Source organism: Kitasatospora sp. NPDC004289, assembly GCF_053602875.1.
In genome coordinates, this window is the sequence record NZ_JBSGEL010000019.1 from 55,858 (window position 1) to 110,813 (window position 54,956).

58 protein-coding genes and 2 pseudogenes (1 of these 60 running past the window's edge) are annotated in these 54,956 nt (G+C 73.7%); 38 read left to right on the top strand and 22 right to left on the bottom strand.

Annotated features, from left to right (window positions below; genetic code table 11):
* Positions 1–299: 299 nt before the first annotated feature.
* The 4 genes and pseudogenes from ACWEPF_RS15215 to ACWEPF_RS15230 form a co-directional block, all read right to left on the bottom strand.
* A complete protein-coding gene (locus ACWEPF_RS15215; RefSeq protein ID WP_452172875.1) occupies positions 300–1,382 on the bottom strand; it encodes an RICIN domain-containing protein in 1,083 nt (360 codons plus the stop codon).
* 216 nt (positions 1,383–1,598) lie between these two features.
* Positions 1,599–1,976 (bottom strand): annotated as a pseudogene (locus tag ACWEPF_RS15220) (helix-turn-helix domain-containing protein); the annotation flags it as partial.
* Positions 1,977–2,198: 222 nt separating this feature from the next.
* Positions 2,199–2,414, bottom strand: coding sequence for a DUF397 domain-containing protein (locus ACWEPF_RS15225; protein ID WP_452172876.1), 216 nt, complete (start codon positions 2,412–2,414; stop codon positions 2,199–2,201).
* On the bottom strand, positions 2,398–3,243 hold the full coding sequence (locus tag ACWEPF_RS15230; protein ID WP_452172877.1) for a helix-turn-helix domain-containing protein: 846 nt from the start codon (positions 3,241–3,243) through the stop codon (positions 2,398–2,400). The genes ACWEPF_RS15225 and ACWEPF_RS15230 overlap by 17 nt, the downstream gene beginning before the upstream one ends.
* Positions 3,244–3,682: 439 nt before the next feature.
* Between ACWEPF_RS15230 and ACWEPF_RS15235 the strand changes: the two genes are divergently transcribed.
* The 3 genes from ACWEPF_RS15235 to ACWEPF_RS15245 all read left to right on the top strand — a co-directional run bounded on the left by ACWEPF_RS15235 (position 3,683) and on the right by ACWEPF_RS15245 (position 6,337).
* Positions 3,683–4,822 carry a methyltransferase domain-containing protein gene (locus ACWEPF_RS15235; RefSeq protein WP_452172878.1) on the top strand — a complete coding sequence of 380 codons (1,140 nt, stop codon included), beginning with the start codon at positions 3,683–3,685 and terminating at the stop codon, positions 4,820–4,822.
* A gap of 459 nt (positions 4,823–5,281) precedes the next feature.
* The gene (locus ACWEPF_RS15240; protein ID WP_452172879.1) at positions 5,282–5,938 is read left to right on the top strand and encodes a hypothetical protein; all 657 of its coding nucleotides are present in this window, start codon (positions 5,282–5,284) and stop codon (positions 5,936–5,938) included.
* 180 nt (positions 5,939–6,118) lie between these two features.
* Complete coding sequence (locus ACWEPF_RS15245; RefSeq protein ID WP_452172880.1) at positions 6,119–6,337, top strand: hypothetical protein; 219 nt, start codon at positions 6,119–6,121, stop codon at positions 6,335–6,337.
* 74 nt (positions 6,338–6,411) lie between these two features.
* Here the strand turns inward: ACWEPF_RS15245 and ACWEPF_RS15250 are convergent, their stop codons facing one another.
* Positions 6,412–7,152 carry a VOC family protein gene (locus tag ACWEPF_RS15250; RefSeq protein WP_452172881.1) on the bottom strand — a complete coding sequence of 247 codons (741 nt, stop codon included), beginning with the start codon at positions 7,150–7,152 and terminating at the stop codon, positions 6,412–6,414.
* A 113-nt stretch (positions 7,153–7,265) separates the two neighbouring features.
* On the opposite strand from ACWEPF_RS15250, the gene ACWEPF_RS15255 reads away from it, so the two are divergent.
* The 4 genes from ACWEPF_RS15255 to ACWEPF_RS15270 are packed head-to-tail and all read left to right on the top strand — an operon-like array spanning position 7,266 to position 13,723.
* Positions 7,266–8,939 (top strand): acyclic terpene utilization AtuA family protein, encoded by a 1,674-nt coding sequence (locus ACWEPF_RS15255; protein WP_452172882.1) that lies wholly within the window; start codon positions 7,266–7,268, stop codon positions 8,937–8,939.
* Positions 8,936–10,534 (top strand): acyl-CoA carboxylase subunit beta, encoded by a 1,599-nt coding sequence (locus ACWEPF_RS15260; protein ID WP_452172883.1) that lies wholly within the window; start codon positions 8,936–8,938, stop codon positions 10,532–10,534. The genes ACWEPF_RS15255 and ACWEPF_RS15260 overlap by 4 nt, the downstream gene beginning before the upstream one ends.
* Positions 10,535–10,569: 35 nt before the next feature.
* Positions 10,570–12,504, top strand: a complete 1,935-nt coding sequence (locus ACWEPF_RS15265) for an acetyl/propionyl/methylcrotonyl-CoA carboxylase subunit alpha (protein ID WP_452172884.1) — start codon at positions 10,570–10,572, stop codon at positions 12,502–12,504.
* A 40-nt stretch (positions 12,505–12,544) separates the two neighbouring features.
* Positions 12,545–13,723 (top strand): acyl-CoA dehydrogenase family protein, encoded by a 1,179-nt coding sequence (locus ACWEPF_RS15270; RefSeq protein WP_452172885.1) that lies wholly within the window; start codon positions 12,545–12,547, stop codon positions 13,721–13,723.
* A 132-nt stretch (positions 13,724–13,855) separates the two neighbouring features.
* Here the strand turns inward: ACWEPF_RS15270 and ACWEPF_RS15275 are convergent, their stop codons facing one another.
* Positions 13,856–14,371: a GNAT family N-acetyltransferase gene (locus ACWEPF_RS15275; protein ID WP_452172886.1), complete on the bottom strand. Its 516-nt coding sequence runs from the start codon at positions 14,369–14,371 to the stop codon at positions 13,856–13,858.
* A 78-nt stretch (positions 14,372–14,449) separates the two neighbouring features.
* Between ACWEPF_RS15275 and ACWEPF_RS15280 the strand changes: the two genes are divergently transcribed.
* A complete protein-coding gene (locus ACWEPF_RS15280; RefSeq protein ID WP_345290828.1) occupies positions 14,450–14,656 on the top strand; it encodes a hypothetical protein in 207 nt (68 codons plus the stop codon).
* 9 nt (positions 14,657–14,665) lie between these two features.
* On the opposite strand, the gene ACWEPF_RS15285 is transcribed toward ACWEPF_RS15280, so the two are convergent.
* Positions 14,666–15,574: a LysR family transcriptional regulator gene (locus tag ACWEPF_RS15285; protein WP_452172887.1), complete on the bottom strand. Its 909-nt coding sequence runs from the start codon at positions 15,572–15,574 to the stop codon at positions 14,666–14,668.
* Between the two features lie 197 nt (positions 15,575–15,771).
* On the opposite strand from ACWEPF_RS15285, the gene ACWEPF_RS15290 reads away from it, so the two are divergent.
* Positions 15,772–16,422: a dihydrofolate reductase family protein gene (locus ACWEPF_RS15290; RefSeq protein WP_449797471.1), complete on the top strand. Its 651-nt coding sequence runs from the start codon at positions 15,772–15,774 to the stop codon at positions 16,420–16,422.
* Between the two features lie 16 nt (positions 16,423–16,438).
* Positions 16,439–16,984 (top strand): dihydrofolate reductase family protein, encoded by a 546-nt coding sequence (locus tag ACWEPF_RS15295; RefSeq protein WP_452172888.1) that lies wholly within the window; start codon positions 16,439–16,441, stop codon positions 16,982–16,984.
* Between the two features lie 8 nt (positions 16,985–16,992).
* On the opposite strand, the gene ACWEPF_RS15300 is transcribed toward ACWEPF_RS15295, so the two are convergent.
* Complete coding sequence (locus tag ACWEPF_RS15300) at positions 16,993–17,541, bottom strand: NIPSNAP family protein (RefSeq protein WP_452172889.1); 549 nt, start codon at positions 17,539–17,541, stop codon at positions 16,993–16,995.
* Complete coding sequence (locus ACWEPF_RS15305; protein WP_452172890.1) at positions 17,538–18,005, bottom strand: hypothetical protein; 468 nt, start codon at positions 18,003–18,005, stop codon at positions 17,538–17,540. Before ACWEPF_RS15305 ends, ACWEPF_RS15300 begins: the two co-directional genes overlap by 4 nt.
* Positions 18,006–18,069: 64 nt before the next feature.
* Between ACWEPF_RS15305 and ACWEPF_RS15310 the strand changes: the two genes are divergently transcribed.
* The 4 genes from ACWEPF_RS15310 (at position 18,070) to ACWEPF_RS15325 (ending at position 21,902) form a co-directional block, all read left to right on the top strand.
* Positions 18,070–18,996, top strand: a complete 927-nt coding sequence (locus ACWEPF_RS15310) for a helix-turn-helix transcriptional regulator (protein WP_452172891.1) — start codon at positions 18,070–18,072, stop codon at positions 18,994–18,996.
* 75 nt (positions 18,997–19,071) lie between these two features.
* On the top strand, positions 19,072–19,737 hold the full coding sequence (locus ACWEPF_RS15315) for a GNAT family N-acetyltransferase (protein ID WP_452172892.1): 666 nt from the start codon (positions 19,072–19,074) through the stop codon (positions 19,735–19,737).
* A gap of 89 nt (positions 19,738–19,826) precedes the next feature.
* On the top strand, positions 19,827–20,507 hold the full coding sequence (locus ACWEPF_RS15320; protein ID WP_452172893.1) for a hypothetical protein: 681 nt from the start codon (positions 19,827–19,829) through the stop codon (positions 20,505–20,507).
* Between the two features lie 63 nt (positions 20,508–20,570).
* Complete coding sequence (locus ACWEPF_RS15325) at positions 20,571–21,902, top strand: serine hydrolase domain-containing protein (RefSeq protein WP_452172894.1); 1,332 nt, start codon at positions 20,571–20,573, stop codon at positions 21,900–21,902.
* On the opposite strand, the gene ACWEPF_RS15330 is transcribed toward ACWEPF_RS15325, so the two are convergent.
* The 4 genes from ACWEPF_RS15330 to ACWEPF_RS15345 form a co-directional block, all read right to left on the bottom strand.
* Positions 21,889–22,524, bottom strand: a complete 636-nt coding sequence (locus tag ACWEPF_RS15330) for a DUF6629 family protein (protein WP_452172895.1) — start codon at positions 22,522–22,524, stop codon at positions 21,889–21,891. The genes ACWEPF_RS15325 and ACWEPF_RS15330 overlap by 14 nt on opposite strands.
* Positions 22,525–22,708: 184 nt before the next feature.
* Entirely contained in the window at positions 22,709–23,005 is a 297-nt protein-coding gene (locus ACWEPF_RS15335) for a hypothetical protein (protein ID WP_452172896.1), read from the bottom strand.
* A complete protein-coding gene (locus ACWEPF_RS15340; RefSeq protein ID WP_452172897.1) occupies positions 23,002–23,505 on the bottom strand; it encodes an SRPBCC family protein in 504 nt (167 codons plus the stop codon). Before ACWEPF_RS15340 ends, ACWEPF_RS15335 begins: the two co-directional genes overlap by 4 nt.
* A complete protein-coding gene (locus tag ACWEPF_RS15345; protein ID WP_452172898.1) occupies positions 23,493–24,014 on the bottom strand; it encodes an RNA polymerase sigma factor in 522 nt (173 codons plus the stop codon). The genes ACWEPF_RS15340 and ACWEPF_RS15345 overlap by 13 nt, the downstream gene beginning before the upstream one ends.
* A gap of 132 nt (positions 24,015–24,146) precedes the next feature.
* Here ACWEPF_RS15345 and ACWEPF_RS15350 point away from each other — a divergent pair, with 132 nt between their 5' ends.
* The 8 genes from ACWEPF_RS15350 to ACWEPF_RS15385 all read left to right on the top strand — a co-directional run bounded on the left by ACWEPF_RS15350 (position 24,147) and on the right by ACWEPF_RS15385 (position 33,432).
* The gene (locus ACWEPF_RS15350) at positions 24,147–24,608 is read left to right on the top strand and encodes a DUF3995 domain-containing protein (protein ID WP_452172899.1); all 462 of its coding nucleotides are present in this window, start codon (positions 24,147–24,149) and stop codon (positions 24,606–24,608) included.
* Between the two features lie 56 nt (positions 24,609–24,664).
* Positions 24,665–25,456 carry a DUF429 domain-containing protein gene (locus tag ACWEPF_RS15355; RefSeq protein WP_452172900.1) on the top strand — a complete coding sequence of 264 codons (792 nt, stop codon included), beginning with the start codon at positions 24,665–24,667 and terminating at the stop codon, positions 25,454–25,456.
* 41 nt (positions 25,457–25,497) lie between these two features.
* Positions 25,498–26,502 (top strand): aldo/keto reductase, encoded by a 1,005-nt coding sequence (locus tag ACWEPF_RS15360; RefSeq protein WP_452172901.1) that lies wholly within the window; start codon positions 25,498–25,500, stop codon positions 26,500–26,502.
* Positions 26,503–26,654: 152 nt separating this feature from the next.
* Positions 26,655–28,100 carry a hypothetical protein gene (locus tag ACWEPF_RS15365; protein ID WP_452172902.1) on the top strand — a complete coding sequence of 482 codons (1,446 nt, stop codon included), beginning with the start codon at positions 26,655–26,657 and terminating at the stop codon, positions 28,098–28,100.
* On the top strand, positions 28,097–29,272 hold the full coding sequence (locus ACWEPF_RS15370; RefSeq protein WP_452172903.1) for an ARPP-2 domain-containing protein: 1,176 nt from the start codon (positions 28,097–28,099) through the stop codon (positions 29,270–29,272). The genes ACWEPF_RS15365 and ACWEPF_RS15370 overlap by 4 nt, the downstream gene beginning before the upstream one ends.
* A 100-nt stretch (positions 29,273–29,372) precedes the next feature.
* A complete protein-coding gene (locus ACWEPF_RS15375; protein WP_452172904.1) occupies positions 29,373–30,776 on the top strand; it encodes a hypothetical protein in 1,404 nt (467 codons plus the stop codon).
* A 98-nt stretch (positions 30,777–30,874) separates the two neighbouring features.
* The gene (locus ACWEPF_RS15380) at positions 30,875–32,095 is read left to right on the top strand and encodes an AAA family ATPase (RefSeq protein ID WP_452172905.1); all 1,221 of its coding nucleotides are present in this window, start codon (positions 30,875–30,877) and stop codon (positions 32,093–32,095) included.
* Positions 32,096–32,220: 125 nt separating this feature from the next.
* Complete coding sequence (locus ACWEPF_RS15385) at positions 32,221–33,432, top strand: vWA domain-containing protein (RefSeq protein WP_452172937.1); 1,212 nt, start codon at positions 32,221–32,223, stop codon at positions 33,430–33,432.
* Between the two features lie 16 nt (positions 33,433–33,448).
* On the opposite strand, the gene ACWEPF_RS15390 is transcribed toward ACWEPF_RS15385, so the two are convergent.
* Both ACWEPF_RS15390 and ACWEPF_RS15395 read right to left on the bottom strand, forming a co-directional pair.
* Positions 33,449–34,339, bottom strand: a complete 891-nt coding sequence (locus tag ACWEPF_RS15390) for a Gfo/Idh/MocA family protein (RefSeq protein ID WP_380149277.1) — start codon at positions 34,337–34,339, stop codon at positions 33,449–33,451.
* A gap of 243 nt (positions 34,340–34,582) precedes the next feature.
* Positions 34,583–35,500, bottom strand: coding sequence for a LysR family transcriptional regulator (locus ACWEPF_RS15395; protein ID WP_380149189.1), 918 nt, complete (start codon positions 35,498–35,500; stop codon positions 34,583–34,585).
* 343 nt (positions 35,501–35,843) lie between these two features.
* Here ACWEPF_RS15395 and ACWEPF_RS15400 point away from each other — a divergent pair.
* Positions 35,844–36,200 (top strand): annotated as a pseudogene (locus ACWEPF_RS15400) (WXG100-like domain-containing protein); the annotation flags it as partial.
* A 615-nt stretch (positions 36,201–36,815) separates the two neighbouring features.
* Here the strand turns inward: ACWEPF_RS15400 and ACWEPF_RS15405 are convergent.
* Together ACWEPF_RS15405 and tdh are read right to left on the bottom strand one after the other, a co-directional pair.
* Entirely contained in the window at positions 36,816–38,024 is a 1,209-nt protein-coding gene (locus ACWEPF_RS15405; protein WP_380149185.1) for a glycine C-acetyltransferase, read from the bottom strand.
* A 26-nt stretch (positions 38,025–38,050) separates the two neighbouring features.
* A complete protein-coding gene (gene tdh / locus ACWEPF_RS15410) occupies positions 38,051–39,079 on the bottom strand; it encodes an L-threonine 3-dehydrogenase (protein WP_449797455.1) in 1,029 nt (342 codons plus the stop codon).
* A 318-nt stretch (positions 39,080–39,397) separates the two neighbouring features.
* Here tdh and ACWEPF_RS15415 point away from each other — a divergent pair, with 318 nt between their 5' ends.
* The 5 genes from ACWEPF_RS15415 (at position 39,398) to ACWEPF_RS15435 (ending at position 42,368) form a co-directional block, all read left to right on the top strand.
* Entirely contained in the window at positions 39,398–40,249 is an 852-nt protein-coding gene (locus ACWEPF_RS15415) for a carbon-nitrogen hydrolase family protein (protein WP_452172906.1), read from the top strand.
* Between the two features lie 73 nt (positions 40,250–40,322).
* On the top strand, positions 40,323–40,511 hold the full coding sequence (locus tag ACWEPF_RS15420) for a hypothetical protein (RefSeq protein ID WP_452172907.1): 189 nt from the start codon (positions 40,323–40,325) through the stop codon (positions 40,509–40,511).
* Between the two features lie 10 nt (positions 40,512–40,521).
* The gene (locus ACWEPF_RS15425) at positions 40,522–41,232 is read left to right on the top strand and encodes a hypothetical protein (protein ID WP_452172908.1); all 711 of its coding nucleotides are present in this window, start codon (positions 40,522–40,524) and stop codon (positions 41,230–41,232) included.
* Between the two features lie 13 nt (positions 41,233–41,245).
* Entirely contained in the window at positions 41,246–41,827 is a 582-nt protein-coding gene (locus ACWEPF_RS15430) for a GNAT family N-acetyltransferase (protein ID WP_452172909.1), read from the top strand.
* A gap of 25 nt (positions 41,828–41,852) precedes the next feature.
* Positions 41,853–42,368, top strand: coding sequence for an Imm21 family immunity protein (locus tag ACWEPF_RS15435; RefSeq protein ID WP_452172910.1), 516 nt, complete (start codon positions 41,853–41,855; stop codon positions 42,366–42,368).
* Here ACWEPF_RS15435 and ACWEPF_RS15440 read toward each other — a convergent pair.
* Positions 42,317–43,399 carry an ATP-dependent DNA ligase gene (locus ACWEPF_RS15440; RefSeq protein ID WP_452172911.1) on the bottom strand — a complete coding sequence of 361 codons (1,083 nt, stop codon included), beginning with the start codon at positions 43,397–43,399 and terminating at the stop codon, positions 42,317–42,319. The genes ACWEPF_RS15435 and ACWEPF_RS15440 overlap by 52 nt on opposite strands.
* Before the next feature lie 110 nt (positions 43,400–43,509).
* Between ACWEPF_RS15440 and ACWEPF_RS15445 the strand changes: the two genes are divergently transcribed.
* From ACWEPF_RS15445 to ligD, 6 genes are all read left to right on the top strand, one after another.
* On the top strand, positions 43,510–43,944 hold the full coding sequence (locus ACWEPF_RS15445; RefSeq protein WP_452172912.1) for an arsenate reductase/protein-tyrosine-phosphatase family protein: 435 nt from the start codon (positions 43,510–43,512) through the stop codon (positions 43,942–43,944).
* Between the two features lie 196 nt (positions 43,945–44,140).
* A complete protein-coding gene (locus tag ACWEPF_RS15450; RefSeq protein WP_345289635.1) occupies positions 44,141–44,524 on the top strand; it encodes a hypothetical protein in 384 nt (127 codons plus the stop codon).
* A complete protein-coding gene (locus ACWEPF_RS15455) occupies positions 44,524–45,636 on the top strand; it encodes a transcriptional regulator (protein ID WP_452172913.1) in 1,113 nt (370 codons plus the stop codon). Before ACWEPF_RS15450 ends, ACWEPF_RS15455 begins: the two co-directional genes overlap by 1 nt.
* Before the next feature lie 94 nt (positions 45,637–45,730).
* Positions 45,731–46,138, top strand: coding sequence for a roadblock/LC7 domain-containing protein (locus ACWEPF_RS15460; RefSeq protein ID WP_345289748.1), 408 nt, complete (start codon positions 45,731–45,733; stop codon positions 46,136–46,138).
* 34 nt (positions 46,139–46,172) lie between these two features.
* Positions 46,173–46,547: a hypothetical protein gene (locus ACWEPF_RS15465; RefSeq protein ID WP_452172914.1), complete on the top strand. Its 375-nt coding sequence runs from the start codon at positions 46,173–46,175 to the stop codon at positions 46,545–46,547.
* Between the two features lie 96 nt (positions 46,548–46,643).
* On the top strand, positions 46,644–47,639 hold the full coding sequence (gene ligD, locus ACWEPF_RS15470) for a non-homologous end-joining DNA ligase (protein WP_452172938.1): 996 nt from the start codon (positions 46,644–46,646) through the stop codon (positions 47,637–47,639).
* Positions 47,640–47,652: 13 nt separating this feature from the next.
* Here the strand turns inward: ligD and ACWEPF_RS15475 are convergent, their stop codons facing one another.
* The 3 genes from ACWEPF_RS15475 to ACWEPF_RS15485 form a co-directional block, all read right to left on the bottom strand.
* A complete protein-coding gene (locus tag ACWEPF_RS15475) occupies positions 47,653–48,828 on the bottom strand; it encodes an alanine--tRNA ligase-related protein (protein WP_452172915.1) in 1,176 nt (391 codons plus the stop codon).
* Between the two features lie 294 nt (positions 48,829–49,122).
* Complete coding sequence (locus ACWEPF_RS15480; protein ID WP_452172916.1) at positions 49,123–49,719, bottom strand: GNAT family N-acetyltransferase; 597 nt, start codon at positions 49,717–49,719, stop codon at positions 49,123–49,125.
* 20 nt (positions 49,720–49,739) lie between these two features.
* Complete coding sequence (locus ACWEPF_RS15485; protein ID WP_452172917.1) at positions 49,740–51,089, bottom strand: hypothetical protein; 1,350 nt, start codon at positions 51,087–51,089, stop codon at positions 49,740–49,742.
* A 241-nt stretch (positions 51,090–51,330) separates the two neighbouring features.
* Between ACWEPF_RS15485 and ACWEPF_RS15490 the strand changes: the two genes are divergently transcribed.
* From ACWEPF_RS15490 to ACWEPF_RS15505, 4 genes are all read left to right on the top strand, one after another.
* Positions 51,331–51,774 (top strand): ATP-binding protein, encoded by a 444-nt coding sequence (locus ACWEPF_RS15490; RefSeq protein WP_345289642.1) that lies wholly within the window; start codon positions 51,331–51,333, stop codon positions 51,772–51,774.
* 20 nt (positions 51,775–51,794) lie between these two features.
* On the top strand, positions 51,795–52,433 hold the full coding sequence (locus tag ACWEPF_RS15495) for a GNAT family N-acetyltransferase (RefSeq protein WP_452172918.1): 639 nt from the start codon (positions 51,795–51,797) through the stop codon (positions 52,431–52,433).
* Positions 52,434–52,486: 53 nt separating this feature from the next.
* Positions 52,487–53,107 carry a hypothetical protein gene (locus tag ACWEPF_RS15500; RefSeq protein ID WP_452172919.1) on the top strand — a complete coding sequence of 207 codons (621 nt, stop codon included), beginning with the start codon at positions 52,487–52,489 and terminating at the stop codon, positions 53,105–53,107.
* 177 nt (positions 53,108–53,284) lie between these two features.
* Positions 53,285–54,226, top strand: coding sequence for a hypothetical protein (locus tag ACWEPF_RS15505; RefSeq protein ID WP_449797442.1), 942 nt, complete (start codon positions 53,285–53,287; stop codon positions 54,224–54,226).
* Between the two features lies 1 nt (position 54,227).
* Here ACWEPF_RS15505 and ACWEPF_RS15510 read toward each other — a convergent pair whose 3' ends face one another.
* Positions 54,228–54,956, bottom strand: partial view of an aminotransferase class IV gene (locus ACWEPF_RS15510; protein ID WP_452172920.1) — the 3' portion only. The gene runs 60 nt beyond the window's last position; only the last 729 of its 789 coding nucleotides appear in the window; the start codon falls outside the window, past its right edge — the gene reads right to left on this strand; its stop codon occupies positions 54,228–54,230.

Genomic DNA, 54,956 nt, shown 5'->3' on the forward strand with positions numbered 1-54,956 from the left:
CGCCGCGGAGCGACCGTCCTGTTTCGACCGACCTGTGCACCCTACGGTGCGTCAGGGAAGCGGTGGCCGGGGGCCCGCGAGCAGCCGGGTGCCCTCGGCGAGGGTCTTGCCACTGACGGGCTCCTCCGCAACTCCCTTACCTCGTAACCCGGCCGAGCCCGGTCCCAGGCGATGGCCTCGGACCGGGCTCGGGCACTGCTACTGATGAGGGTGGCTGGCCAGCGAAACTCGACAGGGCCCCTCCTATGGAGTCTTCTGCACTCCGCAGAGGACTCCATAGGAGGGGCCAACCGATCCCGCTACGCGCACTTGCGGATGGTCACCCGGCCGCCGTTCTTGGTCATCTCACTGGAGTGCGGCGCGAGACAGAGCCCCGTCCACTGGTTGGTGAAGGTGTAGGTACCGCTGATCTTGGTCGGGTTGACCGACCAGAGCTGGTTGCCCGAGTCCCAGCGGGTCTCGCAGCCCCACCACATGAGCTGGGTGTTCTGGCCGGGCGGGGTGCCGTTGTTGTAGGGGACTGTGAGGCAGTAGCCGTTGTTGTTGCGGATGGTGAAGTAGCCGTTGCTCGCCTTGACGGCGTTCCACTTCTGCGCGGCCCCGCCGTCGCAGGTACGCTGCACCACGAGCCCGCCGTTGGGGATGGTGGGGCCGATGGCCAGGCACTTGCCGCTCAGCAGGTTCTTGTACGGACCCTTGCCGCCGGCCGACCACATGTCGTAGGTCTTGGTGGTCGGCGGGTCCTGCCCGCAGATGTCCCTCAGCTCCGCGTCGGTCATCTTGCGGCTCTGGTACAACCAGGCGAAGGACCGGCTGGTGTCCGGCACCCGGACGACCGCGTTCTTGACGAGCTCGTTCTTGTTGCCGTCGTAGCGGGCATCGATGTCGACGACCGCCTCGATCAGCGGCTCCCTGACCTCGATCCAGCCGACGCTGCCCAGGGGGACCGCGGCGGTGTGCGTGTGGGTGTCGCTGGTGCTCCAGGTCCAGCTCCAACCGAGCTTGGGCCCGACGGAGGCCTCCCAGTCACCGAACTTCTTCTTCCCGCCGATGTCGAGGCCGAAGGAGAAGCTGGTGGAGGAGCTCTTGGTTCCGGCGACGCTCACGCTGCCGCTACTGGTGCAGCCGTAGGCGATGGGGCTCTTCCCACTGCCGAGCTTGTCGGGCATGGTGGCCTCGCCCCATACCTGCTTGCTGCTTTTGAAGGTGAGGTAGCACTCGGGGTCCCAGTAGATGATGTCCCCGGCCTGCGTGGGCCTCGGGTCGGCGCAATCCTCGACTACCTGCGCGGGCGACTTGGCCGCCGCGAACGCCGTCGAGGTCAGCGGGAAGTAGCTCATTATCAAGGCGAGCACCACGATCGCCTTCTTCACGTTCTTCACGAGGCGTGAGCTTAGGGATCATGAATGGCCGCTGAGAAAACGCCGTATGTACCTTAGGGCTGTCCCGTAACTACGGCATGGTCGTCACGCCTCGGACATGGATGACTCGGTCGGGTTCACCCAGGCTGAGGCGGTTGATCCGACCACGTCCGCGGTCGACGCCCTCGGCCGCGAATCGCTTCCGCAGTTCAGGAGGGGCGAGCGGCGCCTCGAGCTGTACTTCTTGGACGGCTCGGCGAGGGTGTGGTCGCGTGTGGGGACCGGGGTGCCTTCGACGATCAGCACAGTATCCTCGCGGAAGCGTCGGCGGGGCTTGAGCGCGAGCTGGGGGCCGATGCGGTCGATGATCCGGTCGCCATCCGACTTCGATACCCCTAACAGCGGGGCGATCTGGCGCAGCGTCAGGTTCGTTCGCCAGTAGGTCGCGACCAGCAGCACCCGGTCCTCCAACGGAAGACTCCACCGCCGGCCCGGTCGCACCATTTCGACTCCCTCACACCGCAGTGCCGTCATCAGCTTGCGGAAGTCGCGGGCACTCAGCCCGGTGAACGGGGCTGTCCAGGACGGCTCCGACGCCGTGACCACACCAGCCACGGCGAGATCGTCTCACCCGTGGCCAGCGGCTACGGGACAGCCCATAGACGGACCTCGGCCCTCGTCGCCTGCGGATTCCGACGGCTCGGACCCGTCGACGCGATCACGCCGACGGGAATCCTCATCGCGGCCGGGCCGACCGATCCACGACGTCGCGCGAACCGCGTCACCGTGGCCGGTCGGCGCGGATCTCCTGCGCGAGCTCGCCCACCTGGCGGGACGTCAGACCGTGCCGAACTCCCCTGCCGCGACAGCCGCGGCGAACGCCGCCCACGCACCGGCGGGAAACACCAACGCGGGACCGCTCGGGTCCTTGCTGTCACGCACGGGAACGATGTTGCCGGCAGCCGCCAGGTTCAACGCGGGCTCGATGCACTGACCACCGTCCTGGTTGCTGTACGAGGACTTCTGCCACCGGGCGTCATTCAGGTCGATCATGTCGTTCGTGCTCCTCTGCAATCCGATCGATCAGGGCGAGCGACGCCTCGGAGCCTAGCGCCCGTGCCCGCGCCTGATCGTAGGCCGTCTGGTGCTTCCTGACGATCTCCGGACCCTCGTGCATCACGCCTGCGCTCGGCCCTTCCATGTAGACCACATCCGGGGACCCATCACGGAAGGAGAGTATGGTCGTGACGCCCCCGAGCAACGCGTGTGATCCCTCTCTGGTCTCAATGACCTGCACAATGGCCGTCCTTGACCGGATCAGGGACGCGAGATGTCGAAGTTGCTCAGCCATGACGCCGTGTCCGCCCACGGGCCTGCGGAGCGCCACCTCGTCAAGCAGCCACCAGAGCTGGGGTCGGTCCGGTCCTCGCAGCAGCGACTGTCGGCTCATCCGACCGGACACGAGGTCCTCGATCTCCTCGTCCGTGTCCAGTTGGTGCCCCGACAGGGTCAAGTGCCGCGCATACCGCTCCGTCTGCCCGAGGCCGGGAATGAACGGCCCACCGTAGTCCTGGATCCGACTGGCCATCGGTTCCAACTCCGCATAACTCTTGAAGTATTCGGGGTAGGGAGTCCGACCCAGGTACGGCCAGAGGCGGAGCAACAATCCCCCAGCCTCCAGGACCTCATCCGCCTTCTGCACGAAATCCGACTGCGGCTTTCGGCGACCGTTCTCCACCTGCCCGACCAGTGAACCCGTGTAGCCGAGCAAGTCGCCGAGCCGCTCCTGCGACATCTTCGCCCTGGTCCGCAACTCCCGTACCTCGTTGCCGAACAGGATGGCGAACGACTCGTTCGGGTCGAGCTCATTCGGACTCGGCACACTTCCCCCTCTGTTCAACGCTGTTTGACTCTGTTGCGTCGGCATCCCTGGTGATCGCGGCATCCGGCGCAGATCCTGATGACAGAGCGAAGCGGCTCGATGACCCAGCGGCAGATTGGCGGCGCCCTCACCGTGCCCGATCAAGGCACCACGGGTCAAGCAACGTCAACCTTCCACCCAGGCAAGGAGTTTCCACCATGACGATGCCACCCCCACCTCCGGAACGCCCACCGGGCCCGATGCCACCGGGCCGTCCCAGCACGCCCGGGCGTCCCACCAGGTAGTTCACCACCAGAGAGGAGACCCACGCATGAGCGGCAAGCACGGAGACGGCAAGGGCGGCGTAAGCGGTGACAAGCAGCAGTCTCCCAGGGAGTCCGACGGCCAGTGGACCAAGCCCGTCCCACCCGCACCGAGCAAGTAGGCGGATCACCAACCCATGGACAAGTACGCACAGTTGCTCGCCGAGATGACCGCGGCGGGCACTCTGGGCACGGAGTGGCGAGGTGCCTTCGAGCGCGCCCCGCGCTCTGCCTTCCTTCCGAATGCGGTCTGGGCTCCGGATCCCGACGGACCGACCGGCTACCGCCGTACGACCCTTGCCGCCGATCCGAAGGGCTGGTGGGCCCTGGCCAACGCCGACGACGTCGTGGTCACCCAGGTGGACGACGGGTCCGCCATCGGGCCGGGCGTCGCCACGTCCTCGGCCTCCGTGCCCACCCTCGTCGCCGTGATGCTCCGTCACTTGGACGTGGCCGACGGACACACCGTGCTCGACGTCGGCACTGGCACCGGCTGGACGAGTGCCCTGCTCTGCGCCCGGCTCGGCGATCACAACGTCACCACCATCGAGGTGGATCCGAACCTGGCCGCCGAAGCCGCCCACCGGCTGAGGGCGGCGGGCTTCGCGCCGACCTGTGCCGTCGGCGACGGCCTCGCCGGGTGGCCCCTCGATGCGCCGTACGACCGGATCCATTCCACCGCCGCCGTCCAGCGCGTCCCGCTCCCCTGGCTCCGGCAGACCCGCCCCGGCGGCGTCATCGTCACACCCTGGGGCACCCCGTACGCCAACGCCGGCCTGCTCCGCCTCACCGTCGGCGCCCCTGACGCCGCCTCACACGGCCGTTTCGTCGACGCCGTCAGCTTCATGTGGATGCGGGCTCAACGTCCCGACGTACCGGCGGCAGCACCCACCGCACCCACCGCGCCCACCCATCTCAGCCCCTCCTCCATCGACCCCGACCTCGCGTTGGAGACCGTCCACGCCGCTTTCGCCATCGGCCTCCGCGTGCCCGGAGTCCGCTACCAGCACCGCTGGGACCCCGCCGACCCGAGCACGACGTACCGCATCCAACTCACCGACGCCGCAGGCTCCCTGGCCACCGCCCGCCACCACCGATGGCAGGCCCCCGACGCCGTCCGTCAGTCCGGCCCGCGCCGTCTCTGGGACGAGGTCACGGCAGCCCGCAGTCGGTGGCTCGAGGATGGACGGCCCGACCTCACCCGTTTCGGGGTGACCGTCGCACCGGACGGCACCCAGACCGTCTGGCTGGACGACCCCGACCACCCGGTGACCTGACCCGCGACCGTTAAGTAATCCGATGGACCCTCAGCGGCGGGCGGGTCACAATCCCGGGGAACCACAATAGGGGGAGCTTGTTTGCACGTGTTCGCGTGTGCCGGGTGCGGCACCGAGCTGACGGCGCCGGTGTCCCGGGTCGCCCTGCCCGTCCACACCCACCACGGCGCGTGGGAGGAGCTCCATCCTCCACTGATGGAACCGGCGACGTATGCCGTCGACCCCTCGCCCACGGGGCCGCCGTGGCGGCTGTGGCAGGACGTCGGAGCCGAAGTGGCGGCCCGTCAGGGGGTTTTCGCCCCGGTGTACTCCGTCTCGTTCGGCGCGCGCGGCAGGATCGTGATCGCGCCCGGTGACTCGAGGTCGGTGGCCCTGATCCCGGAGAGGTGCGCAGGCTACTGCCGGGGAATCGACGGGCGGGACGGCCCGAACCTGGCCTGTGAGGGGTGCGGCCGGGCGGTGGCGACCCGGATCGACGACTGCGGTTCGTGGCAGACCGTCTGGCTGGAACCGGACGCGGTCGTCCGCCGCCCCTCGGGGCTCCCGGCCGGCCCGCAGCCCTCCTGGGCGGACCTGGCCCGCGCCGAGCACCGCGTCCCGCCCGTCGATCCCGACGGTTGGTGGAGCCGGCGCTGGGAGGCCGCGATCGGCGTCGCCCTCGCGCACCTGGTCGCGGCCACCGACGGCCGGCCCGTGACCCTGCCCGTCGGCCAGGTCGCCGAGCTGCTCGGCCCCGCCGTGGCCCGTTGCCTGCCGGCCGGGCCGGACCCTCTCTCGGTGGGGTTGGCCGGTCCCGGTCTCCCGGAGCCCCGGACCCGCCGGGACGTCCTGCTCGTCCCCCGTCACCCCGGAAGCGGCGAGCCGTGGCGGCCGACTGACCGTCAGGCGGCGGTGGTACCACTGGACAGCGGAATCTGGGCGTACCTCACCGGCCCGGAGGAGACCTCGCCGGTCCCCGTCACGGGGGTGCTCCCGCCGGGCGTCCTGCGCGACGACTACCCACTCGCGCCGCGCCCCTGGCACCCCCTGCGGCCGGACCCCAGGGCCTTCAGCCACACCCTGGTCCGCCTGCCCGCGATCCGCAGCCCCCGGCTGCACCGGTACCGCGACGAGTGACGGCCCAGCCATGGACCGTCGGCCGCGCGGGGCGGACAGGAGTTCACGGCCCCGTTCCGGCGTGAGCAGGTCGGCCAGGACGGAGCGCCAACTCGCCCTCCTCACCGGGGTAGTGGATGCGCCCGGGCGGGCATAGCCGAGGTACTGGTGTCCGCAGCGTGGGCGATCCTTGGGGGAGTCATGACGGGTGACCGTCCCGGTACGGCCGACCCGGCCCGCCGCACCTTGCGCCAGAAGATCGCCGCCTGGTTCACGGCCCTGTACCACCATCATCCGGGACTGGTGGTCATCGGCGGCCCGATGCTGCTGCTGACGGCGCTGATCCTGCTGTTCGGTCTGGTCACCGACAACACCCCCAAGCCGTGCCCACCCGGCAAGGTGTGCGACTTCGTCCGCTGAGCTCGGGGTCCCACCGCGCGTCGGGCTCAGCGCTGGGCTCAGCGTCGGGCTCAGTGGCGGGCTCAGTGGTGGGCTCAGTGGTGGGCGAGGACGCAGAACTCGTGCCCCTCGGGGTCGGTGAGGCAGGTCCACGGGACGGCGCCCTGGCCGAGGTCCAGGGCGGAGGCGCCGAGGGCCGCCACCCGGGCGACCTCCAGGGCCTTGTCGTCACCGGGGCCCGGCAGCAGGTCGAGGTGGAGCCGGCCGGGTGCGGCCGGCGGGCCGTGGACCCGGCGGAACTCCAGGACGGGGCCGGTTCCTTCGGGCGAGCGGAGAGTCGCGCGGTCGTCGTCCAGCGCCTGCACGGTCCACTCGGTGGCCTCGCCCCAGAAGCGCGCTGCGGCCCGCGGGTCGGTGCTGTCGAGCACCACGGCGGCGATCGGCCCGGTGTCCCGGTCCGCCGACCGGGGCTCCCGCACGCAGAACTCGTTGCCCTCGACGTCGGCCAGTACGGTCCACGGAACCTCGCCCTGGCCGATGTCGGCACGCGTCGCCCCGAGGGCGAGCAACCGCTCGACCACGGCGGCGTGGTGGGCGGGCGAGGTGGTGGCCAGGTCGAGGTGGGTCCGGTTCCTGGTCGGGGGTTTGGCGTCGGGGACGGGGACGACACAGATGCCGAGGCCGACCGGCTCCGGCCAGACGGACCCGCCCGCGGGGCCCGTGTAGGTGGTGACACCCGGGCTGTGGACGGGCCAGCCGAGGGCGGCGGCCCAGAAGCGGCCGACCGCCGCGCTGTCGACTGCCTTGACGTTCACGTGGACGGGTCGCAGTGCCATGGAGGCGATCCTAGTGAGGCCGGACAAAACAAGCAGGCATGCTTGATTTGTTCCTGAGGGCCTGTCAGGCTGCTCCGCGTCGGGCAGGGCCAGGCGGCAGGAGGGGGCTCGGGGTGCTGCGGATCGGGAACGCGTCGGGGTTCTACGGGGACCGCTTCGCGGCGGTGCGGGAGATGCTGACCGGCGGGCCGTTGGACGTGCTGACCGGGGACTACCTGGCCGAGTTGACGATGCTGATCCTGGCGCGCGACCGGCTGAAGGACCCGGGCCTCGGCTACGCCCGCACCTTCCTGCGCCAGTTGGAGGAGTGCCTGGGCGAGGCCACCGACCGGAACGTGCGGATCGTGGTGAACGCGGGCGGCCTCAACCCGGCCCGGCTCGCCGAGGCGGTGCACGAGTTGGCGGCGAAGCAGGGCATTCCGCTGGCGGTCGGCGTGGTGGAGGGGGACGACGTCCTCGGCCGACCGGGCCTCCCGGCCGGCCTGCTGGCGGCCAACGCCTACCTGGGCGGTCGCGGCATCGCCGAGTGCCTGAAGGCCGGCGCCCAGCTGGTGGTGACGGGCCGCGTCACCGACGCAGCGCTGGTGAGCGGCCCCGCCCAGGCCCACTTCGGTTGGGGGGAGGGCGACTTGGACGCGCTGGCCGGCGCGGTCGCGGCCGGGCACGTGCTGGAGTGCGGGGCCCAGGCCACCGGCGGCAACTACGCCTTCTTCGGCGAGCACGACGTCACCCACCCCGGCTTCCCGATCGCCGAGCTGCACGCCGACGGCTCCAGCGTGATCACCAAGCACCCCGGCACCGGCGGCGCGGTCACCACCGAGACCGTCACCGCCCAGCTGCTGTACGAGACTTCGGGTGCCCGCTACGCCGGTCCGGACGTCACCGCCCGCCTCGACACCGTACGCCTCTCCCAGGAGGGACCGGACCGCGTGCGGCTCCACGGGGTCAGGGGCGAGGCTCCGCCCCCGACCCTCAAGGTCGGACTCAACCGGCTCGGCGGCTGGCGCAACGAGGTGGTGTTCGTCCTCACCGGCCTGGACATCGAGGCGAAGGCCGAGCTGGTCAGGCGCCAACTCGCGCGCAGCACGGCCGAGCTCGACGCCCGGTGGACGCTCGCCCGGACCGACCACCCCGACGCCGCGACCGAGGAGACCGCCTCCGCGCTGCTGCGGCTGACCGTCCGCAGCCAGGACCAGCACGCCGTCGGCCGGGCCCTCACCTCCGCCGCCGTCGAGCTCGGTCTCTCCGGCTACCCCGGCTTCCACGTCACCGCGCCTCCCGGCCCGGCCACCCCGTACGGCGTCTTCGAGAGCGCCCACCTGGAGGCCGCGACCGTCCCGCACACCGCCGTCCTCCCCGACGGCTCCCGGCGCACCATCGAACCACCTTCCACCACGCAGGAGTTGGAGGAGGCCGAGGCACCGCCCCTCCCGCCCCCGCCCCCGCGCGGCACGCCCACCCGGCGCGCCCCGCTCGGCCGCGCCTTCGGCGCCCGCAGCGGCGACAAGGGCGGCGACGCCAACCTCGGGGTGTGGGCCCGCACCGAGGCGGGCTGGCGCTGGCTGGCACACGAGCTCACCGTCGACCGGCTCCGCGAACTCCTCCCGGAGACCGCCCCCCTGACCGTCCGGCGGCACCTGCTCCCGCACCTGCGCGCCGTCAACTTCGAACTGGTCGGCCTGCTCGGCGAGGGGGTCGCCTCCCAGCACCGCTTCGACCCGCAGGCCAAGGCCCTGGGCGAGTGGCTGCGCGCCCGCCACGTCGACCTCCCGGAGGAGCTGCTGTGACCACGCTGCCCACCCGCCTCGACCCGTCCTCCCCCGAGTTCGCCGAGCACCGCGCCACGATGCTGGCCAAGCTGGCCGAGCTGGACACCGAGCACGCCAAGGCGCTGGCCGGTGGCGGCCCCAAGTACCTGGAGCGGCACCGGAGTCGGGGCAAGCTCCCGGCCAGGGAGCGGATCGAGCTGCTGCTGGACCCGGGCTCGCCCTTCCTGGAACTGTCGCCGCTCGCCGCCTGGGGCAGCGACTACCCGGTGGGGGCGGCGCTGGTCACCGGGATCGGGGTGGTCGAGGGCACCGAGTGCGTGATCACCGCCAACGACCCGACCGTGCGCGGCGGGGCCAGCAACCCGTGGACCCTGCGCAAGGCACTGCGGGCCAACGAGATCGCCCTCGCCAACCGCCTCCCGCTGGTCAACCTGGTGGAGTCCGGCGGGGCCGACCTGCCCAGCCAGAAGGAGATCTTCATCCCGGGCGGGGCGCTCTTCCGCGACCTCACCCGTCTCTCCGCCGCCGGGATCCCCACCGTGGCGGTGGTGTTCGGCAACTCCACCGCCGGCGGCGCGTACGTGCCCGGCATGTCCGACCACACCGTGCTGGTGCGCGAGCGGGCCAAGGTCTTCCTCGGCGGGCCGCCGCTGGTGAAGATGGCCACCGGCGAGGAGTCGGACGACGAGTCCCTGGGCGGGGCCGGGATGCACGCCCGCACCTCGGGCCTGGCGGACCACCTGGCCGAGGACGAGCACGACGCGCTGCGCACCGCCCGGCGGATCGTCCGGCGGCTCAACTGGCAGAAGGCGGGCGCCTCGCCCGAGCTCACGGCCGCGCCGCCGAAGTACGACGAGGAGGAGCTGCTCGGGCTGGTCCCGGCCGACCTCAAGGTGCCGTTCGACCCGCGCGAGGTGATCGCCCGGATCGTGGACGGCTCGGACTTCGACGAGTTCAAGCCGCTGTACGGGCCGAGCCTGGTGACCGGCTGGGCCGAGCTGCACGGCTACCCGGTCGGCATCCTCGCCAACGCCCAGGGCGTGCTGTTCAGTCCGGAGTCCCAGAAGGCGGCCCAGTTCATCCAGTTGGCCAACCAGCGGGACATCCCGCTGCTCTTCCTGCACAACACCACCGGCTACATGGTCGGCCAGGCCTACGAGCAAGGCGGCATCATCAAGCACGGCGCGATGATGATCAACGCGGTCTCCAACAGCAAGGTCCCGCACCTGTCCGTGCTGATCGGGGCCTCCTACGGGGCCGGGCACTACGGCATGTGCGGGCGGGCGTACGAGCCGCGGTTCCTGTTCGCCTGGCCGAGCGCCAAGTCGGCGGTGATGGGCCCGCAGCAGCTGGCCGGGGTGCTGTCGATCGTGGCCCGGCAGTCGGCGGCGGCCAAGGGGCAGCCGTACGACGAGGACGCCGACGCGGCGATCCGGGCCATGGTGGAGCAGCAGATCGAGGCGGAGTCGCTGCCGGTCTTCCTCTCCGGGCGGCTCTACGACGACGGGGTGATCGACCCCAGGGACACCCGCACCGTACTCGGAATCTGCCTCTCCGCGATCCACAGCGCCCCGGTGGAGGGCGCGCGCGGCTACGGCGTCTTCCGGATGTAGGCAGCTACCGGACACCAGAACAGAGGGACTGACGGATGATCACATCGGTACTGGTCGCCAACCGCGGCGAGATCGCCCGCCGGGTCTTCCGCACCTGCCGGGCGCTCGGCATCGCCACCGTCGCCGTGCACTCGGACCCCGACGCGGACGCCCCGCACGTCCGGGAGGCCGACGCGGCCGTGCGGCTGCCCGGCGCCACGGCGGCGGAGACCTACCTGCGCGGCGAGCTGCTGGTGAAGGCCGCGCTGGCGGCCGGGGCGGACGCCGTCCACCCCGGGTACGGATTCCTGTCCGAGAGCGCCGAGTTCGCCCGTGCCGTGCTGGACGCGGGGCTGGTCTGGATCGGGCCGCCGCCGGAGTCGATCGCCGCGATGGGCTCCAAGACGGCGGCCAAGCGGCTGATGGCCGCGGCCGGGGTGCCGGTGCTCGCCGCCCCGGCCGAGCCGACCGAAGCGGACCTTCCGCTGCTGGTCAAGGCTGCGGCGGGCGGCGGCGGGCGCGGCATGCGGGTGGTGCGCCGACTGGCCGACCTGCCGGGCGAGTTGGCGGCCGCGCGGGCGGAGGCGGGGCGGGCCTTCGGGGACGAGGAGGTGTTCTGCGAACCGTACCTGCCCGACGGTCGGCACGTGGAGGTGCAGCTGCTCGCCGACGGGCACGGCACCGTGTGGGCGGTCGGCGACCGCGACTGCTCGCTCCAGCGCCGCCACCAGAAGGTGATCGAGGAGGCCCCGGCGCCGGGCCTGTCCGACGCGCTGCGCTCCGAGCTGCACCGCGCGGCGGTCGCGGCCGCCCGGGCGATCGGCTACCGGGGCGCCGGGACGGCCGAGTTCCTGCTCGGACCGGACGGCCGCTGCTGGTTCCTGGAGATGAACACCCGGCTCCAGGTGGAGCACCCCGTCACCGAGTGCGTCACCGGTCTCGACCTGGTGGCCTGGCAGCTGCGGATCGCCGAGGGCGCCGCCCTGCCGCCGGAGCCGCCGGCCACCCGTGGCCACGCGATCGAGGCCCGGCTCTACGCGGAGGACGCCGAGCAGGACTGGCGGCCGCGCACCGGACGGCTGCACCGGCTCGAAGTGCCGGGCGTCAGCGTGGAGTTCGAGGTGTCACCGGCCGAGAGCGGGCTCCGCCTGGACTCCGGGGTGGACGGCGGGGCCGGCGGCGGCACCGAGATCGGCCCGCACTACGACCCGATGCTGGCCAAACTCATCGCCTGGGGATCGACCCGGGACGAGGCGGCCCGGCTGCTCGCCGCCGCCCTGGACCGGGCCCGGATCCACGGGCCGGGCAGCAACCGCGCGCTGCTCACCGCCGCGCTTCGCCATCCCGCCTTCCTGGCGGGCGAGTTGCACACCGGCTTCCTGGCCGCCCACGACCTGACGGGCGGCCGGCCCGACCAGGCCCTGGCCGCTCTGGTGGCCGCTCTGGCCGGCGCCGGCGCCGGCGCCGGCGCCGGCCCGTTCCCGCCCGGCTGGCGCAACCTCAGCTCGCAGCCGCAGCAGCGCCGGTACCGCTCGGAGGACGGCACCGAGCACCTGGTCCGCTTCCGGCTGGACCGCTCCGGCCTGCACGCCGAGGGCTTCGCCGACCTCGAACTCCTGTCCCGCGCACCGGAGTCGGTGAGCCTGCGGATCGCCGGGGTCACGCGGAGCTGGCAGCTGGCCCGGTACGGGGACCAGCTGTACCTGGACGGGCCGACCGGCGCCGTCGCGCTCACCGAACTGCCCCTGCTGCCCGAGCCGGTGGCCACCCACGCCCCCGGCGCCCTGCTCGCCCCGATGCCCGGCACGGTCACCCGCACCGGCGCCGAGCCCGGTGAACGCGTCACCGCCGGGCAGCCGCTGCTCTGGCTGGAGGCGATGAAGATGGAGCACCGGATCAGCGCGCCCGCCGACGGCGTGCTGGCCGAACTCCGCGTCGCCGTCGGCCAGCAGGTCGAGCCCGGCACCCTGCTCGCCGTGGTCGAGAGCTGACCCACCCATCCGACTGTCCCCGCACGGAAGGACCACCCTCATGTCCGCGTCCGCACCGCTGCCCAGCACCGTCGAACCCGAGGAACACCAGGCCCTGCGCCGGGCGGTGGGCGACCTCGCCCGCAGCTTCGGCCCCGAGTACTTCCGCCGCAAGGCGCGGGCCGGCGAGCCGGTCGAGGAGCTCTGGGCGGCCGCGGGCAAGGCCGGCTACCTGGGCGTCAACCTGCCCGTCGAGTACGGCGGCGGGGGCGGCGGCATCGCCGAACTCGCCATCGTCCTGGAGGAGTTGGGTGCCGCCGGCGCCCCCTTGCTGATGATGATCGTCTCCCCGGCGATCTGCGGCACCGTGATAGCCCGCTACGGCACTCCGGAGCAGCGGGACCGCTGGCTGCCCGGCCTGGCCGACGGCACCCGGCTGATGGCCTTCGGGATCACCGAACCGGACGCCGGCTCCAACTCCCACCGGATCACCACCACCGCCCGCCGGGACGGCGGCGACTGGCTGCTGACCGGCCGCAAGGTCTTCATCTCCGGTGTGGACCAGGCGGACGCCGTGCTCTTCGTCGCCCGCACCGAGGACGCCCGGACGGGGCGGCTGAAGCCCGCGCTGTTCATCGTTCCGCGCGACACCCCCGGCTTCGAGTACCGGGCGATCCCGATGGAACTCGTCACCGCCGAGCGGCAGTTCCAGGTCTTCCTGGACGACGTCCGGCTGCCCGCCGACGCCCTGGTCGGCGCCGAGGACGCCGGGCTCGACCAGCTCTTCGCCGGCCTCAACCCGGAGCGGGTGATGACCGCCGCCTTCGCCCTCGGCCTGGCCCGCCAGGCCCTGGACATCGCCACCGACTACGCCCGGACCCGCACCGTCTGGGACGCCCCGATCGGCGCCCACCAGGCCATCGCCCACCCGCTGGCCCAGTGCGCGATCGAGATCGAACTGGCCCGCCTGATGACCTCCCGGGCCGCCCAGCTCTACGACCTCGGCCACGACCAGGCCGCCGGCGAGGCCGCCAACATGGCCAAGTACGCCGCCGCCGAAGCCGCCTGCCACACCGTCGACCAGGCCGTCCACACCCTCGGCGGCAACGGCCTCACCCAGGAGTACGGCCTCGCCTCCCTCCTCACCGCCACCCGCGTCGCCCGGATCGCCCCGGTCAGCCGCGAGATGATCCTCAACTACGTCAGCCAGCACACCCTCGGTCTCCCCCGCTCGTACTGACCCCCTGCCCGGGGTGTCCTCGGCCCGGCCGGAGGCACCCCTCAGCGGTCGGCCCGACGGACGAGGACGTGGATCGCATCGGGATCCCTTCCGCAATCGCGCGCGGCGTGGCGTCCTCTCCGGAGGCTGAGGTCAGAGCGGGTGGATGCGGATCATCACCTGGCGGGGCCAGCGGTCCAGGCCGTGGGCGGCCTCCTCGGCGCGGATGGCGCGCTGACCAGGGGTCAGGTCGGCGTCGGGGACGGGGTGGAAGCCGCAGCGGGTGTAGTAGGGGGCGTTCCAGGGGACATCGGTGAAGGTGGTGAGGGTGAGGGCGGGGAGGCCCTCGGTGGTGGCGCGGGCGGCGGCGTGCTCGATCAGGGCGCGGCCGAGGCCGCGGCGGGCGTGCGAGGGGTGAACGGAGACCTGTTCCACGTGCAGGTTGCCGTCCACGTGCTCGGCGAGCAGGTAGGCGACCGGCCGGTCGTCCTCGGGGTCGGTGGCGACCCAGGCCAGGCCGGCGGCCCGGTACCGTTCCAGCCGGTCGAGCGGGAACGGTTCGTCGGAGGCCACCTCGTCCATCCCGACGTCGGCGAAGAGTCGGCCCGCGGCCACCTCGATCTCCTGGAGCAGGGGCAGTTCCTCGGGGCGGGCGTCTCTGATCGGCATGACCGCATTCTGGCTGGTGGGGCACCGTCAGGGCGAAGGCATTTGCCCGCCGCCGGGCCCTGCCCCGAAGATCGGACCGTGTCCGACACCACGCCCGACCTCGACGACTACGCCGCCCTGTGGACCACCGACCGGGACCACTGGCAGTTGGAGCGCGCCGGGAGCGGCTACCTCCCGCTCAGCAAGGGCGCGAACCCGTACTACCTGGTGACCTGTCACGAGGAGCTGGCGGAGCGGATCGTGGCCCGGATGCTGGCCGCCGGCGTCGAGGTGGTGGACCCGTGACCGGTCCGTTCAGCGCGTGGCGGGGTCGTCTCGCTCGCGCAGTTCGTGGATGACGTTGACGAAGGCGCGGATCCGGGCGTTCTCGGCGGCGGTCAGCCAGAGCAGGCCATAGTCGATGGTCGGTGCGTCGCTGAAGGGGACGAAGACCACGCCCGGTCGGGTGTAGTAGGCCGCGCCGCGGGCCGCCACCACCGAGACGCCGCTGCCGACGCTGATGTGCGCCAGCACCTCCTGCCAGTAGGTGATGGGTGCGCCGTGCGGGATCGGCCGCCCGGACGGGGTGCGTGTCGGGTAGTGGTACTCCAGCCAGTGGTCCGGGATGTTCCCGGCCATCGGGAGCAGCACGGTGTCCGCGAGGTCCTCCAGGGAGATGCTCGTGCGCCCCGCGAAGGGGTGGGAGGCCGGGACCATCAGCGCCCGGGGCTCGGAGAAGACCAGCGGACCGACGGTGATGTCCGGCTCGCGGACCGGGAGTTCGGTGAGCTGGAGGTCGAGTTCGCCCGCGCGCAGCGGCCCGTACGGGTCCCCGAGCTGGGCCTCCCGGATCCGCACCTCGCAGTCCGGGTACCGGGAGCGGAACACCTCGGCGGCCCGGACCACCAGGTCGCCGCACCAGAGCGCGGAGTACCCGACGCCGAGCGTCCCGGTGATCCCGCGCGCCGCGACGATCGCCTGTGCCAGCCCGGCCCCGATCTGCTCGTAGGCCGGCCGCAGGTCGTCGCGCAGCCGCACGCCGAGCGCGGTGAGCCGGACGTCCCGGCTGGTCCGCTCGAACAGCGGGGCCCCGACCTGCCGTTCGAGCTTCTTGATGGTCTGGCTGATGCGTCCGGTGCTGACGCGCAGCCGCTCGGCGGTCCGGCCGAAGTGCAACTCCTCCGCCAGCGTCAGGAACGCCTCCAGCTCCATTCTCTCCAGCACTGCTCCCCCTCCGTCCGACGATCCGTCAGGGAACGCTAGCCGCTGGGCCTCCGGCCCCGTTGAGCGGGGCTAAACGGTCATGGCGGGGATCGTCGTTGATCGTCCCGGCCGCGACCCGACAGGCTGGGGACCGTTCCGCAGCGCCGCCGACTCCTCCGGCGCCGCACACCCCTACCCACCCTTCCGGGAGCACACCCATGCGACTGACCGTGACCACCTTCGTCTCCCTCGACGGCGTCCTGCAGAGCCCCGGCGGGCCCCAGGAGGACCCCTCCGACGGGTTCGGGCTCGGCGGCTGGCTGGTGCCGTACGTCGACGAGGGCTTCGGCGGGATCGCCGGCCCCTGGTTCGACGACGCCGACGCCTTCCTGCTCGGCCGCCGGACCCACCAGCTGATGGCGGCGCACTGGCCGCTGGTCACCGACCCGGCCGACACCGCCGCGACCAAGCTCAACTCCCTGCCCAAGTACGTCCCGTCCACCACCGGGCAGGTCGCCGACTGGGCCGGGACCCAGGTCCTCACCGGCGATCTGGCGGCCGAGGTGACGGCCCTCAAGCAGCTGCCGGGCCGGGCCCTCCAGGTGCACGGCAGCGGGCGGCTGGTCCAGTCGCTGCTGGCCCACGACCTGGTGGACGAACTGCGGCTGCTCACCTTCCCCGTGGTCCTCGGCCGCGGCAAGCGCCTCTTCGAGCCCGGCACCGTCCCGGCCGCCTGGCGCCTCACCGACGTCCGCTCCACCCCCGCCGGGGTGATCGGCCACACCTACGCCTTCGCGGGCCGCCCCGCCGCCGGTGACATCGGCATCGACGCGGACGGCCGCGAAGAACTCCTCTCCGTCTCCTCCTGAAAGGCCCCACCGCACCGTGCGCACTCTCACCGCAGGCTTCTTCGTCTCCCTGGACGGCGTCGTGGAAGCCCCCTACACCTGGCACTTCCCCTACCTGAGCGACCAGGTCACCGAGGCCGTCATGGGGATGACGGCCAAGGCCGACGCCATGCTCTTCGGCCGCCACACCTACCAGGAGTTCGCCTCCCACTGGACCGCCCAGCCGGACGACGACCCACTGGCCTCGCACCTCAACTCCATCGCCAAGTACGTCGCTTCGGCCACCCTGGAGAAGGCCGACTGGCAGAACACCACCTTGCTGGGCCCCGAGGGCCTGGCCGGGCGGATCACCGAGCTGAAGCAGCGGACCGGCGGCGACATCGCGGTCTCGGGCAGTGCCACCCTGGTCCGCTGGCTGCTCGCCAACGAACTGCTGGACGAACTCACCCTGCTGGTCCACCCGGTGGTGCTCGGCACCGGCGCACGCCTCTTCGAGGGCGCGCTGCCGCGCCGGGCCCTGACCCTGGCCCGCTCGGCCACCCTCGACAACGGCACCCTCCACCTCACCTACCGCACCGCCTGAGCCGCGGGTCAGGCCCTCACCGGCTCCAGGCGCAGCGTCCGGCTCCGCCACGGCACCGGCTCGGCCGGGCCGAACCAGAGCCGGACGTCCTCGCCGGTCCGGACGGGCAGGCGGGGGAAGTCGTTCTCCGCGTGCTCGGTGCGGTGCAGGGCGTGGCCCGGCCCCAAGTGCCGTGCGGCGTAGGCGTCGAAGGCGGCCGCGTCGGTGGGGTGGCAGACGGTCGCGAGCACCTCACCGGCGCCCGGGGCGGGTGCGAAGCCGGGGCCGCGCAGCAGCAGCACGTCGTCGCTGTCCAGCATCGTGGCGTTGGCCTCCTCACGGTGCTGCTCCCAGACCGGGCCGGTGTAGAAGGCCTCCAGCGCGCGCCGACGGTGCGCCATGTCGGGGAACGCGCGCATCCAGACGAAGCGGTCCGGGTCGTCCAGGTCGCGGAAGCGCCCGCCGAGGGTGATGCCGACCGCCTGCTGACCGGTCACCAACTCGCGCTCGAACAGCTCGATCAGCGTCTCCCGGGCGCCGGGGTGCAGGGTGTACTGCCGGAGTTCGACGATGCTCACGCCTCGGCCTTCCCGGTGCGGGTGAAGTCCATGGTCCAGTTGAGTTCCCAGGTGCGACCGTCGTCGGTGGAGAACTCCTGCTCCCAGCGGGCCTCGTCCGGGCCGAGCCGGTGCCAGGCGAAGTGGACGCGGATCGGCCGGCCGTCGTAGGCGTCCTCGCCGTGGAAGTCGCCGCGGGCGCCGGTGAAACCGCCGACCACCGGCGGGTCCAACCGGCCCGTGCGGCTGTCGGACCAGAAGATCGACCACCGTCCGGCCTCCCGGTCGAACAGTCGCAGGGTCACGCCCTGCCGGCCGAGGGTGGGGAAGGTGATCTCCTCGATGTTGCCGGCGCCGTCGAACAGCGGCCGGACCACTGCGTGTCCGGGGAACTCCTCCCAGGTGCCGGAGGCCGGGTCGAGGGGTGCGGTGAGACGGCGGTTGGCCACGTCCCAGGAGCCGTGCAGGAAGTCGAAGTCGTCCATGCGCCGCAGGCTAGGGCCGGTCCGCTGACATCCTCTGTCAGTGGAAGGGCGGAGACTGTGCGGCATGCGTGCGAGCCGCCTGGTGACCCTCCTCCTCCTGCTCCAGAACCGGGGCCGGATGACGGCCCGTCAGCTGGCCGAGGAGCTGGAGGTCTCCGTCCGCACGGTCTACCGGGACGTCGAGGCACTCGGCGCCGCCGGCATCCCGCTGTACGGTGCGGCCGGGCACGCGGGCGGCTACCGACTGGTCGACGGCTACCGCACCAGGCTCACCGGACTGACCGCGGACGAGGCGCAGGCCGCGTTCCTCACCGCGCTCCCCGGCGCCGCCGCCGAACTCGGCCTCGGCGAGGCGCTCGCCACCGCCGAGCTCAAGCTGCGCGCCGCCCTCCCGGCCGAGCTGCACGCGTACGCCGAGCGGGTCAGGGAGCGCTTCCTGCTCGACGCCCCCGGCTGGTACCGCGACGCCGACGACACGCCCCACCTGGTCGCGGTCGCCGCCGCGGTGTGGGCACGGCGGGCGGTGCTGCTGCGGTACCGGCGCTGGCGGGCGCCGGAGGAGATCGAGCGGCGGGTGGAGCCGTACGGGCTGGTCCTCAAGGCCGGCCGCTGGTACCTGGTGGCCGGCGGACCCTCCGGGATCCGCACCTACCGGGTCGACCAGGTCCTCGACCTGCGGCCGCTGGAGGAGTTCACCGTCCCGGACGGGTTCGACCTGGCCGGGTACTGGCGCGGCTACCTGGCCGACTTCCGGGCGCGGCTGCACACCGGGGAGGCCCTGGTGCGGCTCACCCCGCAGGGCGCCCGCCGGCTCGGCGTGCCGTCCTCGGGCGACGGCTGGACGGAGGCCCGGGTGCCCATCGAGTCGATCGACCGCGCCCACGGGGAGTTCCTCCGGCTGGGCACCGACGTCGAGGTCCTGGCGCCGGCCGAGCTCCGGGACCGCATCGCCGGGACGGTGCGCACCCTGACCACCCGTTACGGGGGCTGACCAGGCAGGGAGCGAAGGGGCGGGCACGGGATTAATCCGGTGCGCGGGGCGCGGTCAGCCCCTACGGTGTGCGCCATGACCGCCAGCGCCGCCTCCGCCCACCCGTATCCGCCGCTCAACCTGCGGGTAACCACGCCCCGCCTCGAACTCCGGGGAGCCACCGACGAGTTGCTGGAGCAGCTGCTCCCGGTGGTCCGCGCCGGCGTCGCCGACGAGCCGCCGTACCCCTTCGACGACCCGATGTCCCTCTACCTGGACGGGCCGGACCGCGAGTGGGCCTGGATGCGGGGGATCTGGAACGGCCGCGCCCAGGTCAACGAGAGCTTCTGGCGGCTGTACTTCGTGGTCGTCGTCGACGGCGAGGCCGTCGGCATGCAGGACGTGTTCGGCACCGACTTCGCCACCTTCGGCACGGTCGGCACCTTCTCCTGGCTGGGCCCGCAGGCCCGGGGCAAGGGCCTCGGCAAGGAGATGCGCCAGGCCGTCCTGCACCTCGCCTTCGAGGGCCTCGGCGCCCAGGAGGCCACCAGCGAGGCCTTCTTCGACAACCTCGCCTCCAACCACGTCTCCGAGGCCCTCGGCTACACGCCCAACGGCACCGGCTGGGCCACCCGCCTCCTCGAACCGGCCCCCCTCCACCGCTGGCGCCTCACCCGCGACCGGTGGACCGCCCACCGCCGCCCCGACATCACCCTCACGGGCGTCGAAGCCTGCCTCCCCGTCCTCGGCATCACCTCCTGACTTCCGTTTCCGGAACGGGAGTTCTCCTTCAGGAGGTTCAGCGATCGCCGTCTGGACCGCCACCGACCCGCTGGGTCACGATGAGCGGCATGACGGGGAACGGCTCGACACCACCGCCCGACGATCCACCGGGTACCACGCCGCCGGCCGGCCCGAACTGGGCCGCCGTCGGCGCACTCGCGGCTGCGGCGGCGGCCGTGGTGGCCCTGGTGGCCTACCTGCTGCCACCTGCCCCGTCACCGCAGGCTCCTCCGGTCCCGGTCGTCCGCAGTCCCACCCCGGCACCGGACCGGCCCTCGCCCTCCCAGCCGGATCCGCCCGCCCCGACCGAGCCGTCGTCGCCGAGCCCGACACCGTCGCCGCCCGGCCAGAGCCCGACGCCGAGTCCGTCCCGGACTGCCACCACGCCGCCACCACCCACGCGCACACCCCCGCACACACCCGCGCCGATCAGCCCGGTACCGGAGCCGCCGCTGCCGACGCTCCGGGCCGGTGGCTGCGACGAGGGGGAGGCCGCCCTGGCCCGGTTCCGGAAGAACGCCGGAACGACCCGCAACAGCCAGGCCGCCGCCGCCCTCCAGGCCCGGGACGATCTGATGGCGGCTCAATTCGGCGCCGACCGGAGCGACATCTCCTCGGCCCTGCGGCAGCTGGCCTCCGACTTCTCGGCGCTGCGCTCCCGGCTGATCGGCGAGATCATGGACGACCCCAACGAAGTGCACGCCTGGATAGACTCGGACACCAAGGACTTCAGAGCATTCTGCAGTTGACGCTCCGACCGACACCGGAGCCGGAGCCGGAGCCGGTCGGGAGCCGATCGGGAGGTCGAGCACATGCCGGACGGACTGGACGAGCTGTGCGCGCGGGTGCTGGCGGAGCACGGCTGTGCCTCGGTCTCGGTGGCCGTGGCCGAGGGCGACGAGGTGGTCCTCGCCCGGGCGTACGGCTTCGCGGACGTGGCCTCGCGCCGCCCCGCCACCCCGGGCACGGTGTACGGACTGGCGTCCGTCACCAAGGCGTTCACCGCCACCGCCGTCTGCCTGGCCGCCGACGAGGGCCTGCTCGACCTCGACGCCCCGACCTCCGGTGCGTACGGACCGACCGGGCCCACCCCGCGTCAACTCCTGCTCCACCGTGGCGGTTTCCCCGCGTTCTACACCTTCCACTACGGCGCGGGACCGCTCCCGATCGAGATCGAGCGCTACCGCGCCCCGCTCCGCGAGCCCGGCACCGAGTTCGAGTACTCCAACATCGGCTACCAGGACCTCGGCCGGCTCCTCGAATCCGCGACCGGCCGGCCCCTCGGCGACCACCTGCGCGAACGGATCGCCGAACCCCTGGGCCTGAGCGACTTCGCCTTCGGCGCCGCGTACACCGGCCCCGGCCCCGTCGCCACCCGCTACTCCGCCGGCGGCCACGCCTACCCCACCTGCCGCACCGGCCATCCCGCCGCGACGGCCGGCTGGGCCACCGCCGCCGACGTCGCCCTCTTCGCCCGCACCGCCTCCCGCCTGCTCAAGCCCTCCACCCTCGCGGCGATGAACGAGGCCCCCGCCATCAACGAGCACACCGGCTATGGCTACGGCCGCCTCGTCTCGCACGGCCCCGGCCCGGTGGTGCACAGCCACGGCGGGGGCATGGGCGGCGTCGCCGCGATGATGATCGACGCTCCCGAACGCGAACTCTCGCTCGCCGTCCTGACCAACTCCACCGACAAGGCGGCCCGCGACGCCGTCGTCCGCCACCTCGCCGAGGCCCTGGTCCCCGGTTTCCGTCCCACCCAGCTCGACACCGCCGCCGAGACCCCCCGTACCGTCACGCTCCCCCAGGGCACCTGGTCCGGCGAGATCACCACCCCCGAGGGCGGGCTCCCCCTCCGCCTCCACCTCCTGGGCCCCACCCGGGCCGAGATCCAGCTGGCCGACGCCCCACCCGTGACCACCGCGGCCACCGCCTCCGACCGCTGGGACCTGCGCGCCACCGCGGCCCTCCAACTCCCCACCCGGGACGCCCGCCTGAACAGCCCCCACCTCGGCCTTGAACTCCGCCTCCGCGAGGACACCCTCACCGGCCGGGCCATCGCCTACAAGCCCGGCGACCAGGAGGGCTTCCTCGGCTCCTACCTCCCCCACCCGTGCACCCTGCACCGAACTACCCGACGCTGACGCCTGCCGGCCGTCGCACCCAGCGCAGCACCAGGACGCTCGCCAGCGCGGCCAACGCACACCAGGTGGAGACGAAGGCGGTCCGCCACAGCACCGCGCAGAGGACGGCGGCCGCCGCGACCCACCAGCCCAGCCGCCGGAGCTCCGGCTCCGGGTTGAGCAGCAGCGGGCCCAGGGTGGCCACGAGGTAGGCCGCGAGGAGCAGCGGGGCGAATCGGATGCCGACCGCGTACTCCAGGGTGTGGCCGTCCACCGTCGCCGTGACGGGGCCCGCCAGCACCGCCACCGTCAACGGGACGGCGGTGGCCAGGCCGAGCACCACGAAGCCGAGCAGCCGGCGGGGGCGGCCGGCGGCGCACCAGGCGCCGACCGGGACCAGCACGGCCAGCAACGGCATGGCGATCAACGCCCATCCGACCCGGGCGAGCCCGGCGGCACCGGTGCCGACCCGGCCCTCCTCGCCGAACCACACCACCGCCTCGACGAGTTGGTGCAGGCCGAGGACGAGCGGCAGCGCCGCCAACGGCAGCTGACGGCGGTGCCGCACCCCGCTCAGACACACCACCCCGAGACCCGAGACGGCCGCGCCGATCACCAGGTCCGCCTGCGCGCTCCAGCACATCGCTCGGTCCGTGCCTACCCGGACACCTCCGGTCCGGCCGGTCGCTCCGGGGGAGGGTCCACGACGGGGGTGGTCGCGCGCACGGTGCTGCTCCGTTCGGTGGCGGGCGAAAACGGCCTGCGCGCCCGACTATCCGTCAGCACGCCCGCCCGCAGGTCCGTCGACGTCGCCCGACGCCGCCGAATCACCCGGCCGGACCTGGCCGGACCTGCTCCCACCGGACGCGGCGCAGCCCGAGGTCGTCCATCAGGTACGCCGCGTCGCTCCCCCGGACACCGCCCGCCACCGCGATCGCCTCCACCTCGGCCAGCAGGCGCTCGCGCTCACCGGCGGGCAGCTGCCCCAGCCAGTGCACGATGCGCGGGAACTCCATGTCCAGGTTGGCGAAGTCGAGCGAGAGCAGGAGCGCGCGACGCACGTTCTCGTACGTCGCCGGCTCCGTGCCCTCGCGGGCGTCCCCGCCGCTCCCCCGATCGATCATGGGCCACACTGTACGGCCCCCTCCACCAGGCCGCGGAAGCGGCGCAGGGAGCGGGCCGCCAGCGGGTCGGTGAGCGGGCGCAGGGCGGCCGAGGCCGGACCGGCGGCGGGGAGGCGGAAGGCACCGAGGAAGGCGAAGCGGGTGCTGGTGGCGGACTCGGGGTGGGCGGCCATGCCGCCGAGCAGGAAGCGGCTGCGCATCAGGCACCAGCCGGGCGTCAGTTCGAGGTCGAAGCGCGCGCGCAGGCGGGTGTGGCCGGTGACCAGGAGGGCGGCGCGGGCGGCGCCCTGAGGGGGCGTCAGGCGGGCCGTGCGGATGTCCGGGAGCCACTGCGGCATGGTGCGCTCCAGGTCGGCCGCGACCGACCAGACCGTCTCGAACGGAGCGTCGATCACCGTCTCGCGGACCGCCGCGCCCGGAGTGGTGGCCGCGACCACCCGCAGGCGCCGGACCGGGTCGAAGTCGGCCACCGGCCAGGGGGTTCCGTTCACTGCTGCCACGCCCTTCGGAAGCTGAGCCGGGCCCGGGAGAGCCGGGACTTCACGGTGCCGGCCGCCACGCCCAGCAGGTCGGCGGTGGAGCGCTCGTCCAGACCCTCCAGGTCCCGGAGCACCAGGACGGCCCGGTGCTCGGGCGTCAGTCGGGCGAGCACGTCCTCGATGTCGGTGGCGAGCTGCGGGTCGCCGGGGCGCGGGAGTTCGGAGAGGTCGGCCGGTACGCAGCGTGCCGTCCGCCGCACGTGCCGCACCGCCTCGCGGACGGCGATCGCCCGGACCCAGCCGAACAGGGCCGCGGGCTCCTTGAGTTGGCGCAGCTTGCGGAAGACGGCGATCAGCGCCTCCTGGGTCGCGTCCGGTCCGTCGTCGAGGGCGATCGGGCCGCACAGGCGCCGCACGTACGGCGCGACCAGCTCCAGCAGCTCGCTCACCGCCAGCTGATCGCCGCGCTGCGCGGCGCGGACCAGTTCGGCGAGACCTGCTGCCTCGCCCGGGGTTTCGGGACCATCCACATCCGACTCAGAGGCGGCCCGCGGCACGGACGTTCCACCCCTCCCGTGTGACCCTCGCCACAGGAACCTCCGCCTCCTCCGCGCGCTCCCTCCGGGTCGACGCACCGTCACCACCCCGAAGGAGCAACCTCAATGGACACCCGCACCCGCACCAACCCCCGCACCGCCGCCCGCGCCGTGGCCGCCGTGCTCGCCGCCGACGCCGCGATCCACCTCTACTGGACCACCGGCCGCACCTGGCCCGCCCCCGACCGCGCCACCCTCTCCCACCTCGTCCTCAACGCCGACGTCCCCTTCACCCCGCGCGTCCTGCTCCCCCTCGCCACCGTCCTCCTCTGCGCCGCCACCCTCCTCCTCACCCGCACCGGCCACCTCCCCACCCTCGCCCGCCGCCTCCCCGCCCCGCTCCTCCACCTGGCCCCGTACGCCGTCGCCACCGGCCTCCTCCTCCGCGCCCTGGCCGGCCTCGTCTGGATCACCGGCCTCGGCAGCTCCCCCGCCGACACCTTCTACTGGCTCAACCTCGCCCTCTACACCCCCCTCTGCCTCCTCTGTGCCGCCGCCACCTGGACGGTCGCCCGCAGCCGGACCTGACGACCGGGCCGCATACTGCGACCGAGGACGGACCGAGCGCACCGGAGTGATCCCCCGTGACCGAGCACACCGCCACCCCAGACCGGACCGTGGGCGTCGACCTGGCGACCGCAGCAGCCCGCACCGCCACCGCCGTCGTCCGGTGGGAGGAGGACCGGGCGGTGGCGGAGGTGCCGCGCGTCGGATGCGAGGACGAGGAGCTCCTGGCGCTGCTCTCGGGGCTCGGACCGCACGACCGTGCCGGGATCGACGTCCCCTTCGGGTGGCCCATCGCATTCGTGGAGGCAGTCGGCGCGCATGCGCGGGGCGAACGGTGGCCCGGGCAGGGCGGGCGCGACGAGCACTACCGGGCCATGCGTGCCCGTGCCTGCGACCGGCACGCGGCCGAGGCGCTGAAGGCCCACCGCGGCCGCGGTCCGCTCTGCGTCTCCTTCGACAGGCTCGGTGCGGTGGCGGCCCGTTGGGCGTTCCTGGCGGACCAGCTGGCTTCGCGCGGCCAGGCCGTCGCGCGGGACGGCAGCGGCGCCGTGGTCGAGGTCTATCCGGCCGGGGCCCGCGCCGTCTGGGGGATCGGCGGCGTCAGGTCGGTGCGCGGCCTCACCGGCGCGGCCGCCCCGTGGCTGGTCTTCGCGCCTGGCGCCGAGGAGCGCTACGCCGCGAGCGAGCACGCCTTCGACGCGTTGATCGCCGCCCTCGTGGCCCGGTCCGTCGCGCTCGGCCGGACGCTGCCGCCGAGGACCGAAGAGCAGCTGCGCCTCGCCCCCGTCGAGGGCTGGCTCCACCTGCCGGGCCCCCTGGATGACCTCGCCCCACCCTCCCGGCCTGGGCGTTCGCGGTCCGTGGCGTAGGGTTCCGGTACGGAATCCGCTCCTCCGAAGGGACCCTCAGCATGGCGACCGCGCCCACCAACGGACCGACCGTCAGCTCCGGGGCGGCGGGGATCGGGCGGTTCGGGTGGGGGACGGCGGCGGTCGGGCGGCCCGGGTACATCAACCTGGGGCGGGAGGCCGACCTGCCAGCCGGGCGGAGCGTGGAGGCGCTGCGGGAGCGGACGCACGGGCTGCTGGACGCGGCCTTCGCGGCGGGCGTGCGGTACCTGGACACGGCGCGGTCGTACGGACTGGCGGAGCAGTTCCTCGGGGAGTGGCTGGCGGCGCGGCCGGAGGCGGCGGCCGAGGTCACGGTGGGGAGCAAGTGGGGGTACACCTACACCGCGGACTGGCGGACCTCCGGGGTGCCGGTGCACGAGGTGAAGGAGCACTCGCCCGAGGTGTTCGACCGTCAGGTCGCCGAGAGCCGGGCGGTGCTGGGCAGGCACCTCGACGTCTACCTGATCCACTCCGTCACCCCGGACAGCCCCGCGCTCACCGACACCGCCCTGCACGAGAAGCTGGCGGCGCTGGCCGCCGAGGACGTCCGGATCGGCCTCTCCACCAGCGGCCCCGCCCAGGCGGCGACCGTCCGGGCCGCCGCCGAGGTGACGGTGGCGGGGCAGCCGCTGTTCTCCGCCGTGCAATCCACCTGGAACGTGCTGGAGCCCTCCGCAGGCCCCGCCCTCCAGGAGGCCCACGCCGCCGGCTGGCTGGTCGTGGTCAAGGAGGGCATGGCCAACGGCCGCCTGGCCGGCCGCAACGCCACCGGCCCCGACACCGCCGCACTGCGCACCCTCGCCGAGCGGACCGGCCACCCCACCGACGCCCTCGCCCTCGCGGCCGTCGCCGCCCAGCCCTGGGCCGACCTCGTGCTCTCCGGCGCGGCCACCACCGCCCAGCTCGCCTCCAACCTCACCGCCGCCGAGCTCCCCCTCTCCCCCACCCAGCTCGCCACCCTCACCCCGCTCACCGAACCCGCCGAGCAGTACTGGCGCACCCGCGCCGCCCTCCCCTGGTCCTGATCCGCGGCCACCCCTCTGCTACGGTCGGACGGCCGGCCGCGGGACTCCGGTGCGACTTCCGGAAACTACCTCTAAAGCAGTGATTCGCAGTTCGCGCCCCCATTCCCCGGCCGGCCCCTGACCCGAGGCACCAGCGACGAGGACGAGCCACCGTGGAGACGTACGGCGACCTGGTAGCCGCCGATGACGTGCTGCTCTTCGTCAATGCCGCGATCACCGCGACCGGCCGTCGTGAGTTCCACTCCGACCAGGCCGAGCAGCAGCTCTCGCTGGCCTTCCTGCACGAGTACATGCTCGTCAACTACCGGGGCCCGTACGCCGCTTCGCTCGCGCTCGACATCAACGACCACAACGCCGCGCTGATCGTGCGCCACCTGCTGGAGACCGCGAAGGAGGCCACCGAGGAGCAGCGTCGTACCGAGGGGCGGCTGATCGCGCGGCGGCTGGCACTGCTGCCGCCGCAGCGGGTCTACCGGCTGATCGGCGAGCTACGGCGGGCCAAGGTGAACAACCGCCGTACCCGGGCGATCCTGCGCGACTGGCTGGCCGCCCGGCCGGACCAGACGCTGGACGCGGTGAAGTACCGAGGCGGGCTGAAGCTGGCGCTGCGTCATCTGCACCTGCGCCCGGCCGAGGCGGAGACCGGGGACTTCCTGTTCACCAAGGCGGCCAAGGGCGCCGGGAGGTACCGGGCACCGCTGCTGAGCGCCTGGACCCGCGCGCACTACGAGCAGCCCGCGCTCTACGAGCTGCCGTACACCGTGGCGGAGGGCTTCGCGGCCAAGCACGGCATCCCGCGCGAGGTCTTCCTGCGGAAGATCGAGCCCCGGATGACCGCGCTGGAGCGGCTGCGCCTCCAGGAGTCGGCGCGCACCGCGGGCGCGTCGGAGGTGAACGCCGCCGACCTGTCCCGGATGTCACTGAACCGCCTGGCGGTGTACGCGCTGGGCCTGTCCGGCGCCGACCGGATCGCCCGCCGGGGCGAGCTGACCGGCGCCCTGCGCACCGCCGCGCGCCGCACCGCCGGTGCGCAGGCCGGGAGTTGGGGGAAGGTCGCGGCGGTGCTGGACGACAGCTTCTCCTCCTACGGCTCCGGGCAGCAGCGCCGCCGTCCGCTGGCCGCCGCGCTGGCCTGCCACTTCCTGCTGGAGGCGCTGGCGGGCGAGGGCGGCTACGCCGCCTTCTGGACCTCCGGCCGCACCGACGCGCTGCTGCTCCACCCGCTCGGGCCGACGCCGCTCGGACGGCGGATCGTGGACGCCCTCGACACCGCCCCCGACCGGCTGCTGATCGTCTCGGACGGGTGGGACAACTCGCCGCCGGGGATGGCCGCCGAGGTGCTGCGGGTCTGGCGCACCCGGCTGGACCCCGACCACCGCACCAGCGTCGTCCACCTCAACCCGGTGTTCGACGCCGAGAGCTTCGACGTGCGCCGGCTGGCGCCGACCGTCCCCACCGCCGGGCTCCGCGACGCGGCCGACCTGACCACGCTGGCGGAGTTCGCCCGGTTCGCCGAAGGCCGTACCGGCATCGGCGAGTTGACCGCCCACCTGGCACTGCGCACCGAGCGGTTCCTCGACCCCGGGCAGGCCCGATGAAGACCGAGCCGTTCACCCTCGACCTGGAGGGCCTGACCACCCGCCCGGCGCAGGTCTGGGGCGGGGTCCGCTTGGTCCCCCTGGTGCGCGAGGAGCCGATCACCGACCTGCGGCTGCGCCAGGAGCTGTACGGCGAGGAGGACGGCTGCGGCTGCGGCTGCGGCCGTGCCACGGTGGAGTGCGGCAAGGGCCTGTACACCTCCTACCTGCCGCACGGCTTCGTCGCCGACTGGACCAGGGACGGCACCCCGGCCGCCGCCTACGGCACCCAACTCGGCGGCTCCGCACCGGAGTCGGTCCCGCTGGAGCGCCGGCCGGGACGGCTCGCCAAGCGGGCCGACCGGACCCGGCTGCGTTTCCTGCCCCTGCACCTCGCACTGGAGGGGTACCTCGCACTGCACTTCGGCGGCCCCACCTTCGCCTGGCAGCAGTGGTCGGAGCGGGCGCTGCGGCACGGCCTGTCGCCGCGCGAGGAGGCGAGCTACAGCGGGGCGCACGTCAGCGGACTCGCCGACGCCCTGCGGGCGTTCGAGCTGCACCCCGGCCAGTGCGGCGTGCTGCTGTACGTGGCGGACGCGCTCGCCGCCGCCTTCGTGGTCCCGCATCCGGAGGACTACCGGGCCCTGCACCGCAGCCTGCTGCTGGACCTCTACGGCGAGCTGGTCTACCACTACGCGCTGCTCTCCGCCCCGGTCCCGGACTTCCGGGCCGACCTCGGCCGCTCCTCCGTCCGCTCCCTCGCCGAGCTGCGGGCGGCGGTGGACCGGCAGGAGCGCACCTGGGCCGAGTTCCACGACGCCACGATGGCGGACGGGCTGCTCGGTGCGGCCTACCGGAGCCGGACGGTGCGCCGGATGGACCGCTTCACCCTCTCCCGCTTCCTGCCCGAGTTCCGCCCCCGGCAGGAGAACCACATCGGCGAGGCGATCACCGACGAGCGGGGCCGGATCGCGTACCTGAAGACCTTCCGCCTCTCCGAGAGCCAGACCCGGCGCGGCCACCTGCTCGACACCCTGGCCGCCCACGACTGGCACCTGCCGCAGACCGCCGACAGCCTCGGCCTGACCGAGCACCAGCTCGGCCTGCGCCTGGAGTCGGCCGGCTTCGGGGCCCTGCTCCAGCAGCACGTCCTCGACCGGTACCGCAGCCAGGCCCGCGGCGAGACCCGCTGAATCCACTGGCGCGCCGCGCCCCGGAGGGGCTACGCTCCCCCACGATGATCACTCACTCCCTCTCCGGATGGGGGGTCTCGTCCACGTTCGGTGAGTGCTGATGGCCACTCACCCCGTGCGCGAGGACTCCTACCTCTCCCGCTGGCTGCGCGTGCGCGAGTACGCCGTGCCGCCCGTCATGATCGAGCGCTCCACCGCCCGCCGGGACGTCGGCGACTGGGCGGGCGCCTGTGCCGCCTCCCGTGTGGACGTGGACTTCGATCTGCCCACCGTGAACCGTGCCCTCGGCCGCGAGTTCACCGGTCAACTCCGTTCGGATCTGCGCCACCTGGCGCCCGACCTGCTCCGCTGGCACCTGCCGCGGACCGCCCCCGACGGCCTGCTGCGCGGCGGGCTGACGATCTCCCTGGCCCGCTACCGGCTGCCCGGACGTCCGGGCCCGGTCCACCTCGTCGCCCGTACCCCGCCCAGCTGGGCGGACGGCGGCCAGCGCTTCGCGCTCGCCCTCTGGGCGTCCAACGGCGACGTCACCGCCTCCGACCGGCGCCACCGCCACCGCCACCCGCACCGGTGCCCCGATCCGCGCTTCCGGCTCGACCTGCACCGGCACCTCTGGGACGCGCGCCGGGCCGGCGAGCTCCGGGAGCGGGCCGGATCGGTTCAACAGGCCTGTGTACCAGACGAGTTGGAGCCGTCCTACGCCGTGGACCGCTGGTGCGCCGAGGCGGCGCTGCTCCGGGAGGCCGAGGGCCGGCCGGAGCTGGCGGTGGTGGTCCGACTCGACACGAGACGCCGTCTGCTGCTGGAGCCGGGAGCCCGGCTCACCTCAGCCGGTCTCGACGAACTCCCGTGCGGTGTGGCGATGTTGACAGCTCGGGAAGCCGCCGGGCTGTCCGTGCTGCCCGACGCCGCCACCTGGACCGCGCCCGATCTGGAACTGCTGCGCAGCGGGGCGATCCGCCCGGAGCAGCTGCACCCCCTGGTGGCGGCGGCCTTGGCACCGGGCCACCCCGCCCCGCCGCGTGTCCGCCCGGACGGGCCCTCGGCACCGGCCCTGGTGGACTGTCAGGGCGCCCGGCACCGGATCGCCCTGGTGGACGGCACCCTCAGCCCGCTCGACCACGACCCCGCCGAGCTCCACCGGGAGCAGCTGCTCAGCGCGCTCGGCGGCACCCCGATGCCGTGCCTGCGCACCATCGAGCAGGCCCACCGCCACCCGGAGGAGCTGACGGGCGTCCGCGAACGCCTCGCCCACGGCGACAGCGCCGGCGCGCTGGCCGTGGTCGAATCGCTGCTCGGCCCCGCCGCCCTGCTCCCCGAGGGCCCGCTCCGCTCGGCGTTGGAGGCGGCGGCCGAACGGCGCGTCACCCACGGCCTCTACCGGGCAGGCCTGTTGGGCCTGGTCCGGGTGGCACCCGCGCGGCCCCGGCCGCCGAGGCCCCGGACCAGGTTCGTGTCAGCGGTGCCCCGGACCAGGCCCCGGCTCGCGACGTACCGCCGCTGACCCCTGCCGGTCTCCGCTTCCGGCCACTCGGCACCGGCCTGCCGCCGGCCGTCGCCACCCCCTGCCCTCATCTCCTCCTCTCCCCAAGGTGATCCGCCATGAACGAGCACGCCCCGATGCCCCAACTCGACGTCGCCGAGCAGCTGTTGACCCTGCTCGGGACCACCACCACCGAACCGCGCACCGACCCCCAGCTGGAGGCCCTGACCCTTGCCGTCGCCGCCGACCTGCCCGTCCTGCTCTGGGGCGAACCGGGCATCGGCAAGACCGCCGCGCTGACCCAGCTCGCCGAGACCCTCGACCTGCCGCTGACCACCGTGATCGCCAGCGTCCACGAGCCCTCCGACTTCTCCGGCCTACCGGTGCTCGGCGACGACCCGGCCGTCCAGAGCGTGCCGATGGCCCCGCCGGACTGGGCGGTCCGGCTGGTCCGGGAGGGCCGCGGGCTGCTCTTCCTGGACGAGCTCTCCACCGCCCCGCCGGCCGTCCAGGCCGCGCTGCTCCGACTGGTGCTCGAACGCCGGGTCGGTGCCCTCCGACTCCCGCCGGGGGTACGGATCGTGGCCGCCGCCAACCCCCGCGGCTCGGCGGCCGACGGCTGGGAGCTGAGCGCGCCGCTGGCCAACCGCTTCGTCCACCTCCAGTGGACGCACGACCACGAGGTGGTGGTGCGGGGCTTCGGCGGCACCTGGCCGCGCGCCGTGCTGCCGGTGCTCGACCCGGACGGGCTGCCGGAGGCGGTCGCCTTCGCCCGTCGGGCGGTCTGCACCCTGCTGACCGCCCGGCCGGAGCTGGTGCACCGGCTGCCCGAGGGCGAGAGCCGCCGGGGCGGGGCCTGGCCCTCGCCGCGCAGCTGGGAGATGACGCTCCGTCTGATGGCCTTCGCCACCGCCGCCGGGGCCTCCCGCGAGGTGCTCTCCATGCTGGTGCGCGGCACCGTCGGGGACGGGCCGGGGCTGGAGCTGCTCGCGAGCACCGAGCGGATGGACCTGCCCGACCCCGAGCTGCTGCTCGCCGACCCGGCGGCGGCCGAGCTGCCCCGGCGGGGCGACCTCCGGCAGGCCGTGCTGGACGGTGTGGTGGCGGCGGTGCGCAACCGGCCGACCCAGCAGCGCTGGGACGCGGCCTGGCAGCTGCTGGCGCTGGCCCTGGAGACCGGCGCGCCCGATCTGGTGGTGGTCCCGGCGAACACCCTGGCCGCGCTCCGCCGGGACGGCTGGACCGTCCCGGACACCGTCGAGCGGCTGGCCGGGACGGTCCGGCTCGCCCGCCGCGCGGACCAGCTGGCGCCCAAGGCCGCGGCCGGGGTGGGCCGGTGAGCACCGCACCCACCCCCGTGCCCGCTCGCGGGTCGGCACCGCCCGAGCCCGCACCGCCGAAGCCGAGGCCCCCGCAGCCACGGCCGACGACCGCCGCCGCTGCCGCTGCCGCCGTCCCGCAGACCCTGGACCGGGAGAAGCTGTTCACCGCCCGCCTGCACGCCGCCCGGGTCCGCCCCTACCTGGCCACCGCGCTGTTCGCCCTGCACGTGGTGGAGTCGCAGCGGGTGCCGACCATGGCCGTGGACTCGCACTGGCGGTGCTACGTCTCCCCCTCCTTCGTGGCGAAGACCTCCCTGGCCGACCTGGCCGCGGTCTGGGTGCACGAGGTCTCCCACCTCCTGCGCGACCACCACGGGCGCAGCGACCGCCACGCCCGCCGGCACGGCCTGACCGGCCCGGCCGAGCGGCTGCGGATGAACATCGCGGCAGACCTGGAGATCAACGACGACGCGTTCGGCGACGGCCTGGTCAGACCGGCGGGCGCCCTGACGCCCCGTCGGTTGAAGCTGCCGGAGGGGCAGCTGATGGAGGAGTACCTGTACTTCGTGGGGCTCGGGAAGCTCACCGAGCCGTGGGCCTGGCTGGACTGCGGCAGCGGCTCCGACGGGCTGGAGCGGGAGTGGGACCTCGGGCCGGACGGGGCGCACGGCCTCGCCGGGCACGAGCGCGACGCGGTGCGGTTCCGGGTGGCGGAGGGCATCAGGGCCGCGCAGGGGGACGTGCCGCAGGGCTGGCGGCGGTGGGCCGAGGAGGCGTTCCACCCGCCGCAGCCGTGGCGGCAGTTGCTCGGTTCGGCCCTGCGGGCCGCCGTCTCCGGCTCCGGTGCCGGCGAGGACTACACCTACGGGCGGCCGGCCCGGCGCTCGGCCGGCCTGCCCGGGGTGGTGCTGCCCAGCCTGCGCCGCCGCCCGCCCCGGGTCGCGGTCGTCATCGACACCTCGGGGTCGGTCAGCGACGCCGAGCTGGGCACGGCGCTGCTGGAGGTCGCGGCCATCGCCCGCGTGGTCGGCAACCGCCGGGACCAGGTCAGCGTGGTGGCCTGCGACGCGGCCGCCGGGGCCGCCCAGTCGCTCTGCGGCGCCGAGGGCCTCTCCCTGATCGGCGGCGGGGGCACCGACCTGCGGGCCGGCTTCGACCGCGCCCTGCGACTGAGCCCGCGCCCGGACGTCGTGGTGGTCCTGACCGACGGTCAGACCGACTGGCCGGCCGCGGCCCCGCCGGCGCGCACGGTCGTCGGCCTCTTCCCCCGCGACGCGCGCCCCGACGAGGACGACCCGGACTACGTCCCGCCGACCCCGCCGGCCTGGGCCCGGACCGTCCGCCTGGGCGGTTGACCGGGCCCGTCGAGGGTCACTCCCCGATGCGCTCGACGATCAGCTCGCACAGCTCGTGGGTCCGCAGCGCGTCCCGGGCGGAGAGCGTCTGACCTGCCCGGACGGCGTCGAGGAAGGTGGTCACCACCTGCTCGATCCCGCGCTGGCGGGCGACCGGGACCCAGTCGCCGCGGCGGCGCACGGTGGGCTGGCCGCGGTGGTCGATCACCTCGGCGAGGTTGTGGACCTCGCGCTTGGAGTCGGCACCGGAGACCTCGAGGACCTCCTCGGTGGAGCCGGAGAGGCGGTTCATGATGCCGAGCGCGGTGAAGCCCTCGCCGGCCAGGGTGAGCACCACGTGCTCGACCAGGCCTTCGCGGACCCGGGCCCGGACGTCCACGTGCTGGATCTCGCCGGGCACCAGGAAGCGCAGGGTGTCGACCACGTGGATGAAGTCGTCGTAGACCAGCGTGCGGGCGGCCTCCGGGAGGCCCTCGCGGTTCTTCTGCAGCACGATCAGGTCGCGCGGGCGCTCCTTGGCGAGCAGGTAGCCGGGCGCGTGGCGGCGGTTGAAGCCCACCATCAGCGAGCGGCCCTCGCGCTCGGCCAGGTCCACCAACTTCCGTGCGCCGTCCAGGTGATAGTCGAGCGGCTTGTCCACGTAGACGTCGATCCCGGCCTCCAGGAGGGTGCTCACGATCGGCACGTGCTGGTCGGTGCTGGCGTGCACGAAGGCGGCCCGCACCCCGCTGTCGATCAGCTCGCCGAGATCGGTGAAGCGCGGGGCGATCCGGTGGGTGTCGCCGATCCGGTCGAGCTTGGCCCGGTCCCGGGTCATCAGCTTCAGGTCGAGGCCCGGCAGGGCGGCGAGCACCGGGAGGTACGCCTTCTGCGCGATGTCCCCGAGCCCGATCACCCCGACCGGGATCGCGGTGACGGACTGACCGGCGGCGGGCTGGCTCATCGGCGGGCGCTCCTGTACGTCTGACGTCGGCTCACGGCCGCCGCCCCGGTGGGACCCGGCCACACCCGGCAGCATATTCCAGAGCCGCGACCGGGCCCCGACGCGGCCCGGCCCGATGCCCCGGCCACCCCGGCTGCCCCACCGCCCCGCCGTCCGAGGACCGCCCGACGGACCGTCAGTCCGTGCCGAGCCCCGCCACCGCCGCGCTCAGTCCGTGCCGAGCCCCGCCGCCGCCGTGGTCAGAGCGGCCAGCACCGGCTGCACCAGTGGGTGGCGCTCCGCGCCGGTCCGCACCGCCGCGAACACCTTGCGGGTGGCCAGCGCGCTGTCCACCGGCCGGACCTCGACCGCCTCCAGGTCCACCCCGCGCAGCGCCGAGCGCGGCACCAGGGCCACCCCGGCCCCGGCCGAGGCGAGCGCGACCACGGCGCGGAAGTCGTCGGAGGAGTGCACCAGGCGGGGCTGGAAGCCCGCGTACTCGCAGGCCAGCAGGACCACGTCGTGGCAGGGGTTGCCGGGGTAGGGGCCGATCCACGGTTCGGTGGCGAGCTCGGCCACCGGGACCGGGCCGGTGCCCTCGGCCAGCGGGTGGCCGAGCGGGAGCACCGCCTCGAAGGGCTCGGCGTACAGCGGCACCCTGGTCAGCCGTTGGTCGTCGGCGCGCGGCGCGCCCCGGTACTCGACGGCGAGCGCGATGTCGGCCCGGCCGTCCAGCACCATCGGCAGGCTGGCGTCGCCCTCCGCGTCCAGCACCCTCAGCCGCACGCCCGGTGCGGCCGTGGCCAGGTCGGCGATGGCGGGGGCGAGCACCAGGGCGATGCCGGTGGCGAAGGCGGCGACCGTGACCTCGCCGGCCGCGCCCTGCTGGTAGGCGGCCAGGTCCGCCTCGGCACGCTCCAGTTGGGCGAGCACCAGGTCGGCGTGGAGCAGCAGGATCTCCCCGGCGGCGGTGAGCCGCACTCCGCGGCCCTCCCGGGCCAGCAGGTGGTGTCCGGTCTCCTGCTCCAGCGCGGCGAGCTGCTGGGAGACGGCGGAGGGGGTCAGGTAGAGCGCGGCCGCGGCGGCCGTCACCGTCCGGTGGTCGGCCACGGCCCGGAGGGTCCGCAACCGTCTTGCGTCGATCACACCGCCATTCTGCCAGCGCCGAGCGCACGCTCCCGCCGGTCCGCGCGGCGCCCGTCCCTCCAGGCCGTCGCGTGCGCACCACCCGCCCCGCCACCACGTGATCTTCGTTACCAACCGCGGGCGGTTCCGTGACCACCTGACGGGTACTCAGTTGTCGGCGGACACTGCCAGAATCGTCCCGCGAAACCCGTCGCCGTGACCCGGTAGTGGGGACCGGCGCCGGTGTGTATCGTCACAACCCGCGATCGGACGCGTACCACCGCGCACCGACCGACCGTGCACGGAGAGCAGCTGGGGGGCAGCATCCATGGCCATCGACATACCGGGCGAGCTTCAGACCGTCATGCGACTGCTCGGCCTCAACTGGCCCGGGGCGAACGAGGACGAGCTGATCGAACTGGCCAACCAGCTGACCAAGTTGGCCTCCACCCTGGACAACGTCCAGATGGCCGGGGACAAGGCGCTGGCCGAGCTCGCCGAGGTCTACCAGGGCTCCTCCGCCGATCAGCTGGCCGCACTCTGGCAGACCATCTCCAAGTACTCCGGCATGGTGGTGGACGGCTGCGAGGCGGTGGCCACCGCGCTCAAGGGCGCGGCCCTGGTGATCGAGATCTGCAAGGGCCAGACCATCGTCCAACTGATCAACATCCAGGCGCAGTTGGCCGCCTCCTCGGCCACCTTCGGGCTGAGCACCGCGGCAATCATCGCGATGGGCCGGGAGATCATCGCGCGGCTGCTGGACGAGGCGGTGCAGCAGCTCGCCCAGGCGCTGGCCAAGCCGATCGCCGACCTGGCGGAGCTGGTGGTGGCCAAGGTGCTCACCCCCGGCGGGAGCACCGGCACCGGCAGCGGCTTCCGGGTGGACCCGACCGCGATGGCGGCCTGCGCCACGGTGCTGCGGCGGCACGCCGAGGACCTGGACTCCGCCGGCACCTCGTTCCGCTCCGTCGTGCAGGGCCTGGACGTCGGCAACCCCTCGGACGCCTTCGGCAAGCTGGCCGTCGCCATCGCCGAGCAGGTGGTGAAGACGATCGGCACCGAGGTCCTCAAGCGGATCCTCGGCTCCTTCACCGGCACCGCGGACAAGATGGACACGGTGGTCAGGAACCTCACCGAGAACGAGGACTCCCAGACCCAGTCCATGAACGGCGGCTACGCCCAGCTGGCCGGCGGCTTCGGCGCCGCGCCGGGCAGCCCCCGGCTGGCCGGCCTGGGCGCCGGCGCGGGCAGCACGACCGGCACCGCCCCGGCCGGTGCGGCCGGGGGTCCCTCCGGCGGTGGCCAGCGGGACCCCGGCCTGGCGGCCTTCGACGCGCTACGCCCCCGGCTGGGCGGCCTGCTCGGCGGCAAGGGCGGCGCGGGCGTCCACGAAGGCGGCAACGGCTCGCTCAACGTCCTCGGTGGAGTGCGCGGCGGAAAGCTGAACCCGAATGCGGGCCTGCCCGTGCGGAACGACGGGGAACGAGAAGCCGATCACGTAAACGCCCCGGTCCAGCAGCAGCTCGGCCAGCCGACCAGCCTGGGCCGCGTCTCCAATCATGACGGGGGCAATCGGGTGGGTGCCGGGAAGAACGTCGAAGCCGGCGTCGGTCATCCGGCCTCGGAACAGCGCGGTGTTGGCGGCCAGCCGGTCTCGCAGGTCCCCGGAATGCTCAATCAGGTCCAGCACGGTCAGGCTGGCGGCGGCAATCACGGGCGCCAGGGAGTTGGAGAACAGATACGGGCGGCTGCGCTGGCGCAGAAGCGCAACAATCTCGGCACGCGCCGAGACGTACCCGCCGGAGGCACCACCGAGCGCCTTGCCGAGCGTCCCGGTGATGATGTCGATCCGGTCCCGGACCCCGTGCAGCTCGGGCGTGCCGGCTCCGTTGGCGCCGACGAAGCCGACGGCGTGTGAGTCGTCGACCATGACCATCGCGTCGTAACGGTCCGCCAGGTCGCAGATCTCGCGCAGCGGGGCGATGTAGCCGTCCATCGAGAACACGCCGTCGGTGACGATCAGCCGGCGGCGGGCGTCCTGGGTGTCCTGGAGCTGCTTCTCCAGGTCGGCCAGGTCGCGGTTGGCGTAGCGGTGGCGGCGGGCCTTGGAGAGGCGGATGCCGTCGATGATGCTGGCGTGGTTGAGCGCGTCGGAGATGACGGCGTCCCGGTCGTCCAGCAGGGTCTCGAAGACGCCGCCGTTGGCGTCGAAGCAGGAGGAGTAGAGGATGGTGTCCTCCTGGCCGAGGAAGGCCGAGAGGCGGTCCTCGAGCTGCTTGTGCACGTCCTGGGTGCCGCAGATGAAGCGGACCGAGGCCATGCCGTAGCCCCAGCGGTCCAGCGCCTCCTTGGCCGAGGCGAGCACGGCCGGGTGGTCGGCCAGGCCGAGGTAGTTGTTGGCGCAGAAGTTCAGCACCTCGGCGCCGCCGGTCACCTTCACGGCGGCGTTCTGCGGGGTGCCGATGACCCGCTCCGGCTTGAACAGGCCGGCCTCGCGGATCTCGTCCAGGGTGGCGGCGATGTCGCTGCGGACGTTGTCGAACACGGGGGCTCCTAAAACCTGAGAGGTGGTCAGACGGTCCAGTCGAGGATGATCTTGCCGCAGCGGCCGCCGGCCGCCTCGTCGAACGCCGCCTCGAAGTCGGTGGCCGCGTACCGGCCGGTGATCACGGGGCTGAGGTCGAGGCCGCCCTCCAGCAGGACCGACATCGCGTACCAGGTCTCGAACATCTCGCGGCCGTAGATGCCCTTGATGGTGATCATCGAGGTGACGATCCGGGCCCAGTCCACCGCGAAGTCCTCGGCCGGCAGGCCGAGCATGGCGATCTTCCCGCCGTGCGTCATGTTGGCGATCATCGACTGCATCGCCTCGGGGCGGCCGGACATCTCCAGGCCCACGTCGAAGCCCTCGCGCATGCCGAGCTGCTTCTGCCCCTCCTCGATGGTGTGCTCCGCGACGTTCAGCGCCAGCGTGACGCCGACCTTGCGCGCCAGGTCCAGGCGGTACGGGGAGACGTCGGTGATCACCACGTTGCGGGCGCCGGCGTGCTTGGCGACGGCGGCGGCCATGATGCCGATCGGGCCCGCGCCGGTGACCAGCACGTCCTCGCCGACCATCGGGAAGGAGAGCGCGGTGTGCACCGCGTTGCCGAACGGGTCGAAGATGGCGGCAACGTCCAGGTCGACCGGCACCCGGTGCACCCAGACGTTGGAGGCGGGCAGCGCGACGTACTCGGCGAAGGCACCGTCCCGGTTGACGCCCAGGCCGATGGTGTTGCGACAGAGGTGGCGGCGGCCGGCCAGACAGTTGCGGCACTTGCCGCAGACCAGGTGGCCCTCGCCGCTGACCAGGTCGCCGACGGCGACGTCGGTGACGCCCGCGCCGATCTCGGCCACCTCGCCGACGAACTCGTGACCGATCGTCATCGGGGTCTTGATGGTCTGCTGCGCCCAGCCGTCCCACTTGCGGATGTGCAGGTCGGTGCCGCAGATCCCGGTCCGCAGCACCTTGATCAGCACGTCGGTGGGGCCGATCTCGGGCATGGGGACGTCGGTCAGCCAGAGCCCGGGCTCGGCCTTCTGCTTGACGAGTGCCTTCACGGCGACGGCTCCTGACGCACGGTGGGACGGATGCGGGCGTGCCGGTGCGGCCGGAGCACGGCTGTGGTCGCCGGGGCCGCGCGGGCACTGTGCAATCTGCCTGCTGAGCGCCGCTGGAGTCCATCGAGGAATTCTTAACGCCCGCCACAGCTCGGCTTCACGATCGTGCCCGAGGTGCGCTGCCGCAGGGCCCCGCCGTGCCGGGGATCACCCGGACGCCGTACTCCTCCTGCCACTCCGTCAGGTCCGGGCCGCCCGCACCGGTAGCACCTGCAAGCCCTTTTCTCTCCTTACCACCTCCTGCTAGGTTGGCGGTCCATGGATGATCTCCGCGAGCTGCCCGCCCTCCCCCTCACCCTGAGCGCCGGCCAGGCCCCCTGCGTCCCGCTGGACGTCCCGGCCAACGTCGCCACCGCCGCCGGGCTGGTCCGCCGGGCCGCTTCGGAGGGCTCGCGCCTGCTGGTCCTGCCCGAGCTCTTCCTCACCGGCTACGAGCTCCCCGGCATCACCGCCGCCCCCGACGCCCTGACCGTCCGCCAGGACGACCCCCGGCTCGACCCGCTGGCCGCCGCCTGCGCCGAGACCGGCACCGGCGTGGTGGTCGGCGGCCCCACCCGCCACCAGGAGACCGGCCAACTCCGCATCTCCGTCCTGGTGTTGGGCCGCGACGGACGCTTCGTCACCCAGTACGACAAGCAGCACTCGACCCCCAACGAGCGCGCCGCCGGCTTCTCCCCCGGCACCCACGGCTGCACCCTCGACCTCGACGGCTGGCGCCTGGGCCTCGGCATCTGCTGGGACATGGGCTTCCCCGAGCACGCCCGCGCCGCCGCCCTCGACGGCGCCCACGCCTACCTGGTCGGCGCCATGCTCGGCCGCGGCAGCGGCGCCCACCAGCGCACCGCCGTGATGCCGGCCCGCGCCCTCGACAACACCAGCTACGTCCTGCTCGCCAACCACTGCGCGGCCAGCGGCCCGTACCACGGCTGCGGCGGCAGCGCCGTCTGGAACCCCGACGGCACCCTCCTCACCGAGGCCGCCGACACCCCGGCCCTGGTCACCGCCACCCTCGACCCGGCCGTCCTCGCCGCCGCCCGCGCGGAGGACCCGGTCCTGGTCGACCCCTCCCTGAGCGCCCCGGTCCTCCCCCGGACCTCCGCCGCCCTTTGAGACTTCCGGCCCCTTCCTCCCTGCCCCGTCCACCAAAACCTTCACTGCGAAGTTCAATGGAAGACTCGAAGGCATGCGATTCGTCCTCGAAGTCGACCTGACCGACCCCGCCGTCCTCGCCGACGCCCACGCCGAACTCGGCCGCATCCTCCGCTACTGGGCCGGCAACCTCCACCACTACCCCCTGGAGCCCGGAGTCCAGGAGACCCTCACCGACTCCGCCCACCGCCCCGTCGGCACCTGGAGCTACACCCTGACGTAGCCTCGGGCCGGTGACCGCTTCCGCCCCCTCCCTCAGCACCCCGCTGGGACCGTTCGGCTTCTCCGCGGCGGTCGGCCACCGACGGCTGCCGGACGTTCCGGACGAGTGCCGAAATCTGCCCGGCGGCGGCCTGGTCTTCCGTTGGAACGACCGGGCCGCCGAGGTCCAGCTGCTGCTCACCCGCTTCGAGCCCGATACCGACCTGGTCGACGTCCTCCCGGTCGACGTCTGCCAGGGCGCGCTCTGGCGCGTCACCGCGCACCGGACCCTACCCCGCTTCGGCCTCACGGCCGCCTTCGCGGAACTGCCCGCCGGGGCCGAGGGTTTCCCCAGCACCTCACAGGCCGTCGCCGCCATCGAGATCCACGCTCCGGGGCTGGCGATGACCCTCGCCGCCCCCGACGAGGAAGACCTCTGCCTACGGGCGTTCCCGCCACGGCGCGGAGTTCCGGCAGCGTGGGCCGGGCTGATCGACGACGTGTACGCCCGCCGTCACCGGTGGGGCGTCGAGTACCTGCCCGGAGGCCTGGGCCTCGACTGGGTGCTCCCCGAACTGCCCAAGGGCGAGAGCTTCCTGCTGGAGACCAACCTCTGCTGGCGCGCCACCTCACCCGAGGAGGACCAGGACGACATGAGCACCTGGTGGGCCGCCATCACCCGCCCCGAGCACCTCCTCGCGGCCGCCGGTGGAAATCCGTTTGGCGCGGCCCGCGCCGTTTGAGCATGATCAGGCAATGGAGACCCCCCAGCGCGTGATCCGCGTCGACGACGAACTGACCCTGCGTGCCTACGAGCCCGGCGACCTCGACGAGCTGCTGCAGGTGATCGAGGAGGCCCGGGAGCACCTCGTCCCGTGGATGCCCTGGGCCTCCGACCACACTCCGGAGAGCACCACCAACTTCCTCGGCTCCCGCGCGGAGAAGTGGGCCTCGGGCACCGACCACACCTACGCCATCGTGCTGGACGGCGCGATCGTCGGCTCCTCCGGCTTCTTCCTCCGCGAGGGCGACCCGGCCGAGCGCCGCGAGATCGGCTACTGGCTGCACCCCGACGCCACCGGCCGCGGCCTGGTCACCCGCACCGCCCGCGCCCTCACGCTCGAAGCCTTCCGCAGCGACCCCCGGGTCGCCTACGTCGAGATCGTCCACGACCCCGCCAACACCGCCAGCGGCGCCGTCCCCGCCCGCCTCGGCTTCACCGACCTCGGCACCCGCCCCGCCGAGAAGCTCGCCCCCGCCGACACCGGCGAGGACCGCCACTGGCGCCTGACCCGCGATCAGCTCCCGATCCTGACCGACGGCGCCGCCCGGAGCTGACACCCCCGGCTGGCACCATGACCGCATGAACCTGCCGCTGACCTGGATCGACCGCACCGACTTCGCGCGCTACGCCCTCCTCCCCGAACACCTGGTCGCCGAGTGGACCGGGGCGGAGGCGGACGACGTCATCGGCGAGTACGCGGGGGCGGTCCGCTTCGCGGACCACGACGTGCTCGTCCTCGGCGGCGAACCGCTCCCGGTCGCCTGGTTCCCCGACCACCTCGTGTTCGCGCGCTGGATCTACGCCGACGACGACGGCTCCCTGCGCTCCGCCCTGGAACCCGCCCTGGCCGGCGGGGCCTGGGAGGATGCCGTCACGGTCGAGCTCGGCGGCAGGTACGTGCTGACGGACGCGGGCTACGACGGCGAGCGGATCCTCGACCTCGACGAGACGCAGCAGTCACCGGAGCTCGTCCGCATCGACCTCCCCGCCGGGCGCTACCTGGTGCAGTCCCTCCTCGTCGAGCCCGATCCCGAATCCGCCTTCTACCTGGAGCGGTTGCTCCCGCTCCCCCGCAGCACGTCCGCGAGGTCGTAGCCCACCGGCTCCTCCAGTTGCCCGTAGGTACAGGACTGCGGATCCCGGTCCGGGCGCCAGCGCTTGAACTGGGTGGTGTGGCGGAAGCGGGTGCCCTCCATGTGGTCGTAGCCGACCTCGCAGACGCGTTCCGGGCGCAGCGGCACCCAGGAGAGGTCCTTCCCGCCGGTCCAGCGGCTCTGGCCGCCGGGGAGCCGGGCCGCGGCCTGGGCGCTCTCGTCGCGCCAGGCCGCCCAGGGGTGGTCGGCGCCCTCCTCCAGCCTCAACTCGGCCAGTTCGTCGACCAGTTCGGCCCGGCGTTTCATCGGGAACGAGGCGCAGACGCCCACGTGCTGGAGCTGCCCGTCCGCGTCGTAGAGGCCGAGCAGCAGGGAGCCGACCACCGGTCCGCTCTTGTGCTCGCGGTAGCCGGCCAGCACGCAGTCGGCCGTCCGGGAGTGCTTGATCTTGTACATCGACCGGGCTCCCGGCTGGTACGGCTGGTCGAGCGGCTTGGCCACCACCCCGTCCAGCCCGGCCCCCTCGAACTGGCCGAACCAGCGCCGCGCCACCTCCACCTCGGTGGTGGCCGGGGCGAGGTGGACCGGCGGCCGCACCCCCGCCAGCGCCCGCTCCAGCGCCGCCCGTCGCTCCGTCAGGGGCCGCCCGTCGTACGCCTCGTCCCCGAGCGCCAGCAGGTCGAAGGCCACGAAGGAGGCGGGGGTGCGCTCGGCCAGCGTCCGCACCCGCGAGGCCGCCGGGTGGATGCGCTCCAGCAGTTCCTCGAAGTGCAGCCGTCCGTCGTGGGCGATGACGATCTCGCCGTCCAGCACGCAGCGCTCCGGCAGCTCGGCCCGCACCGCTTCCACCACCTCGGGGAAGTACCTGGTCAGCGGCTTGCCCGTGCGGCTGCCGATCTCCACGTCCTCGCCGTCGCGGAAGACGACCGCGCGGAAGCCGTCCCACTTGGCCTCGTACTGCATGCCTTCGGGGATCTTCGTCACCGCCTTCGCCAGCATCGGCGAGACCGGCGGCATCACGGGCAGCTCCATGCCCCGATCCTGGCGCCCCGTCAGCCGCGCCGCCCGTGGGGTACGGCCGGGCGGGCGGATATGCTCTGTGTACGGGGAGTCGGAGCACGAACACGGGAGGGTGGCCACCGATGGCCGACGAACCGTCACGCCCCCGCCGCCGCGTCCTGGTGGTCTGCAAGGGCAACATCTGCCGCAGCCCGGCCGCCGCCGCGATCCTGGCGGCCCGCTCTCCCGACCGCCCCGAGGTCCGCTCGGCCGGCACCACCCACTGGCACACGGGCGAGCCCGCCGACCCGCTGATGGTCGAGACCATGGCCCGGCTCGGTTACGACCTCTCGGCCCACCGGGCCGCACCGCTCACCCCGGAGCTGGTGGGCTGGGCGGACGAGCTGATCGCGGTGGACGCGGAGACCACCCGCGCGACCCGGCGGCTGGCCGGCCCCGGACGGACGGTGCGCCAGCTGGCGGACCCGGGCATCTTCGACCCGTGGGGCGGCACGCCCGCCGACTTCGCCCGGACGGTGCGCGAGATCGAGGCCGCCTTGGACGCCCTGCTCCCCTGACCGCTCATCAGAGGATCGCACTATCACGCCGGTTGGCCCGGCGGAGAGATTCGGGCATATGCCCGACGAGTATGACGGATCCTCTCCCGCAGCCGCCCGAGCCGGGCTAGCGTTACGTCCCGCAGAGGTTACCGCGAGTGAGCGCGGTACCGCAGGCGTGCTCTTCGACGGGTGCGCGGGAGGGAAGTGCTGCCCGGTGCCGGGAATCGATGACTGCCTTGCCGAGGCCATGGGCGTGCCGGGCGCGCTCGGAGTGAGCCTGGTCGACTGGACCAGCGGACTCGCCCTCGGCACCGCCGGGGAGGGCCCCGGCGGTGACCACGAGGCCGGCGCGGCGGACGCCACCGAGCTGGCCCGGGCCGTCACCCAGGGCACCTCCTTCACCGACCCCGCGGCCGGTACCGCCCCCGCCGAGGACCTGATCCTCAGCTCGGCCGGCGCCTACCACCTGGTCAGGTTCCTGGAGACCGACTTCGACAGCAGCCTGATCCTCTACCTCCGGCTCGACCGCGAGCGCGCCAACCTGGCCATGGCCAGGCTCCGACTGGCCGCCATCGCCGACCAGTTGGTGCTGGACTGATGCCGCTGACCCGGCCCGTGGAGGCCGTCCGACTGCCCCGCCGACGCCGCTCCGGCTGCGCCCCGGCCACCCCCTTCGAGCACGAGCTGGCCGAGCTGGCCGCCCGCCGCGCCACCGGGGTCCTCGCCGGGGAGCACGGCCGGGTGCACCTGGCCGAGGGCGCGGTGGTCTACGCCGAGAGCCACTCCGCCCCCGGTGTGGAGGCACTGCTCACCGGCTGCGGCCGGATCAGCTCCGCCGAGTGGGCCTCGCTGCTGGGCAGTTGCTCCGCCACCGGCCGGCCACTGGGCGAACTCCTGGTCCGTGCGGGCCTGGTGACCACCGCCGAGCTGCAACTCTGCCTGACCACCGCCGTGTTGGACGCCGCCTTCTTCGCCCTCGGCCCGGCCGCCCGGCCTCCGTTCTTCACCCCGTCCGCGGTCCCGCTGCTCACTCTGGCCCGGCCGATGACCGTCCGCCAGCTGCGCGCGGCGGTCGGCCGCCGCCGCGCGCTGCTGGACCGGGTCTGGCCCGCGCCGCCCGGCGAGCACGGCCCGGTGCTGCGCCGCCGCACCGGCGGCGGCCCGGCCCACCCGGCCCGCAGCTGCACCCTGCGGCGCCGGGCCGTCCTGGAGGCGGCCGACGGGCTGCGCACCCCGTCCGAGATCGCCCTGCTGCTCGGCCGCTCCGCCTTCACCACCCTGCTCGACCTGCGCCACCTCGCGGCCGTCGGCCTGCTGGAGACCCCCGTTCCCGCAGCTCCGGCCACCGCCGCCACCCCGGTCACCGGCCTCACCCCCGCCGTCGTCCCGGTGGTCCCCGTGGTCCCCGTCCCCCCGTACCCGGCCACCGTCCCCACCACGCCCGCGGCGCCCACCGCTCCCCAGGCGCCGCAGGTGCCGCAGGTGCCCCCCACCGCCGCCGCCCGCCAGGTCCCCTCGGTACCGCCGCCCCGCTCCGCGCCACCGGCCCCCACCCGCCCGACGGCCGCCGTCCCGGTGATCACCTCACTGCCGACGCCGACGGCCCCCGGGCGGCCCCCGGTCACGCAGCCCTCCCCCGCGTACGACCCGTCAGATCCGCACGTCGCTCTGCTGCTCCGCATCCGAGCCGGCCTGGAGGCCCGACTGTGACTTGCCCACCCGCCCCGACCGCCGCCCGGTCGACCCTCCCCTCCGAGTCATGAAGCGCACCTTGCGACAGTTCACGGCCCGGAAGCCACCCGTCATGATCGACCCCGAGGCGCTCGCCGACCCCGGCCTGCACGCCGAGCTGCGCGGGCTGCGCGCCCGGGTCCCGCACCTGACCGGCAGTCTGATCGCCACCACCGACGGCCTGGTGGTGGCCCACGACGCCGCCACCCTGGAACCCTCCGGCGTGGCCGCGCTGACCGCCGCCGCGCTCGGCGTCGGCGCCCGGCTGGCCGAGGCGACCGGCCAGGGCGAGTTCCGCGAACTGATCACCCGCGGCGAGCGCGGCTACACCGCCACCTACGCCGCCGGGGCCTACGTGGTGCTCACCCTGCTGGCCGGGCCGCAGGCCAACCTGGGGCGCCTCCACCTGGAGGCCCGCCGCGCCGGCCAGCGGATCGCCGACCTGGCCGACCTCGCCCTCGAACGCAACCCCCGTACCTGACGCCCCCGTTCACCCCTCTTCCAAGGAGACCCCCGTGGCCACCACCGAAACCGCCCTCAAGGACATCATGGCCTCGATCGACGGCGCCATCGGCGTCGCCCTGGTCGACTACACCAGCGGCATGGCCCTCGGCACCCTGGGCGGCAGCGCCGACCTGGACCTCAACGTCGCCGCCGCCGGGAACACCGACGTGGTCCGCGCCAAGGTCCGCGCGATCGAGCTGCTCGGCCTCAAGGAGGCCATCGAGGACATCCTGATCACCCTCAGCAGCCAGTACCACCTGATCCGGCCGCTCACCAACCGCTCCGGCAAGGGCCTGTTCCTCTACCTGGCGATCGACAAGAACCGCGCCAACCTCGCCATGGCCCGCCACCAGCTGAAGCGCGTCGAGGCCGAACTGGAGGTCTGACGGACCGTCCACCGGGCCGCCACTCCCGGCCCGCCCGACAGGCGCGGGCGGGCCGGGCCCCCTAGCGTGAAGCGCATGGCGGCGAGCAGCACGGCGATCGAACTGGACGTGGACGGCCGCGCGGTGCGGCTCTCCAACCCGGACAAGGTGTACTTCCCGGAGCGCGGCTACACCAAGCGGGACGTGGCCGAGTACTACCTGGCGGTCGCCCCCGGCGCGCTGCGCGGCCTGCGCGAACGGCCGACCACCCTGCAGCGCTTCCCGGACGGGATCGAGGGCGAGTTCTTCTACCAGAAGCGCGCCCCGAAGAACGTGCCCGACTGGCTGCCCACCGCCCGGATCGCCTTCCCCAGCGGCCGCACCGCCGACGAGATCTGCCCGACCGAGGCCGCCGCCGTGCTCTGGGCGGTCAACCTCGGCTGCCTCACCTTCCACCCCTGGCCGGTCCGCCGCTCCGCCACCGAGCACCCGGACGAGCTGCGCATCGACCTCGACCCGCAGCCCGGCACCGACTTCGCGGACGCCGTCCGCGTCGCCCACCGGCTGCGCGAGGTGCTGGAGGAGCACGGGCTGCGCGGCTGGCCGAAGACCTCCGGCGGGCGCGGGCTGCACGTCTACGTGCCGATCGTCCCCGAGTGGACCTTCGCCGACGCCCGGCGCGCCGTCATCGCGCTCGGCCGCGAGCTGGAGCACCGGCTGCCGGGCGAGGTGACCACCAACTGGTGGAAGGAGGAACGCGGTTCGCGCATCTTCGTGGACTACAACCAGATGGCCCGCGACCGCACCATCGCCTCCCCGTACTCCGTCCGCCCCCGCCCCGAGGCCACCGTCTCGGCCCCGCTGCGCTGGGAGGAGCTCGACTCCGTCTCCCCCGCCGACTTCACCATCCGCACCATGCCCGCCCGCTTCGCCGAGCTCGGCGACCTGCACGCCGACCTGGACGACCACGCCTTCCGGCTCGACCCCCTCCTCGCCCTGGCGGACCGTCAGGCCGCCGACCACGGCGCCGGCGACCTCCCCTACCCGCCCGACCACCCGAAGGCCGAGGGCGAACCGCCCCGCGTCCAGCCCAGCCGCGCCCGCAAGCACTGACCCCGGGTCCCCGTCACCTCCCGTCCCCTCCGCGCAGTCCGAGCACGAGCTCGCGCGGCAGCCCGTGGGTGTCGTGCAGCTCGTGGTAGTCCTGCTCGCCCAGCGGACCGCGGTAGCGTGGACGGGACAGCACCCGCCGCCCGCGCTCCAGCAGCCGGTCGAAGCGGACCTCCTCCTCCCGCAGCACCCCGCGCACCAGCTCCGGGTCCACGTCCTGCCGGAAGCGGTCCAGGGTGTGGCGGACGAGCTCCACCGGCAGGTCACCGAGACCGCGGGAGGGGTCGTCCCGCCGCAGCACGGTGAGCACCCGGCGGAGCAGCCGGCGCAGCACGTAGCCGCGGCCGGTGTTGGACGGGAGCACCCCGTCGCCGATCACCACCACGGACGAGCGCAGGTGGTCGCAGACCACCCGCAGCGAGGTCCCGTCGAGCCGCCACAGGCCCGGCAGGGTGCGGCGCCAGGGCTCGAAGACGTCGCACTCGAACACCGAGCGGCGGCCCTGCAGCAGGGTGGCCAGCCGCTCCAGGCCGAGCCCGGTGTCCACGTTGCGCTGCGGCAACGGCACCAGCGAGCCGTCCTCCAGCCGCCGGTGACGCATCATCACGTGGTTCCACACCTCCACCCAGCGGTCGTCGCCGGTCGGCGTGGACTCCGGCGGGGTGTCGCCGGTCCACAGGAAGAGCTCCGAGTCGGGACCGCACGGGCCGGTCGGCCCGTTGGACCACCAGTTGTCCTCGACCGTGAGCTCGACGGGCACCCCGAGGCCCTGCCACAGCTCCAGCGACCCGGTGTCGGGGCCGGTCCGCTCGTCGCCTCCGAAGACCGTGACGTGCAGCCTCCCCGGGTCGACGCCGAACCCCTCGGTGAGCAGGTGGTAGCCCCAGTCCAGGCTCTGCGGGCCCTCGTAGTCGCCGAGCGACCAGCTGCCGAGCATCTCGAAGACGGTCAGGTGCGTGCGGTCGCCGACCTCCTCCAGGTCGGTGGTGCGCAGGCAGCGCTGGACGTTCACCAACCGGCGGCCCAGCGGGTGCGGGCGGCCCTCCAGGTACGGGGTGAGCGGGTGCATGCCGGAGGTGGTGAAGAGCACCGGGTCGCCCGGGGGCGGCAGCAGCGTCGAGCCGGTGATCCGGCGGTGGCCGTGCTCCTGGTAGTACTCGGTGAACGTGCGGACGATCCGGTCGGTGTCCATGGTGCGGCTCCTTCGCGCGGTGGGCGGGGAGGCGCCGGACGACGGTGCGCACGGGCGGCGGGAGCCGGACCCTGGGGGACGGCGACCACCGGCGGACCGTGTCCGGTCGCCGGTGGGAAGTGGGGGTACGTCAGGCGGCGGCCGGCGAGCTGGTCGCTCGCGCGGCGGCGGTGTGCGTGGTGCGGTCCATGACGTCCATGCCGCGAGGGTAACGCGCCCACCGCACCGCCCGCACCGGCATTTCCGTCGCCCCGCCCCCGCCCCCGCCTCCGCCGAGGCCGAGCCGCGGGCCGCTCAGCCGCAGTGCGGGGTGCTCACCTGCGCCACGGCGCCCGGCCGGAGCAGCATCGCGTCGTACTCCGGCGACTCGGGGGCGTGCCGGATCCGGCCGCCGATCACCTGGTAGCCCCAGCGGGGGTAGGCGCTGCGGGCGGGCTCGTTGTCGTGGATGCAGGTGAGGGTGGTCCAGCGCTCGGGGCGGTGGCGGACCAGCTCGTCGTGCAGGCGGCGGCCGATGCCCCGGTTGGCCAGGCTCGGCAGGACCATCAGCTCCCGTAGCCAGAAGACGTCCCGGGCCGCCGCGGCGGCCAGCGCCGCCGGCGGCCGGCTCCCGCCGAGGCTGACCCACCAGGCCCGCTCGGCCGGCAGCGTCGCCCCGTGCACCAGCCCCACCAGCCGCCCGTCCGGACGCCCGCCCACCCTGGCCGTGACGGTCTCGAAGCCCGGCATCTCCATCGCCCCGCGCAGCCGCTCCTCGAAGGACTCCACCGAGAAGAACGGGTCCCCCGCGTACGGTGCGACGCCGTAGACCACCCGGTAGACCTCGACCAGGTCGTCGAGGACCTCCTTCGTCTCCTGGCCGTGGTGGTGCCGGAACTCGATGTTGTGCACGTGCCTGTCCTCCGCCCGGCTCAGGCGGTGTAGGCCGCCAGCCGCTCCGTCGTGTCCCTGACCTCCGCCAGGGCCTGATGAGCCGTCAGTTTCTCACGGACCAACGACAGTTGACGCTTGTTGCGGGCCGAGGCCATGCCGCCCTCGATCAGCCGCAGCGACTCCTGGGCGGCCGCCACCGTGCGGTCCACGTCCCGGTCCTGGAGCGCGGCGTAGGAGAGCCGGGCCAGGCACATGCCCCGGTTGCGGGCGTGCGCGATGTGCTGCAGCCGCGCCGAGCGCTCCAACAGCCGTACCGCCTGCCGGTAGTGGCCGAGGTCGAGCCGGCACATGCCCTCCAGGCAGACCAGTTCGGCCTCGTTGAGGAAGCTCACCCAGTCCGGGTCGCGGTCGGTGGTGCCGCGGCCGAAAGCCTGCCAGGCCCGGCGGATCGCCGCGGCGCAGGCCGTCTCGTTGCCCAGGCGCCCGTAGCCCTGGGCCTCCCGGATCGCCAGCAGCGCCGCCACCCGGGGCGGTGCGCTCCACTCGGCGGCGTGCGCCTGGGCGATCCGGGCGTAGCGGACGGCCTCCCTGGGCTTGCCGAGGTCCACGCTCTGCCGGGCCATGTTGGCCAGGGTGCGGGTGGCGAGCGGGTCGTTCCCGGAGAGGACCGCGGTGTTGAGCGCCTCGGAGAAGTACACCCGGGCCTCGGTCTGACGCTCCGCGTCGTAGCAGAACCAGCCCAGTGAGGTGGTCAACTGGCCCGCGATGTCGTGCAGTTCGCGCCCGGTCTGCTCGCCGTAGGTGGCGTGGTCGATCAGGTCGTGCACCCGGAGCAGCTGGGCCCGGGCCGAGCGCCAGAGCAGGTCGCCGCCGAAGCGCTGGTCGATGGCGTCGAGGTCGAGCGCGGTGGCCCGCAGCTCCTCGATCTCGTCCCTGCCGATCCGCGCCCCGCCCTGCGCGGCCACCGGGGACGCGTCGAGCCAGGGCAGGCCGCCGAGGGCGGCCGTTCCTACCGTTCTGAGAGCCTGACGGCGGTTCAATGGTCCCTGCCGGTCTTCCGTTTCGAGGTCTTCGGTGCTGTCGGCCGGGGAGAACGGACCGAAGCTGACGACCGGGAGCACCGGCGTGCCGCCCTTGGCCACGAAGCCGAGCGCCTCCGGCCCGCGGTCGAACGCGGCCCGCAGCGCCGAGGCGTGGTCCGGCCGCGGCCAGGGCGGGGCCGGGGCCTCCCAGCGCCGGTAGGTCCGCACGTTCACCTGGAACGCCCGGCTGGCGAGCACCTGCTGTCCGGCCGTGCTGATCCCGGCGGCCGCGGCCTCCTGGGAGAACCAGCCCTTGGAGATCCTGGCCGCGTAGAGCAGCTCGTTGCCCGGCGCTCCCCGCCCCATGGTGTCCCCCTCCGCCGTGCCCCGGGCCGCCCTGTCCTGCCGCCCGCCGACAGTGATCACGGTAGAGGAGTCCGCAGCTCACCCGGCCCGTCCGTCCCCCGGACGAGCGACTCCCGGCGGAACCCGCCCCGTCCATGCCCTCGCTATGCCCTCTCCGTGCCCTCGCACCGACCGGCTCCGCCCGCCACCCTGGGCAAGCACAGGAGCCGGGCGCTCCCGACCGACTGGAGCGATACCGGTGATGACGACACTTCAGGTGTGGGAGACGGAGTTCCCGGCCCAGGCGCAGGCCGCGCGGGCGGCCCGGGGCTGGGTGCGGCAGGTGCTCGGCGAGCACGGCTGGACGCCGGAGCGGGCGGACGACGTGGTGACGATCTGCTCGGAGCTGGTGACCAACGTGCTGCTGCACGCCCCCGGCCACCGCTCCGGCATCCCCGTCCGGCTGGAGCTGGACCGCCTCGGCGGCTCCTGCCGGCTGGAGATCAGCGACGGCCGGGCCGAGCGCGGCCCGGTGGTCCGCCCGGCCGGGGTCCGCGACCACGGGCAGGGCATGCGGCTGGTCGAGGCGCTCGCCGCCGACTGGGGCGTGGTGGCGCGCGGCGGCTCCAAGACGGTCTGGGCGGTGGTGCTGCACGGGTCGGTGCGCGGCGCCCCGTCCGAGGGGGTGCCGACCGGCGTCGTGTAGCCCGGAGCTAGGCTGCCCCCATGCTCAAGACGATCTTGGACGCCGCCGCAGCCGGCCGGTTCCCGGCCCCCGACGGCTCGGTGACGGTCCTTCCGCAGCCGAGTCCGCGCGACGCCGGGGTGATCGCCTTCAGCGCGCACGCCGTGGTCTTCACCGACCAGGACCCGGAGTGGGTGCGCGCCGCCGTGGCCGCCGCCCCCGCCGACGTCTTCGCCGCCCCGATGAACCCGCACTTCCTGGCCGGCTTCGCCGACCGCACCGGCCGCCGCATGGACACCATCGACCTCCTCTCCGCCGGCTCCCGCCTCCCCGGCGAGCCCCCGCTCCCCCTCACCCCCGTCGCCGACCGCGACCATCCCCGCCTGGTCCGCGCCCTCGCCTACCGCGAGGACGTCCGCGCCTGGACCGCCCCCGGTGGCGTCCTCATCCTCGGCCGCGGCGTCGCCGGCCGCTGGGAGTGCGCCGTCGAGGTCTCCCCCGAGGCCCGCAGCAAGGGCCTCGGCCGCGCCCTCGCCCTCAGCGCCCGCCACCTCCTCCCCGAGGGCGACCACGTCTGGGCCCAGCAGGCCCCGGGCAACGTCAACAGCGTCCGCACCTTCCAGTCCGCCGGCTTCCGCCCGATCGGCTCCGAGGCGCTCCTGATCCCGCGTCAGGCCTGAGGCTCCGACGGCGACGGATTCCCGAACCCCGACCCGGATCAGCGAGGGCGACCATGAGCACGGACATCCACGGCGGCATCGAGTTCCGCCATCCCGGCGTCGACGCCGGGTACGACGAGGGCGAGCCCTGGGTCATGGCCATGGACCTGTGGCCACTGTACGACCAGAGCGACTACGCGGCCTTCGGTTGCCTGTTCGGAGTGCGCAACCACGCGGGCTTCGCCCCGCTCGCCGCCGACCGCGGCCTGCCCGCCGACGTGTCGAGCGACCTGAGGACCGACCTGGGGGCGATGCTGGAGACCGGCGACCTCCACAGCGCCACCTGGGTCGACTGGGCCGAGCTCAGTGGAATCGACCCCGGTGCGACTCCCGCCGTCTTCAGCGGGCGGCTCAGCTGGTCGACGACCGCCCTCCCCTCCCTGGTCCACCAGCGACTCGTGGCCGACCGGTGGACAGCGGACGTGGCCGACACCGTGGGCCCGCCTCCCCCGGACCTCGACCGTTCCCGACCAGCAGAGTGGAACAGCGGTGACCTGCGGTGCCGGTACGAGCCTCTGACGGTGGGCTCCGTGCTAGGCAGCGGCTCCGGGTGGGAGCACGTCTTCGCCGTGATGAAGGCGCTCGCGGACCGCTACGGCGACCGGCACGTCCGGCTGGTGGTGGCCTTCGACTGAGCTTCCCTGATCCCGCGTCAGGCTACGTCCCTCGGCCGGGCCGTGACTGCCCGTGACCCCTCGGACGGGGCCCACGGCTTGCCGAGGCACGCGCTCGCGTGTGCACTCCGTGGTACGGGCCGGTCCGCGCTGCCCGGTCGTCCTGGCAGGTCACCGAGCTCACCGAGGAGCCCTCCGATGCGTCCGATCGTCCGCGGCCTGCTGGCCGGCACCCTCGCCGCGACGACCGTGCTCGCCACCGGCCCCGCCGGTGCCGCCCCGGCCGGGCACCGTGCCCTCCCGTCCCCGGTGTTCGGCGTCACCATCGACGATGTCGAGGACATCGAGCAGGTGGTCGCCGCCGAGGCGACCCTCCCGCGCCGGCCCACCACCCGCGTCGTCTTCGACGACGGGGTGGACGCCGAGCACTACCGGACCCCGGTGGAACGGCTCGGCACGGTCAGCTACGTGATGGGCGGGCTCCTCGACTCCGAGGGCCTGCGCGAGACCGGCGTCGAGGCGTACCGGCAGCGTGCCCAGGCCTACCTGGACGCCCTCGGCGACAGCGTGGACGTGTGGGAGATCGGCAACGAGGTCAACGGCGACTGGACCGGGCCGTACGACTCGGTCGCCCAGAAGATCCGGGCCGCCTTCGACACCGTCGAGGCCGCCGGCGGGCGCACCGCGCTCACCCTCTACGAGAACAGCTACGCCCCGGACCACTGCGGCGACGGGGCGGCCGAGCTGACGCCGGTGCAGTTCTCGCAGCAGTACGTACCGCAGGCGATGCGGGAGGGCCTGGACTACGTCTGGCTGTCCTACTACCCCACCCAGTGCTCGCCGACGACCTACCCGTCGGCCGCCACCGTCCGTGCCGAGGTGGAGCAGTTGCACGCCCTCTACCCGAACGCCCTGATCGGCTTCGGTGAGGTCGGCCTCCCGGACAAGGTCCGGACCTCCACCCTCGCCAAGGCCAGGGCCGTGATGAACTGGGCCTACCGGCTCGCCCCCGGCCCCGACTACTACGTCGGCGGCTACTTCTGGTGGTACGCCTACGAGGACGCGTTCACCGGCCGGCAGCTCCTGCTGCCCGACCTGCGGCAGGCCTTCCTCAACGAGGCGGCGGCACTGGGCGGGTAGCTCAGAGCTCGTCCCAACGGACGGTGGCCCAGGCGGCGGTGAGGACGTCGACGAGTTCCGATCCGTCGCCGGGGAGGGCCGACCCGTCGATGCTCGCCAGGGGTTGGGCGTGGCAGTGCGAGTTGGTGGCGACGGCCGCGCGCAGCGGCGGGAGGTCGGCGAGGGTCAGCGGGACGACCGACCAGGGCAGGCCGAGGTGGGTGAGGCCGCGTCGCAGGAGCAGCATGGTGATGCCGGGCAGGGCTTCCCCGTCCGGCCAGAGCACCCGGGCACCGTCCCAGAGGGCGAGGTTCCAGACCGATCCCTCGCGCAGGCGCCCGTCCCGGCCGAGGAACAGGACGTCGTCGTAGCCGGCCGCCCGCGCCTGCAGCGCCTGGTGGGTCAGGCCCATGGTGGCCAGGTGCTTCAGGTGCGGCAGGTCGCGCTCATAGGTGGCGGTCCGGACCCGCAGCGGCGGCCGCGGCTCCTCGCTGACCGGGTCGGCGACCGCGACCATCAGGTCCGGTACGTGCGGGACGCCGACCTGCGGGACGACCGTCACCTGGACCGAGGCGTCGCGTTCGCCGCCGAGCGCGTGCCGGACCAGCCCCAGGATCCGGTCCTCGTCGTGCTCGGCCTCGGCACCGAAGAACGCCCGGGTCCCCGCTTCGAGCCGCGCCAGGTGCAGGTCGAGGCCGCGCACCCGCCCGCCGCGCACCTGCATCGAGGTGAAGTGCCCGTAGTTCCAGGT

What these genes read in the sequence shown, in the direction of transcription:
- ACWEPF_RS15225 (WP_452172876.1), bottom strand. Translation starts at nt 2,414, where the DNA reads ATGATCGACCTGAATGACGCCCGGTGGCAGAAGTCCTCGTACAGCAAC.
- ACWEPF_RS15235 (WP_452172878.1), top strand. Translation starts at nt 3,683, where the DNA reads ATGGACAAGTACGCACAGTTGCTCGCCGAGATGACCGCGGCGGGCACT.
- ACWEPF_RS15245 (WP_452172880.1), top strand. Translation starts at nt 6,119, where the DNA reads ATGACGGGTGACCGTCCCGGTACGGCCGACCCGGCCCGCCGCACCTTG.
- ACWEPF_RS15250 (WP_452172881.1), bottom strand. Translation starts at nt 7,152, where the DNA reads ATGGCACTGCGACCCGTCCACGTGAACGTCAAGGCAGTCGACAGCGCG.
- ACWEPF_RS15265 (WP_452172884.1), top strand. Translation starts at nt 10,570, where the DNA reads ATGATCACATCGGTACTGGTCGCCAACCGCGGCGAGATCGCCCGCCGG.
- ACWEPF_RS15270 (WP_452172885.1), top strand. Translation starts at nt 12,545, where the DNA reads ATGTCCGCGTCCGCACCGCTGCCCAGCACCGTCGAACCCGAGGAACAC.
- ACWEPF_RS15275 (WP_452172886.1), bottom strand. Translation starts at nt 14,371, where the DNA reads ATGCCGATCAGAGACGCCCGCCCCGAGGAACTGCCCCTGCTCCAGGAG.
- ACWEPF_RS15290 (WP_449797471.1), top strand. Translation starts at nt 15,772, where the DNA reads ATGCGACTGACCGTGACCACCTTCGTCTCCCTCGACGGCGTCCTGCAG.
- ACWEPF_RS15305 (WP_452172890.1), bottom strand. Translation starts at nt 18,005, where the DNA reads ATGGACGACTTCGACTTCCTGCACGGCTCCTGGGACGTGGCCAACCGC.
- ACWEPF_RS15310 (WP_452172891.1), top strand. Translation starts at nt 18,070, where the DNA reads ATGCGTGCGAGCCGCCTGGTGACCCTCCTCCTCCTGCTCCAGAACCGG.
- ACWEPF_RS15315 (WP_452172892.1), top strand. Translation starts at nt 19,072, where the DNA reads ATGACCGCCAGCGCCGCCTCCGCCCACCCGTATCCGCCGCTCAACCTG.
- ACWEPF_RS15320 (WP_452172893.1), top strand. Translation starts at nt 19,827, where the DNA reads ATGACGGGGAACGGCTCGACACCACCGCCCGACGATCCACCGGGTACC.
- ACWEPF_RS15325 (WP_452172894.1), top strand. Translation starts at nt 20,571, where the DNA reads ATGCCGGACGGACTGGACGAGCTGTGCGCGCGGGTGCTGGCGGAGCAC.
- ACWEPF_RS15330 (WP_452172895.1), bottom strand. Translation starts at nt 22,524, where the DNA reads ATGTGCTGGAGCGCGCAGGCGGACCTGGTGATCGGCGCGGCCGTCTCG.
- ACWEPF_RS15335 (WP_452172896.1), bottom strand. Translation starts at nt 23,005, where the DNA reads ATGATCGATCGGGGGAGCGGCGGGGACGCCCGCGAGGGCACGGAGCCG.
- ACWEPF_RS15350 (WP_452172899.1), top strand. Translation starts at nt 24,147, where the DNA reads ATGGACACCCGCACCCGCACCAACCCCCGCACCGCCGCCCGCGCCGTG.
- ACWEPF_RS15360 (WP_452172901.1), top strand. Translation starts at nt 25,498, where the DNA reads ATGGCGACCGCGCCCACCAACGGACCGACCGTCAGCTCCGGGGCGGCG.
- ACWEPF_RS15370 (WP_452172903.1), top strand. Translation starts at nt 28,097, where the DNA reads ATGAAGACCGAGCCGTTCACCCTCGACCTGGAGGGCCTGACCACCCGC.
- ACWEPF_RS15375 (WP_452172904.1), top strand. Translation starts at nt 29,373, where the DNA reads ATGGCCACTCACCCCGTGCGCGAGGACTCCTACCTCTCCCGCTGGCTG.
- ACWEPF_RS15380 (WP_452172905.1), top strand. Translation starts at nt 30,875, where the DNA reads ATGAACGAGCACGCCCCGATGCCCCAACTCGACGTCGCCGAGCAGCTG.
- ACWEPF_RS15415 (WP_452172906.1), top strand. Translation starts at nt 39,398, where the DNA reads ATGGATGATCTCCGCGAGCTGCCCGCCCTCCCCCTCACCCTGAGCGCC.
- ACWEPF_RS15420 (WP_452172907.1), top strand. Translation starts at nt 40,323, where the DNA reads ATGCGATTCGTCCTCGAAGTCGACCTGACCGACCCCGCCGTCCTCGCC.
- ACWEPF_RS15430 (WP_452172909.1), top strand. Translation starts at nt 41,246, where the DNA reads ATGGAGACCCCCCAGCGCGTGATCCGCGTCGACGACGAACTGACCCTG.
- ACWEPF_RS15435 (WP_452172910.1), top strand. Translation starts at nt 41,853, where the DNA reads ATGAACCTGCCGCTGACCTGGATCGACCGCACCGACTTCGCGCGCTAC.
- ACWEPF_RS15440 (WP_452172911.1), bottom strand. Translation starts at nt 43,399, where the DNA reads ATGGAGCTGCCCGTGATGCCGCCGGTCTCGCCGATGCTGGCGAAGGCG.
- ACWEPF_RS15445 (WP_452172912.1), top strand. Translation starts at nt 43,510, where the DNA reads ATGGCCGACGAACCGTCACGCCCCCGCCGCCGCGTCCTGGTGGTCTGC.
- ACWEPF_RS15455 (WP_452172913.1), top strand. Translation starts at nt 44,524, where the DNA reads ATGCCGCTGACCCGGCCCGTGGAGGCCGTCCGACTGCCCCGCCGACGC.
- ACWEPF_RS15460 (WP_345289748.1), top strand. Translation starts at nt 45,731, where the DNA reads ATGATCGACCCCGAGGCGCTCGCCGACCCCGGCCTGCACGCCGAGCTG.
- ACWEPF_RS15475 (WP_452172915.1), bottom strand. Translation starts at nt 48,828, where the DNA reads ATGGACACCGACCGGATCGTCCGCACGTTCACCGAGTACTACCAGGAG.
- ACWEPF_RS15485 (WP_452172917.1), bottom strand. Translation starts at nt 51,089, where the DNA reads ATGGGGCGGGGAGCGCCGGGCAACGAGCTGCTCTACGCGGCCAGGATC.
- ACWEPF_RS15490 (WP_345289642.1), top strand. Translation starts at nt 51,331, where the DNA reads ATGACGACACTTCAGGTGTGGGAGACGGAGTTCCCGGCCCAGGCGCAG.
- ACWEPF_RS15495 (WP_452172918.1), top strand. Translation starts at nt 51,795, where the DNA reads ATGCTCAAGACGATCTTGGACGCCGCCGCAGCCGGCCGGTTCCCGGCC.
- ACWEPF_RS15500 (WP_452172919.1), top strand. Translation starts at nt 52,487, where the DNA reads ATGAGCACGGACATCCACGGCGGCATCGAGTTCCGCCATCCCGGCGTC.
- ACWEPF_RS15505 (WP_449797442.1), top strand. Translation starts at nt 53,285, where the DNA reads ATGCGTCCGATCGTCCGCGGCCTGCTGGCCGGCACCCTCGCCGCGACG.